This is a genomic window from Methylobacterium terricola (assembly GCF_006151805.1).
GTDB lineage: Bacteria > Pseudomonadota > Alphaproteobacteria > Rhizobiales > Beijerinckiaceae > Methylobacterium > Methylobacterium terricola.
Genome location: NZ_VDDA01000004.1, coordinates 1 through 56165 on the forward strand (window position 1 = coordinate 1; position 56165 = coordinate 56165).

Here is a 56165-nt window from a genome sequence, read left to right on the forward strand (position 1 = left end):
CGGGACCGCGCATGGCAGGCAGTTTGACTGGGGCGGTCGCCTCCCAAAGCGTAACGGAGGCGTGCAACGGTAGGCTCAGACCGGTCGGAAATCGGTCGTCGAGTGCAATGGCATAAGCCTGCCTGACTGCGAGAGGTACATCTCGAGCAGAGACGAAAGTCGGTCATAGTGATCCGGTGGTCCCGCGTGGGTGGGCCATCGCTCAACGGATAAAAGGTACGCCGGGGATAACAGGCTGATGACCCCCAAGAGTCCATATCGACGGGGTCGTTTGGCACCTCGATGTCGGCTCATCACATCCTGGGGCTGGAGCAGGTCCCAAGGGTTCGGCTGTTCGCCGATTAAAGTGGTACGTGAGCTGGGTTCAGAACGTCGTGAGACAGTTCGGTCCCTATCTGCCGTGGGTGTAGGAGTTCTGAGAGGATCTGTCCCTAGTACGAGAGGACCGGGATGGACGGACCTCTGGTGGACCTGTTGTGGCGCCAGCCGCAGTGCAGGGTAGCTATGTCCGGTCGGGATAACCGCTGAAGGCATCTAAGCGGGAAACCCCCCTTGAAACGAGAACTCCCTTGAGAGCCGTGGAAGACGACCACGTGGATAGGCTGGATGTGCAAGCGCGGTAACGCGCTGAGCTGACCAGTACTAATCGCTCGATCGGCTTGATCGCTCTCATGATCCGTGTCCGGATCGACCAACACCACAGCACGATGAAGACACACACACATGCTTGCCGGACGAACGTGCTTGGCCGGTCTGGTGGTCTGAGCGGGGTGATCGCAAACCCGATCCCATCTCGAACTCGGCCGTTAACCGCCCCAGCGCCTATGGTACTGTGTCTCAAGACACGGGAGAGTCGGTCACCGCCAGACCTGCCAAGCACGTCACGTTCCCTCGTCACGATCACGCCTTGGCGCGGGGTGGAGCAGCCCGGTAGCTCGTCAGGCTCATAACCTGAAGGTCACAGGTTCAAATCCTGTCCCCGCAACCAAACACATGAGAAGCCCGTCGGCGAAAGCCGGCGGGCTTCTCGCGTTCGGAGCACAGACACTCCCTCGCATCGGTCCCTGCAACTGGACCAGCGTGATCGCCGGAAACTGGTCGTAGGAACTGGGCCGGTCCGACGCTATTGGCCGCGCTTGCCGATACAGCCGGCGCCGGTGCGATGAGCGGCCGGCGCCTTCCCGTCCGAGACGCTCCCATGCCCGATCTCACCTCCCTCGCGCTCTTTCTCGCGGCGGCGTCCCTGCTCGCCATCACGCCGGGGCCTGGCCTGTTCTACGTCGCGGCGCGCACCCTCGCCGGCGGCCGCGCCGAGGGCGTCGCGTCGAGCCTCGGCACCGGTCTCGGCGGCCTGGTCCACGTCCTGGCCGGCGGCCTCGGCGTCTCCGCCCTCGTGGTGACCAGCGCGGACATGTTCACGGTGCTCAAGCTCGTCGGGGCCGCCTACCTGGTGTGGATCGGCTATCGCACCCTGCGCGCCGCTCACGACGGATCGGACATGGTCCTGGCCGCCGCGAAGCCGGCCGGTCCGGGGCGGGCCTTCCGCGAGGGCGTGCTGGTCGAGGCCTTGAACCCCAAGACGGCCGCGTTCTTCCTGGCCTTCGTGCCGCCATTCGTCGACCCCAGCGCCGGCTCCGTCGCGCTGTCATTCGTGATGCTGGGCGCGGTCTCGGTGGTCCTCAACACCCTCGCCGACCTCGCCATCGTCGTCGCGGCGAGCCGCCTGCGCCGCAGCGCCGCCAGCCGCCCCGGATTGATCCGCCGCCTGCGCGAGGCCTCGGCGGCCGCGATGATGGTGCTCGGTTTCGGCCTCGCCCTCGCGCGGCGGCCGGCCGCCTGACCCGACAGAAGGACCGATCCCATGCGCTTCTCCGGCCTCTCGGCCTTTCCGATCACGCCGATGGACGCGGAGGGCCGCGTCGACCGTCCGGCCCTGCGCCGGCTCGTCGCCCGCCTGCGCGAGGCCGGCGTCGATTCGGTGGGCCTTCTCGGCAGCACCGGATCCTACCCCTATCTCACCAGGGAGGAGCGCCGCCGGGCGCTCGACGCCGCGCTCGACGAAGCGGGGGGCCGGGTGCCGATCCTCGTCGGAATCGGCGCGCTGCGGACCGACGAGGCGGTGCGGCTGGCGCAGGACGCACGATCGGCAGGCGCTGCCGCCGGCCTGCTCGCGGCGATGTCCTACACCCCGCTCACCGACGACGAGGTGTTCGCGCATTGCGCCGCCGTGGCGCGGGAAAGCGGCCTGCCGCTCTGCCTCTACGACAATCCCTCGACCACGCATTTCCGGTTCGGTCCGGCGCTGGTCGGCCGCCTGAGCCGGGTGCCCGGGATCGTGGCGGTGAAGAGCCCCGGTCAGCCGCCCCAGGCGGTGGCCGGGCACCTCGCCGAGCTGCGGGCCGCCGTGCCGCCGGGCTTCTCCCTCGGCACGAGCGGCGACTGGCTCGCCACCGAGGGGCTGATCGCCGGCGTGGAGGCTTGGTACAGCGTCGTCGCCGGGCTGTTTCCGCAGCCCGCCCTCGCGATCCTGCGCGCCGTGCAGGCCGGCGATACGGCGGAGGCGCGGCGGCTCGATGCCCGGCTCGAGCCGCTCTGGGCCTTGTTCCGCGAGCATTCGAGCCTGAGGGTCATCTATGCCTGCGCCAACCTCCTCGACCTGACCGAGGCCGTGCCGCCGCGGCCGATCCTGCCGCTCGGCGCGGACGTGCGGGCCCGCGTGGCGGAGGTGATCCGGGCGCTCGGTCTCGGTTAAGGTCAGGCCTCCTCGAAGGCGGCACGGGCCTCCGGCAGGTCCCAGATCCGCTCGATCGCGGCGGCGCCCTCCCGGGTGATCGCCGCCTCGTCGCCCGCGAGATAACGGCCCTCGTCGATGAGGGCCCGGCCGTCGACGATCACCTGTGCGACATTGGCGCGGTTGGCGAGCGCGATCAGGCCGCGCAGGGGATCGTGCAGCGGTTGCAGGTGCGGGTGGGTCATGTCCACCACCGTCAGGTCGGCGGTCGCGCCGGGGACCAGCACGCCGAGGTCGGGCCGCTCGATCGCCGCGGCGGCCTGCCCGGTCACCGCATCGATGAGGGCGGTCGAATCCGCCACCTCGGCTCGGCCGGCGGCGATCTTCGAGATCAGCGAGGCGGCGTTGAGTTCGCCCAGCAGGTCCATGTTGTAGCCGTCGGTGCCGACCAGCGTGCGGATGCCGTGGTCGGCGAAGCGACCGAAGGCGGCGCTGCGGCCGGCCCGGGCGAAGACCCGCGGGCAGTTGAGCACCGTGGCGCCCCGCGCCGCCATCAGGCGCAGGTCGCCGTCGCTGCTGGCGATGCAATGGGCGGCGAGCAGGTCCGGGGCCAGCAGGCCGAGCCAATCGAGGTACTCGGCCGGGCTGCGCCCGCCGTAGCGGGCCCGGATGGTCGCGATCTCGTCGTCGCTCTGGGCGAGGTGAGTGGTGATCGGCACGCCCAGCTCCCGCGCCCGGGCGGCGCAGGCGCGCAGCAGGTCCGGGCCGCAGGTATCGGTGGCGTGCGGGCTCATCGCGAGGCGGATGCGCCCCTCCGCCCTGCCCTCCCAGCGGGCATGGAGCGCGTTCCAGGCGGCGAGATCGGCCGCGCCGTCGTCGCCCGCATACGACACGCGTCCGTCCGGGCCGGCCTTCGCGTCGGCGGTCGAGAACAGGTAGGGCGCGCCGTAGAAGCGCAGGCCCATCGCCTCGGCCGCCTCGAACATCTCCGGCAGCCCGTTGCGGAACGGCTCCATGACGGTGGTGGCGCCGCCCTTCAGGAGCTGCAGGATGCCGAGCCGGGCGACCGCCAGCCGCTCCTGCGCCGTGAGGAGCGTCAGCGCCGTCTTCGAGAGCGGCAGCAGCACCGTGTAGACGATGCTCCTGCCCCCCTTCCGGCCCCGCCCGTCCTCGGTGTGCGAACGGGCGATCGCCTCGCTGAAGCAGTGGTTGTGCAGGTTCATCAGGCCGGGCAGCACGAGGCGGCCCGGCCGGTCGTAGATGACGTCGGCCGCTGGCCGGTCGGGCGTGATCGCGGCGATGCGGGTGCCCTCGATCAGCACCCAGCGGTCGCGCTCGACGCGGGAAGAACCGTCGCGGCGGGTGAGGATCCAGGACCCGAAGAGCGCGGTCGTGGTCACGCCGCTCTCTCGTGCGCGAGGAAATTCTCGGTGATCGCGGCGCCGGTCGTGATCCAGAGATCGGGGCAGCCTTGCGCGTAGGTCAGGAACTCGCGCAGCAGGCGCAGGCGCATCGGCCGGCCGCTGCACTGGGGATGCAGCACCGTCGTCACCATGGCGCCCCAGTCGCGGACCTCGTCGAGCTCGTCCTTCCACAAGGACAGGACGTGCTCCTTGGGGAAGATCGAGCGCGGGCTGAACCGGGTCGAAAGGCCGTGCATCCAGTCGTCGTAGCTCGCCGTCACCGGCAGCTCGATCGGGCCGGGCGTGCCATCGGCCAGCACGTGGCGGTAGGGCCGCACGTCGTCGCGGAACGACGAGGTATAGACGATGCCGTGCTCGACCAGGATCCGCCGAAGGCCCTCGGTGAACTCGCCGTAGGGGGCGCGGTAGCCGGTCGGCACCACGCCGAGGCGCCGCTTCAGGGTCTCGAAGCCGCGCTCGACCTCCTCCTCGATGAAGGGCGCGCCGGGATCCGGCATCAGGTGGTGGTAGCCGTGATGACCGATCTCGTGGCCGGCCTTCAGGATCGCCTCCGCCATCGCCGGATAGGCGTCGACCGCCCAGCCGGTGATGAAGAACGTGCCCTTGAGGCCGAGCTGGTCGAGGAGTTCGAGGAGCTTCGGCGTGCCGACCCGGGCCTCGTAGGCGCCGTAGCTCATGGTGACGAGGCGCTCGGCGTGGCCGGCATCCTTGCTGGTCCAGGCGCTCTCGGCATCGACGTCGAAGGAGAGGAACATCGCCGAGCGGTAGGGAGCGGGCCAGGGGTAGTCCGGGGCCGGCGGGGCGAGGTTGGCGGGGGTGAGCGGAATGCTGTCGAGGGCGGCGCGGTTCATGGGTGGGGTCTTTCGGGGTTGGCCGGTTTGGGCTGCGGATCTCCGGAGCACCGACATCGACAGGCTCGCGCTCTCCTCTCTCCCGTGTGGGAGAGGGGCCGGGGGTGAGGGTGGCACGCTTCAATGTGAAGGGCTGAGCGTCTTGCTGGCAGCGGGACAGTTCAAGCCTGACTCAGGATCGTAGCACCCTCACCCCTACCCCTCTCCCACACGGGAGAGGGGATCCCGCGCTCCATGCTTGATGAAGATAGCGATTGATGCGCGTGGTTACTTCCCGCCGTTGATGAGCGCCTTGTCGACGCCGTTCTCGGTGAGCTTCCACTTGTCCAGCAGCGCCTTGTAGGTTCCGTCGGCGATCAGCGCGTCGAGGGCGCCGGCCACGGCCTGCTGCAGGCCGGTCTCCTTCACGGGGATCGCGATCCCGGTGTATTGCAGGGCAATCGGCGCGCCGAGGGGCTTATAGGTGTCGGGCTCGAGCCCCATCACGTAGGGCAGCGTCTCGTTGCCCTGGACGGCGGCGTCGATGCGGCCCTGCTTGAGCTGGGTGCGGGCATCGGCCGAGCCCTCGGTGCCGACGAACACCACCGGGTTGTCCTTGCAGTGCTGCTCGCTCCAGGCCGTTATCTCGCGCGGGAACGAGGTGCGCCGGCTCGCCCCGGCCTTCTTGCCGCAGAGCGACGCCATCCCCGTGAACTCGGCCTCGCGGGCCTTGCGGACGAAGAATTGCGGGCCGCTGCGCAGGTAATCGACGAAGGTCGCGGTCTCGTGACGGCTCGCGAGGTCGGTCATGCCCGAGAGGATCGCGTCGACCCGGCCGGTGGCGAGCGCCGGCATCATCTGGTCGAAGCTGGTCTCCTGCCAGGCGATCTTGATCCCGAGCTTCTTCGCCAGGGCGTCGCCGAAATCGACGTCGAAGCCGGTGAGCTGGCCGGTCTCGGGATTCTTGAACTCCATCGGGGGATAGTTCGGCACGATCGCGACCTTGAGCGTGCCGCTCTTGACCACCTCCGGCGGCAGGGCGGGCTTGGCCGCGTCCTGCGCCGCCGCCGCGGTGGACAGAGCGATGAGACCGATCGCGATCAGGCGCTTCACCAAAACCTCCTGTGACAAAAAAAAGTCTCAGCCGATCACCGCCGAGAGGAAGCTGCGGGTGCGGGCCTCGCGGGGCACGCCCAGGACTTCGGCGGGCGTGCCCACCTCGACGATCGCACCCTGGTCCATGTAGACGACCGTGTCGGCGACCTCACGGGCGAAGCCCAGCTCATGGGTGACGACCATCATGGTCATGCCGGAGCGGGCGAGCTCGCGCATCACCGCCAGCACCTCGCCGACGAGCTCCGGGTCGAGGGCCGAGGTCGGCTCGTCGAACAGCATCAGCTGCGGCTTCATGGCGAGCGCCCGGGCGATGGCGACGCGCTGCTGCTGGCCGCCCGAGAGCTGCGAGGGGTAGCTGCTCGCCTTGGCGGCGAGGCCGACGCGCGCCAGCAGCGCCACCGCCTCGTCCCGCACCTCCGCCGGACGGCGGCCCTGGACCTGGACCGGGCCCTCGGTGACGTTCTCCAGCGCCGTCTTGTGCGGGAACAGGTTGAAGCGCTGGAACACCATGCCGGTCTTGAGGCGCTGACGCGCGACCTCGCGCTCGCTCAAGGCGTGGAGCCGGCCCCCGGCCTCGCGCATGCCCAGCAACTCGCCGTCGAGCCAGATGCCGCCGGAATCGATCCGGGTGAGCTGGTTGACGCAGCGCAGCAGCGTGGTCTTGCCGGAGCCCGAGGCGCCGATCAGGCACATCACCTCGCCGGATCGCACGTCGAGGGAGACGTCGGCGAGGGCCTTGAAGGTGCCGAAGCTCTTCGAGACGCGGCGGACGGCGACGAGTGGAGACGCGCTCATCGGCCGAGCCTCGCGGTGCCGCGGGCGAAGCGCCGCTCCAGCAACATCTGCAGCGGCGTCAGGGCCGACACGACCAGCAGGTACCAGAGGCCGGCGACGATCAAGAGTTCGATGACCCGGGAATTGGCATAGTAGATGTTCTCGGCGGCGTGCAGCACCTCCGGGTACTGGATCACGCTGGCAAGCGACGTCGCCTTGACGAGGCCGATGAACTCGTTGCCGAGCGGCGGCAGCACCACCCGCATCGCCTGGGGCAGGATGATGCGATAGAGCGCCTTGAGCCGGCCCATGCCGATCGCCTGCGCGGCCTCCGCCTGCCCGGCATCGACCGAGAGCAGGCCGGCGCGCATCACCTCCGAGGTATAGGCGCCCTGGTTGATGCCGAGGCCCAGCAGCGCGGCGAGGAACGGCGTCATCACCTCGACCGACTTCACCGACCACAGGCCCGGGATGCCGATCACGGGAAAGACCAGCGCCAGGTTGAACCACAGCAGCAGCTGAAGGATCAGCGGCGTGCCGCGAAACAGCCAGGTGTAGCCGGCGGCCACCCCCTTCAGCACCGGGTTGGGCGACAGCCGCATCACCGCGACGACGAGGCCGAGCGCGATGCCGAGGCTCATCGCCAGCACGGCCATCACCAGGGTGTTGACGATGCCGCGCAGGATCACCGGCACGGTGAGGAAGCGGCCGACGTACGTCCACTCGATCTGGCCTTGCGCGAAGGCGCGCCCGATCAGCGCCAGGACGACGAGGATCAGGGCTGCGGCGATCCAGCGGCCCCAATGCGTCCGCCGGGCGACCGGCAGGCCGGTGAGATCGGGAAAGCCCTCCGCGAGGGCGCGTCCGCTGGTCATCGATCCCTCGTCGTCGGTCCCCGGCATCCGTACCGTGCCAGGATCATGCCGCTGCGTGCGCGGGCGGCTCGATCACGCCGGCGCGCGCGGTGATCGGCCCGTACTGGGCCGGCTGCCGGTGCTGGCCGAAATTGAACATCTTGTCCTTGCCCTGGCGGCAGCGGTCGAGGTCGCATTCGGCCAAGACCACCTCGTCGCCCAGGGTCTCGGTCCGGGCCACGATCCGGCCGTCGGGATCGACGATGCAGGAGCCGCCGATCAGGCCGGACCCGTCCTCGTTGCCGGCCTTGGCCACCGCCACCGCCCAGGTGGCGTTCATGTAGGCGTTGGCCTGGGCGACCAGCGTCGAGTGGAAGGTGCGCAAGCCGGCATCCTCGGTCGTGCCGCCGTTCGGATCATAGGCCGCCGAGTTGTAGCCGACGCAGACCAGTTCGACACCCTGCAAGCCCAGCACCCGCCAGGATTCCGGCCAGCGCCGGTCGTTGCAGATCATCATGCCGAGAATCGCGCCGGACCAGGCCGCGCCGGCCCGGAAGGCCGGAAAGCCGGTATCGCCGTAGGAAAAGTAGCGCTTCTCGAGCTGCTGGAAGCGCGCTCCGTGCCGCGGCTCGACCGAGCCCGGCAGGTGGACCTTGCGGTAGCGCCCGAGGACCGACCCGTCCGGCTGGACCAGGATGGCGCTGTTGAAGCGCTCGCCCGTCGGCGTCAGCTCGGCATAACCGATCGTGAACCCGACGCCGAGCTCCCGCGCCCGGTCGAACAGCGGCTGCACCGCCGGATTGGGCATCGCGCGCTCGAAATACTGGTCGAGGTCGTCGCCGTCGAGCAGCCAGCGCGGGAAGAACGTCGTGAAGGCGAGCTCGGGAAACACCACCAGGGTCGCGCCGCGGCCCGCCGCCTCCTCGAGCAAGCGGATCAGCCGGTCGAGGGTGTGAGCACGGGAATCAGCGCGCTGGGTCGGCCCCATCTGTGCGGCCGCAACGGTGACGACACGAGACATAATGACCTCGAAACAGGCACAATGCTACATTTGCAAGCATTGTGTGGGGTCTGGCTCCGCTTATACCCCGATCATGCACATCTGATACGCCTCCACAATCCAGAGGCCTATGATAAATTTCGCTCGATTATAACGTGAAGTGATGATGAACCTGCGCCAGCTGGAGATTCTGCGGGCGGTGGTGCGGCACCGCACCACCCTGGCGGCGGCCGAGGAACTGGCGGTGTCGCAGCCGGCGGTGAGCAACGCCCTCAAGGCGATGGAGGCGCAGGTCGGCTTCCCGCTCTTCGACCGCATCAACAACCGGCTGTTTCCGACCTCCGAGGCGATGACGCTCTACAAGGAGAGCGATGCGATCTTCGCGCTCCACGCCAAGCTCGAAGGCCGCGTCCGCGACCTGCGCGAGAACCGCCACGGCCACCTCGCCCTGATGGCGACGCCGCCGCTCGCCTACGGCCTCCTCCCACGGGCGCTCGCCGCCTTCGTCCGCGCGCGGCCGCAGACCCGGCTGTTCTTCGACGTACGCCGCTACGAGGGGGTGATCGAAGGCGTGACCGGCCGGGTCGCCGAGCTCGGCTTCGCCCTCGGCCTGTCGAACCATGTCGGCCTCGCCCACGAGGTCGTGCACCGGGGCGAGATGGTGTGCGTCATGGCGCCGGACCATCCGTTGAGCGGGTGCGGGACGGTCACGCCGGCCGACCTCGCGCGCCATCCCTTCATCGGGCTGGAGCGCGGCACCCGCCTCGGCGAGGCGCTGCGCGACGCCTTCGCGCAGGCCGGCGTGCCGTTCCGTGCCACCGTGGAGGTGCGCTACTGCAACACGGCCTGCGTGCTCGCGGGCGCGGGCGTCGGCGTCGCGGTGGTCGATCCGTTCTCGCCGGCGCAGGGCGGGGCGCACCCGGTGGTGGTGCGTCGCTTCGTGCCGACGACGACGGTCGAGGCGTTCATGCTGTGGTCGGAGGCCGAGCCGCTGTCGCGGCTGGCGCGGGCGTTCCTCGACGAGGTGCGGGCGGCGGCGGGCGACGGAGGGGTGGGCGCTATGCCTGTACCCCCGCCCGGGCCACCTCCCCCGCATCCTTGAGCCGGCCGATCTCCCAGGCGAGAGCCATCACCCGGCGGATCTGCGCCTCCGGCAGGATGCCCTCGGCGAGATCGACGAACTTGCGCGCGAGATCGGCATCCGACATCGGATTCTCGACGCTGCCGATCGCGTGCTCGATATGGCGCGTCAGGGTACGCCCGTCGGTCAGCGTGATCGTCAGGTCGACCTGCTCCGGCCGCACCCCCGGCGTGACCACCGGCACGACCTTGCCGCGCAGATCGGTGACGACGGGATCGCGCACCGCCCGGTCGCTGAACTGCTTCTCGCCGCCCGCCCCTTCGACCAGGGCGACCGCGACGGCGTGGTAGATGCTGAACTTGCCCTCCAGCCCGGTGCGCGGCGCGGTCTTGCCGGTGAGTTCCAGCACCAGCGGGTGGACCTTCAGCGCGACGCGGCGAATCTGGTCGGGGGTCAGGCGGTTCTCGTTGCGCAGCTGGACCGCGGCGTCGATCGCCGGATGCATGACGATGCCGCAGGCGAAGGGCTTGTAGGTGTTGAGCGCCGCCTCGAAGCGGCTCCCCAGCCCCTCGGTGATCTCGCGATACTCCTGCTTGGTCGAGACGGTGTTGGCCCAGCCGCGCTTCGCCTCGATCATCCCGTCCGAGCTGGTGAAGTTCTTCTCGGCGAGGATCGCCGCGAACAGCCCGTTGGCGGCGGCGCGGCCGGGGTTGAAGCTCTTGTTCATCGAGCCGAACGACTCGCGCAGGCCCACCGGCTGCGAGGCGGCGAGCCCCAAGGCCCACACCATCTGCTGCTCGGACAGGCCCATCAGCTTGCCGGCGGCGGCGGCCGCGCCGAACACCCCGGCCGTACCGGTGATGTGCCAGCCGACATCGTAGTGGTTGGGATAGACCGCGTTGCCGATCCGGCACTCGGTCTCGACGCCGAGGACCAGGGCATTGAGGAAGTCCGGCCCTGAGACCGGCCGCATCTCGGCGAGCGCCAGGATCGCCGAGGCGACCGGGCCGGCCGGGTGGATCACGGTCTTCAGGTGGGTGTCGTCGTAGTCGAAGATGTGGCTCGACACGCCGTTGAGGAAGGCGGCGTTCATGATGTCGAAGCGCTCGGCGCGCCCGAACAGCCCGGCCTGGGGCGGGCCCGAGAACGGCTTCAGCGCCGACACCGCGACGTCGAGGGTTTCATGGTGCGAGCCGCCGATGGCGACGCCGACCCAGTTGAGGAAGGTGCGGGTGCCCTCGCGCCGCACCGCCTCGGGCAGGTCCTCGAACCGGGCCCCGACCACGTAGCGCGCGAGAATCCGGGTGACGTCGCGGGGGGGCGCCGAGGCAGCGGGCCGGGGCTGGGCCGGAGCGGCCGGCTCGGCGGCGCCCGCCCCCTTCGCCGCGATGGCAAGGCCGGCGGCCCCGATCAGGCTGCGTCGATCGACCGTCATGGCGTTCCCTCCTCTCTGGTTCAACGCGGCCGGGACGGCGCAGGTCCGCCCCGCCTCAAGACCCCCGCCCCGCCTCAAGCCCCGCGCGCCGCTCCGGCCCCGGCGCGCCGCCCGAACACCACGCCGGAGGTCAGGCCCGAGCCGCCCGGATAGCCGTTGAAGAACACCCCGCCGACCATCTCGCCGCAGGCATAGAGGCCGGGAATCGGGGCGCCAGTCTCGTGCAGCACCGCCCCGTCCGCGTCGACCTCGACGCCGCCATACGTGAAGGTGATGCCGCCGGTGACCGGATAGGCCTTGAACGGGCCGGTCTCGATCCGCCGCGCCCAGTTCGATTTCGGCAGCGCGAGGCCCTGGGTGCCGCGCCCGTCCTTCACCGTCGGGTCGAAGGGCACGCTCTCGTCCACCGCGTCGTTGAACGCGGCGATCGTCGCCCGCGCCTGCGCCTTGTCGGTGAGGCCGTCGAGCCGGTTGATCAGCGCGTCCAGCGTGTCGGCCTCGACGAAGTGCGCGTCGTGGAACCGGTACTCGCTGTAGAGCAGCGGATCGACCGCTGCGTCGAAGATCTGCCAGGCGACGTGGCCGGGCTGCTCCATGATGGCGCGGCCGAACTGGGCGTAGGTGTAGTTGCGGAAATCGCGGCCCTCGTCGACGAAGCGCTCGCCGTCGGCGTTGAGCATCACGCCGAGGAAGTAGCAGATCTTGCGATAGTGCTTGCGCTCGAGATGCGGCAGGTCGAGATTGCCGTAGGGCGGGGTGAACAGGTCCATCGGCGTGGCATGGCAGCCGCCGTAGAAGCCGTGGCGCCGTGCCCCGAGCCGGAACGCCATGGCGAGCCCATCGCCCTGGTTGTGCGGCGTGCCGCGCACCTTGGCCTGCTCCCAGCCCGGCCCGATGAAGTCCGCGCGCATCGCCGCATTGGCCTCGAAGCCGCCGCAGCCGAGCACCACCGCCCGCGCCCGGATCTCGCCCGCAGCGGTGCGCACGCCGCAAACCCGGCCGCCCTCGACGATCAGGTCCTCGGCGGCGCATGCGTAGCGGATCTCGCCGCCCAAGCCTTCGAAGGCCGCGCGCTCGGCCTCGGCGAGGCCGTGGCCCTCGCCGCGTGTGGCGAGCGTCAGGCCGCCCCAGAAGACGTGGCGCCCGTCCTTCTCGAACGACTGGCGGGAATAGATCGGCTCGAACTTCACCCCGCGCGAGGCGAGCCAGCGCACCGCGTCGTAGCTCTCGGCGATCAAGGCCTGCTGCTCGCGGCTCAGCGGCCGGCCGTCGTTGAAGCCGAGGAGGTCGGCGGCGAAGCGCTCCGCCGGGTAGGCGCCGAAATCGGTGTTGGCTAACCGCGGATCGGTCGGGTCTTCGAGCAGCGGCACAAGGTCGTCGGCGCCGTCATAGACGAAGCGCATCGCGCCGGCCGTGTAGGCGGTGTTGCCGCCGGCGAGGTCCGGCCCGGCCTTCTCGATCACCAGGACCCGGCTTCCCTGCTCGCGCCCGGCGATGGCCGCGCTCATCGCGGCATTGCCGGAGCCGACGACGACGATGTCCCACTCGGTCTGCATGGCGTTCCTCCGGCCTCCGATATGTCATTGTATGCGATTGCATGCAAGATTGCCGGCTTGTCGGGCGCCGTGCCCGCGCGCACATCCCGGGCGGGCGGGAGGATGGCTGCGGGATGACGGGGCGGGGTTCGGGGGAGCAGCGGGGCGGCCAGGGCGCCTATGACCGGCTGCTCGGCGCCATCGAGGAGGGCGAGCTGCCGCCCGGCAGCCGCCTGCGCGAGGCGGAGCTGGCGGAGCGTTTCGCGATCAGCCGCACGCCGGTGCGCGAGGCCCTGGCGCGGCTCGAGGCGCAGGGGCTGGTGCGGCACGAGCCGCATCGCGGCGCCAGCGTGGCGCGGCTCGACTACGCCCAGGTCACCGAGCTCTACGACCTGCGCGAGGTGCTGGAGGGCACCGCGGCCCGCCTCGCGGCGGTCCATGCCAGCGCGATCGAGGTCGAGATCCTGGAGGAGATGGTCGAGCGCGACCGCGGCCTCGTCGGCGATGCGGCGGCGCTGGCGCGCACCAACCGGTTGTTCCACCGCCAGATCCACGCCTGCGCCCATAACCGCTTCCTCCAGGGCACGCTGGAGACGATGCGGCTCTCCCTGGTGCTCCTGTCGGGCACCACCCTGGCGCAAGCGGACCGGGCCGGGGCCTCGATCGACGAGCACGCGGCGATCGTCGCGAAAATCCGCGCCCATGACGGCGACGGCGCCGAGGCGGCGGCGCGGACCCATATCCGGGCGGCGTTCAAGGCGCGGATCCGCCTGCACCAGGAGATGTGAGGCTTCCTCTGGCCCCGCCGTTGCATTCCCGGCGGGTTCGTGGCTGGTACCGGCGGCATCGGCTTCGACAGGGTGAAGGAACTTCGCGTGCGCCAGGGCATGGACGGCTTCGTCACGCGCGATCGGCGGATCTGAGCCGTGAACACCTGGCCGCAGCCCGCGCTCGACCCGCGCATCGCCGCGCTCCTCGCCGAGATCGCCGCGCAGGACAGCGTGCCCTTGCGGCGCGACGGCCGGCCTCTCGACCTGCGCGGGGCGAACCTGAGCCGCGATCACCTCGCGCCCCTCGCCGGCGACGCGGGCTGGTGGGACGCGGAGCGCCGGGGCCTCGACCTCGCCGGGGCCGAGATCTCGGGCAGCGACCTGGAGCAAGCCGACCTGACCGGCGCCACCCTGAAGCGGGCCCGGCTCTCCGGAGCGCTCGCCCGCTCCGCCGACTTCACCGGGGCGCTGATCGAGGAGGCGGATTTCGGCAAGGCCGACCTCAGCGGCGCCCGCTTCGCCGGCGTCGCCGGCGGCCAGGCCGACTTCTCGGAAGCGATGCTGGAGGATGCGAGCTTTCGCGACGCCTCCTTGCGCTTCGCCCGCCTGCCCCGCAGCCTGCTCGACGGCGCCGATTTCTCCGGCGCCGACCTGTGGGGCGCCGACTTCACCGGGGCCGACGCCGACTACACCAAGTTCCGCGGCGCGCGCCTCGACGAGGTGAACCTGTCGGACACCAACCTGACCCACGCCGATTTCGAGGGCGCGAGCCTGACCAAGGCGCGGCTCACCGGCTCGCGCCTGCGCAGCGCCGTGCTGACCGGCGCCAAGCTCGACGGGGCGGATCTCTCCGGCGCCGACCTTTCCGCCGCGACGCTGGTGCGGCTCGACCTCTCCTCCTGCTCCTTGCGCCACGCCCGTTTCGCCGGCGCCTGGCTCAACGGCACGCGCTTTCGCGCCGCGCAGATCGGCGAGGCGGTGGGCGAGGAGGTCGCCGGCGAGTACGAGGCCGCGAAGGCGAGCTACCTGGCGCTGGAGCAGAATTTCGAGAGCATCGGCAGCCGCGACGAGGCCGGCTGGGCCTATCGCCGCCGCCGGCGCATGGGCCGGCTCCACGCCGGCGCCCTGTTCCGGACCGCCTGGCGCGCCCGCGACCGCAAGGGAATTCTCCGACACGGCTATCGCTGGACCGCCGACCGCTTCGTCGAGTGGCTGTGCGATTACGGCGAGAGCCTGTCCCGGCTGTTTCGCGCCTTCGCGATCCTGATCGTGGTGTTCGGCGGGCTCTACGGCCTCACCGGCGGGCTGATCCCGGAGGGCGGCACGGCGGCGACCTACAACCTCCTCGATCTGATGAGCTACAGCGCCCTCAACATGATGACGGCGAACCCGCCCGAGATCGGCATCAAGCCGGTCGGCCGGATCACCAACCTGCTCGTCGGGGTGCAGGGCGGGACCGGGATCGTGCTGATGGGGCTGTTCGGGTTCGTGCTGGGTAACCGGCTGCGGCGGTAGCGATCCAAGGTGTTACATCGAACGCCCTGCCACCCTCCCCTTTCCCGGATCTCCTTTCGCTGACGCTTCAGTCGTCCGGGAAAGGGCGGAGGTGTCTCGGCAGAAGGCGAGACATTCTCCAGCGTCGGCTATTCTACCGTGCTGCCTGCCCCGCTCCCGCCAGCTCCTCCCGGATCACCTGCGTCATCGCCTTCAGCGCCGGCGCCGCCCGGTCGCGCGGCTGGCCCGCCGCGATCCGGTGCGCCGCAACGATCCGGCCCGGGCTGCCGGCCAGCACGACGATCCGGTCGGCGAGGTAGACCGCCTCCTCGATGTCGTGGGTGACGAACAGGACCGTCTGACCGGAGGCGCGGCAGAGACGGGCGAGCTCGTCCTGGAGGGTCTCGCGGGTCAGCGCATCGAGGGCGGAGAACGGCTCGTCCATCAGCAGAACGTGCGGCTCGACCGCGAGCGCCCGGGCGAGGGACACCCGCTGCCTCTGGCCGCCGGAGAGCTGGAACGGCCAGCGCCCGGCCAGCTCCGCGAGACCCACCCGCCCCAGGGCGGCGAGCGCCCGCCGGCGCCGCTCGGCCCGGGGGAGGCGCAGCTTCTCCAGCCCGAAGGCGACGTTGTCGAGGACGCGGCGCCAGGGCAGCAGGCGCGAATCCTGAAACACCAGGGCAACCGCCCGGCGGCCGGCCTCGGGCTCGCTGACCGAGACGGTCCCGGCACTCGGTGCCACCAGGTCGGCGATGACGCGGAGCAGCGTCGACTTGCCGACGCCCGAGGCGCCGACGATGGCCAGGAACTCGCCGGGCTCGATGTCGAGGTCGAGGCCCGAGAGCACCGTGGTGCGGCTGCCGTCGCGGGTGAAGGTGAGGGCGAGGCCCTGGATCGCGATCAGGCCCGCCATCTGAGGATCCAGCGTTGGAGGGCGGTGAAGCCGGCATCGAAGACGCCGTAGAGCAGCGCCATGGTGAGCATGTAGACGACCACGATGTCGGTCGCGAGCAGCGTCGAGGCCTGCATCATCCGCTGGCCGAGACCGGCGACCCCGAAGATCTCGGCGGCCACCACCGCCATCCAGGCCTGCCCGATGGCGGTGCGCACGCCGACCAGGATGCCCGGCATCGCGGCCGGCCACACCACCGTGACCAGGCGCTCCGGCGCGGAGCGGAAGCCGAAGGCGGCTGCGAGCTCGATCAGGTCGCGGTCGACGCCGCGGATCGCCCCGTGGGCAGCGAAATAGACGATCCAGAACACCCCGATCGCGACGATGAACAGCGCCGCCTCCGGGCTGACCCCGAACCAGATGATCGCGAACGGCACCCAGGCGAGGCCCGGCACCGGGCGCAGCACCCGCACCACCCAGGCGGTCAGCCCCTCGGCCGTGCGCGATAGGCCGGTGAGCGTGCCGACGGCGATGCCGAGGCCGACGCCGAGCGCCAGACCCGCGAGGTAATGCCCGAGGCTGCCGGTCACCGCCGCGAGCCACTGGCCCGAGCGCAGCTCGCGCAGGAACGCATCCGGGATCACCGAGGGCGGCGGCAGGAAGGCGGGGTTGACGAGGCCGAGCCGCGGCACGGCCTCCCACAGGGCGAAGAAGGCGGCGAGCCCCACCAGCGGGAGCAACGCCGCCGCGGGGCGGAATCGCATGGCCGTGCTTTACTGGGCCGCGACCGCGCGCGCGTAGAAGCGCGGCTCGAACAGCCCGTCGAGGGGCACCTCGCGCTCGAGCGCCCCGATCTTGACCTGGAATTTCTGCATCGCCGCGGTCGGCTCGACGATCGGGCGGGGATCGGCGGTGAAGCGCGTCGCCGGCGAGGCCAGCGCCCGGCGGATCGTTGCGGTGTCGACGAGGCCCTTGCCGAGCGCGCCCTCGATGATCGGCGCGACGCGGTCGGGCTCGCGGCCGATCAGGTCGACCGCCCGCACGATGCCGGTCACGATCGCCTGGACGGCGTCGGGTTCCTTGTCGAGCAGGGCGCGGGTCACCGCGACGACGGTGCCGGGCTGGTTGGGGAACATCTCGCCGCCGAGCGCCATCAGGCGGATCGCCGGGTTGCGGCCGGTGACGATCGAGACCGCGGGCTCGCGCAGGGTGCCGCCCTCGACCGCGCCGGCGAGCACCGCCTGCTGGGTCGCGTCGATTCCCATCGAGACGATCGTCACGTCCTTCGGATCGACCTTCGCCACCTCCCACAGCCAGTATTGCAGGGTGGTGTTGGGCACCGAGCCGAGGGGCTGGGTCGCGACCCGCGCCGGGGTGCCGTTCGCCTCGCGGTAGCGCTTGAACACCTCGGCCGGGACGACGCCCTTCTCGGCGAAGCGGGCGAGCTTGGGGCCGGCGACGAAGACGTTCTCCTCGACCGAGGTGGCGGCGACCACCTTCACGTCGATGCCCTTCGAGCGGGCGACGCCGAGCGGCGCCACCCCGGCGACGTAGACGTCGAGGGTGCCCGAGGCGAGGGCCTGGATCATGTTCGGGCCGGACTCGAAGGTGGTGATGCCGAGGGACAGCCCGGCCTGCTTCAGCCAGCCCTCCTTCTCGGCGACGTAGATCGGCGCGGCGGCGAGGATCGGGATCACGCCGACCCGCAGCGGCGCGGCACGCCCCTGAGCCGACGACCCTTGCGCCAGGGAGCGGCCACTGCCCAGCACGGTGCTGGCCGCCAGGGCCGGGGCTGCCCCGAGGATGCTGCGTCGCGTGATGGTCATGGCCGGCCGCCTGTGGGGAGGAATGGCGTCCGCTTAGGGCATCCTCCTGCGGCCGTGCAAGAACGACGCGGATATAAGACGATCGATCTCTGGGTAAGCTGTGTGGGAGCAGAATCTTCTCTCTGTGGCGCAAGGAAGAGAAGAATGTCCGGCCGGCTCCGCGCGACTGCCGGCGTCCCGCCCTGGCACGGCCAGTCCAATTTTTTGGTCAGCACAGGCAAGCACCGGCGGTCCCGCCTCTCCTAACCTCAGGTCGTCGGCATCGCCCATCGTGCTGCAAGGAGCCCGGACCCGGATGGCCTTCTCTCGTCGCGACCTTCTCCGCACGGCCGCCGCCGTCCCGCTCTCGACCCTGGCGATGCCGGCCCTGCTGCGCTCGGCCCGGGCCGAGACGCCGATCCTGGTCGGCTCGCTGCACGACCAGTCCGGGCCGATCGCCGCCTCCGGCACGCCGATGGTCGAGAGCCTGAAGCTCGGCATCGAGGAGGTGAACGCCGCCGGCGGCCTCCTCGGCCGGCCGCTGCAACTGGTGCATTACGACACCCAGTCGAACATCCAGATGTACTCGCAATACGCCCAGCAGCTCGCCGTGCGCGACAAGGTGGCGGTGGTCCATGGCGGCATCACCTCGGCCTCGCGCGAGGCGATCCGCCCGACCTTCAACCGCTTCAAGGTGCTGTACTTCTACAACGTGCTGTACGAGGGCGGGGTCTGCGACCGCAACACCTTCTGCACCGGCACCACCCCGGCCCAGACGGTCGAGAAGCTTGTGCCCTACGCGATGACGAAGGGGCCGAAGCCCGCCAAGAAGGTCTACGTGATCGCCGCCGATTACAATTACGGCCAGATCACCGCCAAGTGGATGCAGAAATACGTCAAGGACAACGGCGGGGAGACGGTCGCGGTCGATTTCTTCCCGCTCGACGTGACGAATTTCGGGCCGACGATCTCGAAGATCCAGTCGATGAAGCCCGACCTGCTGCTCTCGGCGCTGGTCGGCGGCAACCACACGGCGTTCTACCGGCAATGGACCTCGGCCGGGATGAAGGACCAGATCCCGATCGCCTCGACCACCTTCGGCCTCGTCAACGAGCCCAGCACCCTCAACGCCGCCGAGAGCGACGGCATCCTCGGCGCCTACGGCTATTTCGAGGAGCTGACGACCCCGGCGAGCACCGCCTACGTCGCCAAGCTGAAGAAGCAATCGCCCGGCATCCCCTATATCAGCGAATTGGCGGCCGCGACCTACGAGGGCTTCTACCTCTGGGTCGAGGGAGTGAAGAAGGCGAAGTCCATCGACCGCATGGCGGTGACCGAGGCTTTGGAGACCGGCCTCTCCTTCGACGGGCCGACCGGCAAGGTCACGGTCGACCACGCCACCCACCACGTCACCCGCAACGCCTACCTGGCGGTGGTCAAGGACCGGAAGTGGGACGTGCGCGAGACCTATCCGGACGCCAAGCCCCAGGACACCGCGGCGGTGTGCAACCTGATCAAGAACCCGCGCGAGAACAAGCAGTACGAGATCTCGATCTGAGGACCGGATCGGTGAACTGATGCGATCATCCCCTCCATCGTCATTCCGGGCTCCGCTTCGCGGCCCAGGGGTGACGATGGCGGGCGGCAGGATCGTGGCTCTCTCCGATTCTCGCGAGCAAAACCCCCTCCCCCGCCCGGATGACGCCATGGACCTGTCGCTCATCATCGCGCTCGACGTCGTGAACGGGGCCGCCTCCCTGTTCCTGCTCTGCCTCGGCCTCGCGATCATCTTCGGGATGATGAAGATCATCAACCTGGCGCATGGCGAGTTCGTGATGCTGGGGGCCTACGCGACGGTGATCTCGGCCAATGCCGGGCTCAACATCTGGATCGCCATGCTGGTCGTGGCGCCGCTCTTCGTCGGCCTCGTCGGGCTCGTCATCGAGCGCTGCCTGATCCGGTTCCTGTATGGGCGCCTCGTCGATTCGATGCTGGCGACCTGGGGACTGAGCCTGTGCCTGATCGGCCTCGTGACGACCATCTTCGGCAACACCATCAACGGCGTGCCGACGCCGCTCGGCGGCTTCCAGGTCGGGGCCTACCGGTCGAGCTGGTACACGATCTTCCTCCTCGCCATGGCGTTGCTGGTGATGGCGCTGGTCTACGGCGTGCTCCGGTTCACCCGCTTCGGCCTCGTCGCCCGGGCGGTGATGCTGAATCCGGGCATGGCCGCGACCCTCGGGGTCAACCCGGCGAAGATCTACATGGCGACCTTCGGCATCGGCGCGGCGGTCACGGGGCTTGCCGGCGGGCTCCTGGCGCCGGTCTCCGGCATCACGCCGGTCATGGGCACGGCCTTCGTCGCCAAGTGCTTCATCACAGTGGTGGGCGGCGGCGCGGCGATCATCTCGGGCACGCTCTCGGCCGCCGGCCTGTTCGGCTTCGTCAACCAGCTCGGCGCCTTCCTCACCACCCCGGTCTACGGCGAGGTGATCCTGTTCCTCACCGCGATCCTGCTGATCCGCCTGCTGCCGCAGGGCATCTCCGGCCGCTTCTTCAAGGGGACGCTCTGACATGCCCGCCTCCCTCACGCTCGGGCTCCAGGCCCTCGCGATCCTGGCCGCCGTCGCCCTGGTCGCGGTGCTGCCGACCTACCTCGAACTCTTCACCCTGATGCAGCTGACGCTGTTCGCCGCCATGGCCGTGCTGGCGCTCAGCCTCGGCTTCATCTGGGGCTTCGGCGGCATCCTGTCCTTCGGCCAGACCGCGTTCTTCGGTCTCGGCGGCTACACCTACGCCATCGCGGCGATCAATTTCGGCGATTCCACCAACGCGATCCTGCTGGCGATCCTGTTCCCGGCCCTGTTCGCGGCGGCCCTCGGCTACTTCGTGTTCTACGGCCGGATCAGCGAGGTCTATCTCGGGGTCATCACCCTGACCGTCACGCTGATCCTGTTTAACGTCGTCAACTCGACGGCGGGCGACGCCTACACGATCGGCCAGGCGCGGCTCGGCGGCTTCAACGGCATCCCCTCGGTGCCGACCTTCAACCTCCCCTACACGCCGGACGCGGTGCTGAGCCCGGAAGCCGGGTGGTGGGTCACCGGCTTCGCGCTGATCGCCGTCTACCTGCTGATGCGGCTGCTGCTCGCGAGCCCCTTCGGCCGCATCGCCGTGGCGGTGCGCGAGAACGAGACCCGGGCGGCCTTGCTCGGCTACGATCCGCGCCTGATCAAGCTCGGCGTGTTCATGGTCGGCGGCGCCGTCGCGGGGCTGGCCGGCGCCCTTTACGTCAATTGGGGCGCCTTCGTCGGCCCGACGATCTTCTCGCTGTCGCTCTCGGCCGAGATCATCATCTGGATCACCGTCGGGGGCTTAGGCACCCTGATCGGGCCGGTCGTGGGCTGTGTCCTGATCCAGTACCTCAACGCCAAGATCGGCTCGCAGCAGGCCTTCAATTCCAACTTGGTGCTCGGCGTCATCCTGGTCGGCTTCGTGCTGCTGCTGCCGAAGGGGATCGTGCCGACGCTCCGGAACGGGCTCGCCGGGCTCGGCCGCAAGGCCCGGCGCCGGCCGGTGACCGAATCCGCCGCCCGGACCCAGATCGTCGGAGCCGAATGAGATGGACCCCCTCGTCCCCCTCCTGAAGACCGAGAACCTGACGATGCGCTTCGGCGGCGTCGTCGCCAACGACGACGTCAGCTTCACCCTCGGCGAGATGGAGCTGCGCTGCCTGATCGGCCCGAACGGCGCCGGCAAGAGCACCTTCTTCAAGATGCTCACCGGGCAGCTCACCCCCACCTCCGGCACCATCGCGTTCCGCGGCCAGCCGGTGACGGGCCTGCAGAGCCACCAGATCGCCCGGCTCGGCATCGGCATCAAGACGCAGGTGCCGAACGTGTTCAACGGGGTGTCGGTGCGCGAGAACATCTGGCTCTCGGCCCGCCGCAAGACGACGCCGAAATTCACCAAGCCGCTGGTGGACGAGATCCTGGAGAAGATCCGGCTGACGCATCTCGCCGGGGCCACCGTCGGGCAGCTCTCGCACGGCCAGCGGCAATGGGTCGAGATCGGCACGGTGCTGGCCGGCGACCCCGAGTTGATCCTCCTCGACGAGCCCGCCGCCGGCATGACCGACGAGGAGACCCACCGCACCGCCGAGATCATCCGCGAGATCAACAAGACCCGGGCGATCGTCGTGGTCGAGCACGACATGGCGTTCATCAAGATGATCGCCCGCAAAGTCACGGTGTTCCACCAGGGCCGGATCATGATGGAGGACGGGATCGACGCCGTGCTGGCCGACCGGCGGGTGCGCGACGTCTATCTCGGCAAGAAGGTGGCGGCATGAATGCACTTCTCGACGTGGAAGGCCTGCGGGCGAGCTACGGCCGCGTGCCGATCCTGATGGGCGTCGACTTCACCCTGGCGCCCGGGGAATATCTCGGCATCCTCGGCCATAACGGCATGGGCAAGACCACGCTGATGCGGACCCTGATGGGCCACCTGCCCGCCGATGCCGGCGCGGTGCGCTTCTCCGGCACCGACGTGACGCGGCTCCCCATCCACCAGCGTGCCCGCCTCGGCCTCGGCCTGGTGCCGCAGGGCCGCGAGATCTTCTCCACCCTCAGCGTGCGCGAGAACCTGCGCATGGGGCTCGCCAGCGCGCCGAAGGAAGATCCCCGCATCATCGACGACGTGCTCGCCGACTTCCCCCGCCTCGTGCGCCTGCTCGACCGGCGCGGCGGCGCCCTCTCGGGCGGCGAGCAGCAATTGCTGGCGCTCGCCCGCTGCCTCTGCACCCGGCCGAAGCTCGTCCTCCTCGACGAGCCGACCGAGGGCATCCAGCCCTCGATCATCGAGGAGATCATCGAGACGCTGCTGGCGTTGAAGAAGCGCTGGGATTTGTCGATGATCATCGTCGAGCAGAATCTCGACTTCATCACCTCGCTGTCCGACCGGGTGCTCGGCATCCAGAAGGGCCGCATCACCGGCGAGGTCTCGCGCGAGGACCTGCTGGCGGGGCGGATCGGGATGGCGGCGGCGTAGCCGGTCAACACGCGCCCTCTGTCACACCCAGCCCTGTCCCGGACGATCGCAGCGAAGCGGAAGGAGATCCGGGAACCAGCACGAGACGTCGCGAAGCGTCCATATCTCTGCGACGTTGCAGATCATGAGCCGCTTCGCGGCACTGTTCCCCCGGATCCCGGATCTCTAGCCGCTGACGCTCCAGTCGTCCGGGAAAGGGGAGCTTGAACGAACGAAACCTCTTCACGCCGAAACGACAGGAGACGCCCCATGGCCATCACCCGCCCGAGTGCCGCCCAGGTCCGCGAGCTCGCCGCTAGCCTGTACATGTCGATGTCGCCGGAGGAGGCCGCCTCCTATCGCGCGCTGATGGACGGCATGTTCGACGCCTACGACGTCGTCGACGCGCTGCCGGACTACATCCCGGTGGTGAAGTATCCCCGCATTCCGGGCCACCGCCCGGCGCCGGAGGAGAATCCGCTGGGCGCCTGGTACTGGAAGAGCGAGGTGAAGGGCGCTCCTGACGGCAAGCTCGCCGGCAAGACCGTGGCGCTCAAGGACAACGTGGCGCTCGCCGGCGTGCCGATGATGAACGGCGCCTCGACACTGGAAGGCTTCGTGCCGGCCTCGGACGCCACGATCGTGACCCGCATGCTGGATGCCGGCGCGACGATCCTCGGCAAGGCGGTGTGCGAGCATTTCTGCCTGTCCGGCGGCAGCCACACCTCGGATCCGGGGCCGGTCCACAACCCGCACCGGATGGGCTACTCGGCCGGCGGCTCGTCCTCGGGCAGCGGCGCGCTCGTCGCCTCAGGCGAGGTCGATCTGGCGATCGGCGGCGACCAGGGCGGGTCGATCCGCATCCCGGCCTCGTATTGCGGGATCGTTGGCATGAAGCCGACCCACGGTCTCGTGCCCTATACCGGCGTGATGCCGATCGAGACCACGATCGACCATACCGGCCCGATGACCGCGAGCGTCGCCGACAATGCCCTGCTGCTCGAAGTCCTGGCCGGTGCCGACGGGCTCGATCCGCGCCAATATGCGCCGCAGGTCGCCCCCTACACCGAGGCGCTGGGGAAGGGCGCGAAGGGATTGAAGATCGGCCTCCTGATGGAGGGCTTCTCCGCCCCCGGCATGCAGGAGGCGGTGGCCGACAAGGTCCGGGCTGCGGCTGCGCGGTTCGAGGCTCTCGGCGCCACCGTCGAGGAGGTGTCGCTGCCGGCCTACCGGATCGCGGCCTCGGTCTGGACGCCGATCGGTCTCGAAGGGCTGACCCAGCAGATGATGCTCGGAAACGGCATGGGCTTCAACTGGAAGGGCGCCTACGATGTCGGCCTGTTCGACGCCCACTCGGCCTGGCGCGACAAGGCCGACGACCTGTCCGAGACGCTGAAGATCTCGATGCTCGTCGGCCAGTGGGGGCTGACCCATTATCGCGGCCGCTACTACGCCAAGGCGCAGAACATCGCCCGCAAGCTGAGGGAAGAGTTCGCCAAGACATTCCAGAGCTACGACCTGCTGCTCTGCCCGACCCTGCCCTGCACCGCCACCAAGCTGCCGGAGAAGGGGGCTCCGCTCGAAGAGGTCATCGTCCGCGCCTTCGAGATGGTCGCCTCGACCTCGCCGATGGACGTGACCGGCAACCCGTCGATGTCGATCCCCTGCGGCCTCGTCGACGGCCTGCCGGTCGGCCTGATGCTGACGGCGAAGGACTGGAACGAGAGCGCGATCTACCAGGCCGCCGCCGCCTTCGAGGCGGCCGGCGACTGGAAGACGTTCTGAAGGGCCCGGCGTTGAAGACGATCAGCGCCATCCTCCGCGCCAGGCCGGGCGCGGAGGAGACCTTGCGCAAAGCCCTCCTCGACGTGGCGGCTCATGTGGCTGCGAGCGAGCCCGACACGGTCGGGTTCTTCGTCTCGCAGGAGGCGGGCGATCCGACCCGCTTCACCACCTACGAGCGGTTCACCGATGCGGCGGCGATGGACCGGCACAACGGTTCGGAGGCGGTGGCGCGGTTCTTCCGCATCGCGCAACCGATCCTCGACGGCGAGGTGATCCTGGTGACCGCCGACGAGATCTCCTGCAAGTGAGAACCTACGACACGCTGATCGTCGGCGCCGGCAGCGCCGGCTGCGTCCTGGCGGGCCGGCTCAGCGCCGATCCGGCCCGCCGGGTGCTGCTGCTCGAAGCGGGTGGCGAACCGCCGCTCGGCGCCGTCATCCCGTCCGACTGGACGAGCCTGTTCGATACCGCGGTCGATTGGGGCTTCCACACCGAGCCGCAGGCGGGCTGCCGCCACCGGCGGATCTTCTGGCCCCGCGGCCGGATGCTCGGCGGCTCGGGCTCGCTCAACGCGATGATCTACCTGCGCGGCCTGCCCTCCGACTACGACGGCTGGGAGGCGATGGGCTGCCCCGGCTGGGGCTGGCGCGACGTGCTGCCGGATTTCCTGGGCACCGAGGACAATCGCCGCTTCGGCAACCACCCGCTCCACGGTACCGGCGGCCCGCTTCCGGTCGAGGATTGCCCGTTTCGCGACGAGGGCGAGACCCTCTGGCACGAGGCCGCCTTGGCGGCCGGCCACCCGGCGAACCCGGATTTCAACGGCGGCCATCAGGACGGCGTCGGCTTCTTCCAGCTGACGACGCAGGGCGGCGAGCGCTTCGGCACCAAGCGGGCCTATCTCGATCCGGCGCGGGAGCGGCCGAACCTGACGATCGAGACCGGGGTGCTCGTCACCCGCATCGTGGTCGAGGGCGGCCGCGCGGTCGGCGTCGAGTACCTGCGCAACGGCCGGCCCGAGCGGGCCTTGGCGGGCCAGGTCGTGCTCGCGGCCGGCGCCATCGCATCGCCGCATCTCCTGATGCTCTCCGGCATCGGCCCCGCAGACGCCCTTGCGGCCGCGGGCGTCGCGCCGGTGCACGATCTTCCGGGGGTCGGCCAGGATTTGCAGGACCACCCGGCCATCACCCTCGCCTTCGCGGCCAAGCGCCCGATCGGCCTCGGCGCCCTCGACGCGGCCGAGAGCTTCGGCCAGTGGCAGGCCCACCGCACCGGCCCGCGCACCTCGAACTGGGCGTCGGCCGGCGGGCACGTCGCCACGAGACCCGGACTCGCGCCCGACCTCCAGCTCTACGGCATCGCCGCGGCCCACCGCGATTACGGGCGCTTCCTCTATCCGGGATCGGGCTTCACCCTGTTCGCGGTGTTGCAACGGCCGGAGAGCCGCGGGACGATCCGCCTGCGCTCCGCCGACCCGATCATGGCGCCGGCGATCGACCCGCGCTACCTCTCGGACGAGGGCGGCCGCGACCTCGCCACCCTGGTCGAGGGCGTGCGGATCAACCGGGCCATCGCGGCGGCCGGGCCGCTCGCCGACGTGATCGCCCGCGAGCTCAGCCCGTCGGCGGAATGCCAGGACGATGCGGCGATCGCCCAGCACGTGCGCGGCCATCTCGCCTCCCTCTACCACCCGTCGAGCACCTGCCGGATGGGCACCGATCCCGGGGCGGTCGTCGATCCGCACGGCTTCGCGGTCCACGGCCTCGACGGCCTGTTCGTCGCCGACGCCTCGGTGTTTCCCCGGATGATCTCCGCCAACCTCAACGCGACGGTGATCCTGGTGGCCGAGCGGGCGGCGCGGGCGCTGGCGGGGTGAGGATCGACCGGCATCCTCCCCCTGTCCCGGATCTCCTTCCGCGATCGCTGTCCTCGTCCGGGAAAGGGCGTGGTGCCTGATGATTCAGGCCAGACCCGCCGGCCGCCGCGCGTGCCAATCCGTCACCTGCTGGATCGCGTGCCCGGCCTGGCACAACAGCGCCTCCGACACATGCGGCCCGACGAGCTGGACGCTCAGGGGAAGCCCGGCCGCATCGATCCCCGCCGGCAGGGTGATGGTCGGGTTGCCGGAGAAATTGAACGGCGCGGTGAAGCGCAGGATGCGCAGCAGCACCTCCGGATCCTGGCCGAACTCCGCCATCCGGGTCAGGCTCGGGACCGGCACCGGCATGGTCGGCACGAGCAGCAGGTCGACCTCCTCGAAGAGAGCCGCCAGGGCGCCCGAGAAGGCGAGGCGCTCGTGATAGACCGCGCCGAGCGCCTCGCCGGTGACGGTACGTCCCTCGTCGATCAGCCCCGCGAGATCCGGGCCGTATTCCGCGGCCTGCGCCGGATAGGTGTCCCGGTGGGCGAGCGCGGTCTCGACCGCGCAGAACGGGATCCAGCCGCGCACGAGGTCGTCGGTCGGCGGCATCGCGACCTCACGGATCCGCGCCCCGCACGCGCGCAACGCCGCCTCGATTCCGGCGAGGGCGGCGATCACCTCCGGATCGATCCCCTCGGTGACGAAACGCCGGTCGATCCCGACCGTGAGCCCGCGGACCGATCTGCCGGTCGCCGCCAGATAGTCGTCCACGGGCGCCTGCAAAGCCGTCGGGTCGTGCGGGTCGGCGCCGGCGATGACCCCGAGGATCGCCGCCGCGTCGGCGGCGCTGCGGGCCATCGGGCCGACATGGTCGAGGGAGGCGGCCAGCGGAAACACCCCGTGGCGGCTGACCCGGCCCCAGGTCGGCTTGATGCCGGTGAGCCCGCAGGTCGCGGAAGGGAAGCGGATCGAGCCGCCGGTATCCGAGCCGAGCGCGCCGTAGCAGAGACGCGCCGCGGTGGCGGCGCCCGAGCCGGTCGAGGACGAGCCGACCCAGTGGCCGCGGCCCCAGGGGTTGACCGGGCCCGGATTGTCCGGATGGTGGCTGGTATAGGCGCCCTCGGTCATCGCGAGCTTGCCGAGGATCACCGCCCCGCCCCGCTCCAGCCGCGCGACCACCGTCGCGTCGGTCTCCGGCACCCGGTCGCGATGGATGGCCGTGCCGGCGCCGGTCGGAGCGAAGCGGGTGTCGCACAGGTCCTTGATGCCGAGGGGCACGCCGTGCAGCGGGCCGCGGCTGATGCCTGACGCCGTCTCCCGGTCCGCCCGCGCGGCGGCGGAAAGCGCGTGGTCGGCGGTCACGGTGGTGTAGCTGCGGATCTCCCCGTCCAGGGCCTCGATGCGGGCGAGCATCGCCGTCGTCACCTCGACCGCGCTCACCTGCCGCCGGCGGATCGCCTCGGCGAGGGAGACCAGGGATTCGTCGTGCAGGGTTGCGGACATCGTGGGCCTCCCGCCTCCGTCGGTCGCATCCTCCCAACCCGCCGGGCGCCCGTCTTGCTCCGACGGGTCATGGCGCTTGGCCTGTGATCGTCAGCCGTTGCCCGTGTCTGGCATCGGCATTGCTTGCGGACACGCGGATGCGAGTCGCGTCACGGGGGTCGCTCGATGGCGACGGACCCCCCGGACCCGCGCCGCGACAATGCCGGAGGGACCCGTCATGGCCTCGCTCAACGTCTCGCCGCCATCGCCTGCGTCCCCGCCCGCCGCGATCACCACCTTCGACACCAACGTGCTGGCCGAGAAGTACCGCTTCTCCTACTGGCGCGACGCGATCTGCGCCCACTTGAGCCCGTCGGAGACGACGCGGATGGGCCCCGAGCAGCCCTTCGCGGCGCGGATGCGCAAGGTCGCCCTCGGCAAGGTGAATGTCTGCGACATCCGGTTCTCGCCGATGGCGAGCCGGCGCGACGCCGCCTGCCTGCGGCGCATGCCGGACGACGACGTGTTCGTGGCGCTGATGAAGACCGGCACCGGCCGGCTGGTCCAGGACGACCGCTGCGCCCTGGCCTCGGTCGGCGATCTGGTGATCTACGATTCCGCCCGGCCGTTCCTGTGGGAGTTCGAGCAGGACACGCGGATGATCATCGCCCGCATCGCGCGGCGGCAGATGGCCTCGCGGCTGCCAGACCTGGCCCATCTCGCGGCCCGGATCATCCGGCCCGACCAGCCGCTCGCCTCGACCATCGCCCACACCATGACCGACATCGTCGCGCTCGAGGCGCCCTTGAGCGAGAGCTGCTCGCAGCGCCTCGGCAGCTCGTTCCTCGAGCTGCTCGCCGCCTCGCTGGAGGCGAGCCTGACCGCGCCCGGGCGCCGGGTCGCCGACGAGGACCTGGTGCGCCAGGCCAAGACCTTCCTCCTCGCCCATATCGAGGATCCCGACCTCGACCTCGCCACGGTGGCGAACCGCCTCGGCGTGTCGCTGCGCACCCTCTGCCGCGCCTTCGCGGCGGACGGCACCACGGCGATCCGCTGGCTGTGGCAGCAGCGGCTCGAACTGGCCCACCGGCTGCTCGCGGAGGGCCAGGCCCGCAATGTCGGGCAGGTGGTGATGCAGTGCGGCTTCAGCGACTTCTCGCATTTCAGCCGCGCCTTCAAGAAGGCCTACGGGGTGATGCCGAAATCGGTGCTGCGGGCCGCGGGCTGAACGCCCCTCACCCGCGGGGCGCCAGCACGATCAAAGCCGCCCCGGCGAGGCACAGGACGGCGCCGGCGCAATCGAACCGGTCCGGCCGCTGCCCCTCCGCGGCCCACAGCCAGAGCAGCGACGCCGCGATGTAGATCCCGCCATAGGCCGCGAAGGCCCGACCGGCGGCATCCGCCTCGATGAGCGCCAGCAGGAACGCGAAGGCGCCGAGCGCCAGAACCCCCGGCACCAGCCACCAGGACGAGGCGCCGAGCCGCCACCAGGCCCAGACCGAGAAGCACCCGGCGATCTCGGCGAGCGCGGCCGCCGCGTAGAGGAGGAAAGTCGGCATGGCGCGGCTTCTCCCACGCCATGCCGCAACTGGCAAAGGTCAGGCGCGCCGCTTGATCAGCGCCGCTGCCGCGAGGCCGACGCCGGCCATCACCGCGCCGGTGGTGAGCGGGTGGAGCTTCGCCCGCGTGTAGGTGCTGGTGTGGCGCACCATCCCCGGATAGTCGCCGCGGACGTGGCCACCCTGCGTCGGCCGGTGGAGGGCGCCGTTCGGGTCGCGCGGCGGCTCGGCGCGGAGCTGCTGGCCGGCCATCAGGCCGCCGAGCCGGTCGAAGGTGCCGGGCGCCAGCTTCTTGAACCCGGTCATGGCCCGGCCGGCGCCGCCGACGATGATCTCGCGCTGCGGATGGACCGCCGCGTGCAGGATCGCGTGGGCGACCTCGTCCGGATGGTAGACCGGCGGCGGCAGCGACGGCTCGCGGTCGAGGTAGTTGCGGGCGTGCTGCGGGAACGGGGTGTCGATCGCCGCCGGCTTGATCAGCGTCACCGAGACGGGAGCCCGGTCGATCTCCAGCTCGGCCCGGAGCGCGTCGGTAAAGCCGCGGATCGCGTGCTTGCTCGCCGAGTACATGCCTTGCAGCGGAATCGCGAGATCGGAGGCGATGCTGCCGAGATTGATGATCGCGCCGCCGCGCCGGCGCAGGTGCGGAGCGGCCACCAGCGAGCCGTAGACCACGCCCCAGAAATTGGTCTGGAACAGGCGGTCGTGGTCCTCGTCCGAGATCTCCTCCAGGCGGCCATAGATCGAGATGCCGGCATCGTTGACCCAGGTGTCGAACCCGCCGAAGCGCTGCACCGCCTTGTCGGCGATGGCCTGCACGTCCTCGCGCCGCCCGACATCGGCGACGACATGGGTCGCCTCGCCGCCCGCCGCCTCGATCTCCTCCTGGATCGTCGCCAGCGCCTCGGCGTTGCGCGAGGCGAGCACGACCCGGGCGCCGGCCCGCGCCGCCATCCGGGCCGTCGCGAGCCCGATGCCGCTGGAGCCGCCGGTGATGACGATCACCTGCTCGCCGAGGGGCTTGTGCGCGTGGCTCATGGAATCCTCCGTACGGGGTAGGGGTATCCAGGCGCTAACGATGACGGGCGCGCTTCGTTCATTCAGGGGAGGCGGGGCGGAGACGTGGGGTGTTCCACCACCGGTGGTCCCACCCTCCCCCTTTCCCGGACGACTGGAGCGCCAGCGGAAGGAGATCCGGGAACCAGCACGAAAACTCGCGAAGCGTCTGCTTGTCTGCAACGGTGCAAAGATGGAACCGCTTCGCGGCGAGTCTCAGGTCTCGATCCCGGATCTCCTTCCGCTGGCGCGCCAGTCGTCCGGGAAAGGGCGTGGCGTCTTTCTGGATGAGGGCTCGGTTTGACCCTGGATGGACCGCGATTCCCCTCAAGCGACCAGCCTCACGATCACCCCGCCCCCACCCATCCCATATCTCGAACCTCTGACACGACCCCGAACAAGCTATTGGACAGCGGCGCCCCGCACCCGCATGATCCGCCCCGCGGCGAGGCCCCCGACGCCAATCTTCAGAGGGGCCCGCACGCGCGAGAAGTCAGGGAGGAAACCGATGGCAGGGACGGGTCGTGCCGGGATGGTCACGCGGCGCGAGGCGCTGATCGGCGCGGGCGCTGCTGGGGCGAGCCTGATGCTGCCGGGCGGTTCTCCTCTGGCGCAAGGGGCGAAGCCGGCGGAGATCAAGGTCGGCATCGCCACCTACCTGTCGGGCCCGGCCAGCGTGTTCGGCGTGCCCGGCCGCCAGACCGCCGAGATGCTGTTCGACGAGATCAACGCCGCCGGCGGCATCGCCGGAATCAAGGTGCGGCCGATCTTCGTCGACGAGGGCCCGGGCGTCGACCACGTCGTCGGAGAGTACCGCCGGCTGGTGCAGTCGGAAGGGGTGCACCTGATCTTCGCGGCGATCTCGTCGGCCGATTGCATCGCCTGCGCGCCGCTCTCCGACGAGCTGAAGCGCCCGACGCTTCTCTGGGATTGCGGCACCCAGCGCATCTTCGAGGATAACCGCTACTCGTACGCCTTCCGCACCCAGGCCAACGCCACGCCGGAGATCCTGTCGGCGCTCCTCTACCTCCTGAAGGTGAAGCCCGACTTCAAGTCGATCGCGGTGATCAACCAGGACTATGCCTGGGGCCGGGATTCCTGGGACATCTTCCGGACGGCGATGAACACCCTGAAGCCCGGGGTGAAGGTCTCGGCCGAGCTGTTCCCGCGCTTCGGCGCCACCGATTTCTCGACCGAGATCACCCGCGTGCTGGCGCTCCGGCCCGACGTGGTTCTCTCGACCTCCTGGGGCGGCGACCTCGACGCGCTGATCCGCCAGGCCTCGGACCGCAAGCTGTTCGAGCGCTCGACCTTCGTGATGCCCCTCGCCGAATCCTCGCTCCAGCGGGTCGGCAAGGCGCTGCCGGCCGGCCACATCGTCGGCGCGCGCGGCGACCACTGGTTCCTGCACCCCTCGCCGGCCGATCCCGAGCGGCTGAAGCGGTTCAGCGACACCTACAAGGCCAAGTACAATGCCTGGCCGATCTATCCGTGCTTCCACATGGCGCAGGCCGTCTCGGCGATGAAGGCCGGCATCGAGAAGGCGGTGGCGGCGAAGGGCGGCGGCTGGCCGAGCGATGCGGAGCTGGCGGCCGCCTTCAAGGGCCTCGAATTCCCCTCGCCCACTGCCAGCGTGCGGATCCGCGAGGACGGCCAGGGGCTGGAGAACCAGCTCATCGGCACGACGATGCACTCCGAAAAGTACCCGTTCCCGGTGCTCACCGACATGATCGTCTTCCCGGCCGAGACCGTGACGACGCCGGTCGGCCAGAAGAGCGCCGACTGGCTGAAGACGCTGACCCCCGACATGGTGGGCAAGCTCCCGCAGGCGCAGGCCTTCAAGAGCTGATGGCCTGGTTGTCGGAGAACGGGATCCTCGTCGGGCTCGCCTTGCTCGACGGGCTGTCCTACGCCGCCGCCGTCTTCATGGTGGCGGTGGGGCTGAACCTGGTGTTCGGCGTGCTGCGGGTGCTCAACGTGGCGCATGGCAGCCTCTACGCCATCGGCGGCTACGCGGCGGCGTCGATCGGGCTGTTCGCCGCCTCCCTCGGCGCGCCGCCCTGGCTCGGCCTGCCGATCCTGCTCGCGGCTGCCGTGCTCGTCGGCGTCGCGCTCGGGCCGGTGATCGAGCGGCTGTTGCTGCGCCGGATGCAGGACCGCGAGCCGGTGCTGCAGCTTCTCGTCACCTTCGCGCTGTTCATGATCCTGGAGGACCTGCAGAAGCTGGTCTGGGGCGTGCAGCCGGTGGTGTTCGACGCGCCGCTGAAATGGCTCGGCACCGTCGACGTGCCCTTCGGCACGGATGTCATCCCGTTCACCGCCTACCAGCTCTACGTGCTGCCGGGCGTGGCGCTCGCCACCCTCGCCATCCTCGCCTACGTCCTGCGCTACACGCTCACCGGCCGGATGGTCGTCGCGGTCACGGTCGACCGCGAGGCGGCCCGCGCCATGGGGATCGACGCCGCCAAGGTGACGATGCTGACCTTCACGGTCGGCGCCGCGCTGGCGGCCCTCGGCGGCGCGCTCGCCGCGCCCACCGTGTCGCTGGTGCCGGGCGTCGGCGCCTCGACCATCGTGCTCTCCTTCGCGGTCGTCGCGACCGCCGGCCTCGGCCAGATCGAGGGGGCGGCGGTGGCGGCCCTCCTCATCGGCCTCGGCCGCTCCTTCGCGGTCTACGTCGCGCCGGAATTCGAGGTGGTGGTGCCCTACGCCATCATGGTGGCGGTGCTGCTGTTCCGGCCGCAGGGGCTGTTCGGCGTGGCGGAGACCCGGCGGATATGACCTGCGCTCTCATGGAAGGAGGAGCCGCGCGATGACCCGCCGCTCCGAGACCCTGCTCGCCTTCGCGGGCGCCGCCCTGATCCTCGTCCTCGCCTACGCGGTGCCGTGGCTGCGCTTCGTCCTCACCATCGCGCTCGCCAAGGGGCTGGCGGTGCTCGGCATCCTGCTCTTGCTGCGGGCCGGCCAGGTCAGCTTCGGCCACGCGCTCTACCTCGCGCTCGCCGCCTACACGGTGGCGTTCGGGGCGGTGGTGGTGCCGGAAGCCTTGCTGCTGCTCCCCGCCGCAGGCCTGCTCGCCGGTCTCGTCGGCCTGCTGATCGGCCTGTTCGTGGTGCGCTACCGCGAGATCTTCTTCGGCATGCTGAATCTCGCGCTCAGCATGGTGTTCTACTCGGTGCTGGAGAAGTTCTACGCGCTCACCCACGGCGCCGACGGCATCCGGCTCCCGCCCGTCACCTTCCTGGGCCAGCCGCTCGCCGGCGAGGCGGGCGAGTGGATCGTGCTCGGCATGGCCCTCGTCCTGGCGCTCGCCTGCGGCGCCCTGGTGCGGGTGGCGCTCGCTTCGCCGCTCGGCGAGGCGCTCGCCGGCATCAAGACCCGCGAGACCCGGCTCGACTTCATGGGCGTGTCGCCGAAGCGCGTGCTGCTCGCGGCCTACGTCGCCTCCGCCGTGATGGCGGGATTGGCCGGCGCGATCATCGCGCTCACCACCCGGCACGTCACCCCGGCCTTGAGCTACTGGACGACCTCGGGGGAGCTCGTCTTCATCGCGATCCTCGGCGGGGCCGGCAGCGTGATCGGGCCGTTCCTGGGGGCTGCGGCCTACGAGCTGACCCGGGTCTACGCCGCGGCGACCTTCGCCAATGCCTGGCAGATGGTGCTCGGCCTCGTGCTGCTGGGCGTCATCGTGTTCGCGCCGGGCGGGATCTGGGGAATGATCACCAGCCGCAGGAGGGCCGCATGACCGCGCTTCTCCAGGCCAAGGGCCTGCGCCTCGCCTTCGGCGGCCTCAAGGCGGCCGACGGGATCGACCTCGACGTCGAGGCGGGCGAGTTCCTGGCGATCATCGGCCCGAACGGCGCCGGCAAGACCACCTTCATCAACATGACGACCGGCTACCTGAAGCCGCAAGGCGGCTCGATCGCCTTCGAGGGCAAGCCGATCCTCGGCCTGTCGCCGCGGCGCATCGTCGGGCTCGGCGTGGCGCGCAGCTTCCAGCTGCCGCAGCTCTTCACCGAGCACACGGTGTTGCAGAACGTGGCGCTGGCGGTTGCCGCCCGCGAGGGCGTGTGGTCGGTGTGGAACCCCCTGTTGCGCCCGCGCTTCCGCGACGAGGCGGCGGAGCTGATTTCCCGCTTCGGCCTCGCCCGCATCACCGATGTGCGGGCCGACGCCCTCAACGAGGGCGCGCGCAAGCTCGTCGACATCGCCATGGCGGTGGCGCTCCGGCCGCGGCTTCTGCTGATGGACGAGCCGACGAGCGGCGTCGCGGCGGCCGAGAAGATGGGAATCGTCGAGACCCTGGTGCGGGTCCTGCGCGAGGCGGGCGTGACGGCGGTCTTCGTGGAGCACGACATGGAGGTGGTCGGGCGCTTCGCCGACCGGGTCGCGGTGTGGGGGCAGGGCAAGATCGCGGCGCTCGGGCCACCCTCCCGGATCCTGAACGACCCGGAGGTGCAGCGCACGGTGATCGGCATCGCGCCGACGGGGGGCGCCCATGCTGCGGCTTGAGGGGGCGGCGGTCGAGATCGCAGGCGCGCCGGTCCTGCGCGGCGTCTCGCTCCAGGTGCCGCCGGGCGGGCGCGTGGCCCTGATCGGCCGCAACGGCGCCGGCAAGACCACGACGCTCCGCGCCCTGATGGGGCTTCTCCCCCTCCAGGCCGGCCGGCTCGTGCTCGACGGGCAGGAGGCCGGCACCGTGCCGGCGCATCACCGCGCCCGGCTCGGCATCGGCTACGCGCCGGAGGAGCGCAAGCTGTTCGGCAGCTTCACGGTGCAGGACAACCTGCTGCTGCCGGCCCAGGTGCTCGGGCTGCCCAAGGCGGAGATCTCGCGGCGGTTGGAGGCGGTCTACGCGCTCCTGCCGGAGCTCAAGGACTTCGCCCCGCGCAAGGCGGCGGGCCTGTCGGGCGGCCAGGGCAAGATGGTGGCGCTCGGCCGCGCCCTGATGGTCGGCACCCGGGCGGTGCTCCTCGACGAGCCGTTCCAGGGCCTCGCCCCGGCGCTCGCCCTTCGCTACGCCGAGGCCCTGGCGCGCCTGCGGGCCGCGCTCCCCGACGTCGCGATCCTGATCACCGAGAGCAGCCCGGACCTGCTGCGGGCGCTGGTCGACACCACCATCCAGATCGAGCGCGGCGAGATCTCGGCCGCCTGACCAAGGAGTGTTTTCCATGAGGCTGAACGGCAAGGTCGCGATCGTCACCGGCGCCGGCGGCGGCTTCGGCGAGGGCATCGCCAGGCGCTACGCGCAAGAAGGCGCCAAGGTCGCGGTGCTCGACCTGCGCGGCGACGCCGCCGAGCGGGTGGCCACGGAGATCGGCGAATCGGCGATCGCCATCGCGGCCGATGTCGGCAGCGCCGCGGACGTGCAGGCCGCGGTCCGGCGCACCACCGAGGCCTTCGGCACGCCGCACATCCTGGTCAACAATGCCGGCACCACCCACCGCAACCAGCCGCTGATGGAGGTCGACGAGGACGCCTTCGACCGGGTGTTCCGGGTCAACGTGAAGTCGATCTTCCACTTCGTCCGGGCGCTGGCGCCTGCGATGCGCGACAATGGCGGCGGCGTGATCCTGAATGTCGGCTCGACCGCCGGCATCCGGCCCCGTCCCGGCCTGACCTGGTACAACGCCTCGAAGGGGGCGGTGAACCTGATGTCGAAGTCGCTCGCCGTCGAGCTGGCGCCGTGGAAGATCCGCGTCAACGCGCTCTGCCCGGTGATGGGCGAGACCGGCCTGCTCGAGGCCTTCATGGGCGTGCCGGACACGCCGGAGAACCGCGCCCGGTTCATCGCCACGATTCCGCTCGGCCGGATGTCGCGGGCCTCCGACATCGCCAACGTGGCCTTGTTCCTCGCTTCCGACGAGGCCGAGTTCATCACCGGCGTCGAGATGCCGATCGACGGCGGCCGGACGGTGTGATCGTCGGCGAAAGGCACGGGAACGAGCGTCCCCTCTCCCTGCCCGCGGGGAGAGGGGAAACCCGCGCCTTTCCTCGGACCGTGTCCCCTGTGCGGAGGACGCTGGCGCACGAACCGCCCGCTACGCCGCCCGTGCCTCGAAATCGATCCGCGGATCGATCCAGCTATAGGTCAGGTCGGAGATCAGGTTCACCACCAGACCGAGCAGCGAGAAGATGTAGAGGTTGGCGAACACCACCGGATAATCGCGGTTCACGATCGATTCGAACGAGAGCAAGCCCAGGCCGTCGAGGCTGAAGATGGTCTCGATCAGGAGCGATCCGGCGAAGAACGCCGAGATGAAGGCGCCCGGGAAGCCCGCCACCACGATCAGCATCGCGTTGCGGAAGACGTGGCCGTAGAGCACCTGGCGCTCGGACAGGCCCTTCATGCGGGCGGTCAGCACGTATTGCTTGCGGATCTCGTCGAGGAACGAGTTCTTGGTGAGCAGCGTCGAGGTGGCGAAGGCGCCGATCGCCATGGCGATGATCGGCAGGGTGATGTGCCAGAGGTAGTCGGTCACCTTCTGCCACAGCGGGAATTGCGACCAGCCCTCGCTGGTGAGGCCGCGCAACGGGAAGATCTGCCAGAACGAGCCGCCGGCAAACAGCACGATCAGCAGGATCGCGAACAGGAAGCCGGGAATCGCATAGCCGACGATGACGACCCCCGAGGTCCAGACGTCGAAGGGTGTGCCGTCCCGCACCGCCTTGCGGATCCCGAGCGGAATCGAGATCGCGTAGGAGATCAGCGTCATCCAGAGCCCGAGGCTGATCGAGACCGGCAGCTTCTCGCGGATCAGCTGCAGCACCGAGACATCGCGAAAGTAGCTCTTGCCGAAATCGAACCGGGCATAGTCCCACAGCATCTTCAGGAAGCGCTCGGGCGCCGGCTTGTCGAAGCCGAATTGCTGCTCCAGCCGCTTGATGAAGGCGGGGTCGAGACCTTGCGCGCCGCGGTAGCGGGAATTCGATTCCCCTCCCCCGGCCTGGGACGTGCCGCCGCGGCCGGCGAGGTCGCCGCCGCCGCCGGTGACGCGGGACATCGCGGTGTTCTGGCCCTGGAGCTGGGCGAGCACCCGCTCGACCGGACCGCCGGGGGCGAATTGCACGATCACGAAGGAGATCAGCATGATCCCGAGGATCGTCGGGATCATCAGGAGGAGACGACGGATGAGGTAGGCCGCCATGATGTCAGGTCCGTCCGATCTTGCGCGCCTTCTCGGCGTCGTGCCACCACAAAGCCGGGACGCCGAGGCCGTATTTCGGCAGGTCGCGCGGCCGGCCGTACATGTCCCACAGCGCCAGGCGGTGGGTGGCGCCGTACCACATCGGCACCCAGTAGCGCCCGGCTCGCAGCACCCGGTCGAGCGCCCGGCAGGCGATGGTGAGCTCGGCCCGCGAGGCGGCATCCGCGATGCGGTCCAGCATCGCGTCGGCGGCCGGGTTCTCGATGCCCGCGAGGTTCTGCGAGCCCGGCTGCTTGGCGGCCCGGCTGCCATAGACCTCGCGCAAGGCCGCGCCCGGGGTGACCGAGCCGCCGAACCGCGACGAGACCACGTCGAAGTCGAAATCCTTGAGCCGCGCCTGGTACTGCGCCGCATCGACGAGGCGCGAGCTCGCCCGGATGCCGAGCAGGGACAGGTTCTTGATGTAGGATTGCAGCAGCGGCTGGAAGACCGGCGAGGAATCCAGGAACTCGAAGGCGAGCGGCTGGCCGTCCGGCAGCTTCATCACACCGCCGTCCCGGGTGCAGCCGGCCTGGCGCAGCAGCGTGTCGGCCCGGCGCAGCAGCGCCCGGTCCTGGCCCGACCCGTCCGAGCGCGGCGGCGAGACCGGCTCGCCGAACGCCTCGTCGGGGATCCGCCCCCGGAACGGCTCGAGGAGCGCCAGCTCCTCCGGTGAGGGCATCCCCTCCGCCTTCAGGTCCGAATTCTCGAAGAACGAGGCGGTGCGCCTGTAGGCGCCGTACATCAGGTTCTGGTTCGACCACTCGAAGTCGAAGGCGAGCCCGATCGCCTCGCGGATGCGCGGATCGCGGAAGACCGGCCGGCGGGCGTTGAGGAACCAGCCTTGCGTGCCCGAGGGCGTGGCGTCCGGCACGGTCTCGCGCTTGACGCGGCCTTCCTGGGCTGCCGGGAAGTCGTAGCCGGTAGCCCAGACCCGGGCGGTGAATTCCTCGCGCCAGGTGAAGGTCCCGGCCTTGAACGCTTCGAACGCCACGTCGCGATCGCGAAAATACTCGTAGCGGATCTCGCCGAAATTGTTCTGGCCGATGGCGACCGGCAGGTCGGCGCCCCAGTAATCCGCGACCCGCTCGAAGGCGATGAAGCGGCCGACCTCGAACCGCGCCACCCGGTAGGGTCCGGAGGCGAGGGGCGGCTCCAGCGTCGAGGCCTCGAAGTCGCGGCCGCGGTAATAGGCCTCCGAGAAGATCGGCAGTTCGGCGACGATCAGCGGCAGGTCGCGGCTGCGGCCCGGGGCGAAGCGCACCACCACCGCGTCGTCGCCCTCCGGGCTCGCCCCGGCGACGTCGCGCAGCACCGCGGCGATCTGCGGATGGCCCTTCTCCTTGAGCGTCATGATCGAGAAGGCGACGTCGCGGGCGGTCAGCCGCGAGCCGTCGTGGAACCGGGCCTGCGGCCGGAGCGAGAAGCGGTAGGACAGGCCGTCCCCGCTCGCCGTCACACCGCGGGCGACGAGGCCGTAAAGCGCGTCCGGCTCGTCGAGGGCCCGGACCATCAGGCTGTCGAAGGTCAGGTCCATGCCGGCGGCGCCGTCACCCTTCAGCACGTAGATGTTGAGGGTGTTGAATGTCTCGAAGGCCTGGTTGCCGGTGGTGCCCGAGATTTGCGCCGCGAAGGTGCCGCCCTTCGGCGCCAAGGGATCGACGTAGTCGAAGCGCGGGAAGGCGGCCGGATATTTCAGGTCGCCGAAGCTCGACAGGCCGTGGCGCTCCGGGGTGTCGGCGAAGGCCGGAAGGCGGGCGGCGAGGAGAGCCGCCCCGCTCGCCGTGAGGAAGCTGCGCCGGCGCATCACCGCGCCACCCCGGTCTTGGCGGCCAAGTCCTTGTCGTACCACCAGGTCGTCGGGAAGCCCGAGGCGCCGTATCTCGGCAGGACAGCCGGATGGGCGAAGCGGTTCCAGCGCAGGGTCCGCGATACGTCGGAGGACCATTGCGGCACGACGTAGTTGTGGGCGAGGAGCACCCGGTCCAGCGCCCGCGTCGCCGCCACCAGCTCCTCGCGGTCGCCGGCATAGATCAGCTTGTCGATCAGCGCGTCGACGCCCGGATCCTTGATGCCGGCGAGGTTGCGCGAGCCCGGCTTGTCGGCGGCGGCCGAGCCCCAGAAGCCGCGCTGCTCGTTGCCGGGCGAGAGCGATTCGGGCCAGTTGTTGAGCGCCAGGGCATCGAAGTCGAAGCTGCGCATCAGGTTCTGATACTGGGCCGGATCGACGACCCGGAGCGAGACCGTGAGGCCGATACGCTGCAGGGCGGCGCGGTAGGGCAGCACGACCCGCTCGGCCGAGTTGTCGTTGCCGAGGAACTCGACCGTGAACGGCTGGCCGGAGGCCTTCTCGACCATCTGGTTGCCGCGGATCTCGTAGCCCGCCTCCTGGAACAGCCGCACCGCCTCGCGCAGGTTCGTGCGCACCGCCTCCGGGCTGCCGTTGACCGGGTTCTTGTACGGCGTGGTGAAGACCGACGCCGGCACCATGTCCTTGACGCTCTCGAGGATCGCCCGCTCGCGGCCCTCGGGCAGACCGGACGAGGCCAGCTCGGTGCCGAAGAAGTACGAATCGACTCGCTTGTAGAGCCCGTAGAACAGCGTGCGGTTCATCTCCTCGAAGTCGAAGGCGAGGTTGAAGGCCCGCCGCACCCGCTCGTCGGCGAACTTCTTGCGGCGCAGGTTAAGGGTGAAAGCCTGCATCATGCCCATGCCGGCCTGCGGGAACTCTTCCTTGAGGATCCGGCCCTCGCGCAACGCCGGGAAGCCGTCATAGGCGGTGGCCCAGTTGCGGGCGATGTTCTCGGTGCGCCAGTCGAACTGGTCGGCCTTGAACGCCTCGATCATCACCGTCGCATCGCGAAAATACTCGGCGCGCTGGGTGTCGAAGTTGTTGGCCCCCCGGTTCACCGGCAGGTCGCGGCCCCAGTAATCCGGCACCCGCTCGTAGGCGGCGGTGCGGCCGGCCTCGAACCGGGCGAGCCGGTAGGGGCCGGAGCCGAGCGGGATCTCCAGCGTCGTCTCGGCCGGGTTGCGGGGCCGGCCCGATGCATCCTTGCCCTGCCACCAGTGCTTCGGCAGTACCGGGAACTGGCCGACGATCTGCGGCAGCTCGCGGTTGCCCTTCTCCGAGAAGATGAAGCGCACCTCGTGCGGGCCGATCGCCTCGGCCGTCGTGACGTTCTTGTAGTAGGAGGAATAGCTCGGGCTGTTCTCCTTCAGCACCGCGAAGGAGAACACGACGTCGTCGGCCGTCACCGGCTGGCCGTCGTGCCAGCGCGCCTCCGGCCGCAGGCGGTAGACGACGCTGCCGAGGTCCTCGGCCGGCCGCACCCCGTCGGCGAGAAGACCGTAATAGGTCGAGGCCTCGTCCTGCGCCTGGGCCAGCAGGGTGTCGTAGATCAGCGGGATCTGGCTCTCGAGGTCGCCCTTCACCCCGGCGACGATGAGGTTGAAATTGTCGAACGACCCTTGCGAGCCGAACCGCACCAGGCCGCCCTTCGGGGCGTTCGGGTCGGCGTAGTCGAAATGCGTGAAGTCCGCCGGGTATTTCGGCTCGCCGAGGAGCGACAGGCCGTGGCGCCAGCCGTCGCCGGCAACGCTGCCGGGGACGTTGCTGGTCTGGGCACCCCCTGCCGGGGGAGCGCCCTGCGCGCGGACCCCGGCCGGCAGGGCGGCGAGGCTCAGGAGGGCGAGGGCGGCGCGGCGAGTGAGGGGGCGTGCGATCACGCGGGGCGATCCTCCGGTGGGGTCAGGTCTCTGGCCCCCGTTCTAGGTCGCGGGGGGCGGCCCCGCCAACCCGGGCGCGTCGGCGCAGGGGGCCAGACGCGAAAAAGGCCGGGCTCTCGCCCGGCCTCGTCACGTCTCGGGTCTCCGAAGCCCGTTCACGGCTTCGGAAAGTCGACCGGCTTGTCCGACAGGGTCTTCAGGTAGGCCAGGATGTCGGCGCGCTCGGCGCCGGACGGCACGCCGGCGAAGGCCATGATGGTGCCCTGCACGTACTGCTTCGGGGCGTGCAGGAAGTGGTCGAGGTCGTCGTAGGTCCAGTTGCCGCCCTTGGCCTTCATGGCGGCCGAGTAGGCGAAGCCCTCGTGGCTGCCCTTCGGGCGCTCGACGATGCCGTACAGATCGGGGCCGACCTTGTTCGGGCCGCCCTTCTCGAAGCTGTGGCAGGCCATGCACTTCTTGGCGGCGGCCTGGCCCTTCGTGGCGTCGGCGCTGGCGAGGCGCACGGGCAGCGGCTCCTCCTTGGCGGCGGCGGGCGCCGCGGCGCCGGCGTTCTCCTCGGCGGCCGGGAGCGCGTAGCCGCGATCACCCGCCGGCTTCGGCTTGTAGATCAGCTCGGCCAGGAACCCCGTCCCCATCGCGAGGAGCAGGGCGCCGAGCACTGCGCCGGCGATCTTGTTAAGCTCGAAGGAATCCATTCTGGGCAGCTCCGATGCTCCGGTGAGCAGGGGCGATTCGAGGCGCGGCCCGGCGCCACGCCGCTCTGACAATCCGCCGGTGCTTAGCCGTTCTGCGACACCGTTGACAATGGCTCTAAACATCGTCGGTTCGTCGCAGAGCCCCGGCGTGTGGACGGCGCCACGGTGGCGGCCCGACCGACGCAGCCATGACAAGCCCGGCCGGTACTGCTAAGACCCGCCGCTCGCAAAGGCCGATTTCTTCCCCGCCACCCGCCGTCTCCCGTTCGCCATAAATCCCTATGTCCGATCCCCTCGTCCTGATTCCCGCCCGCCTCGCCGCCACCCGCCTGCCCGAGAAGCCGCTGGCCGACATCGCCGGCGCGCCGATGATCGTGCATGTCTGGCGCCGGGCGATCGAGGCCGGCATCGGGCCGGTGGTGGTCTGCACCGACACCCCCGCCATCGTGCAGGCCGTGGAAGCGGTGGGCGGCCTCGCGGTGATGACCCGGCCCGACCATCCCTCGGGCTCCGACCGCCTGGCCGAGGCCCTGGAGGTGATCGACCCGGAGGGGCGCCACGACGTGGTGGTGAACGTGCAGGGCGACCTGCCGACCATCGATCCCGCCGCCATCGCGGCCGCGGTGGTCCCGCTCGCCGACCCGGCGGTCGACATCGCGACGCTCTGCGCCGTCATCACCCGGCCCGAGGAGCGGACCGAGCCGAGCGTCGTCAAGCTGGTCGGCTCCGAGATCGCCCCCGGGCGGCTGCGGGCGCTCTATTTCACCCGCGCCACGGCGCCTTACGGCGACGGCCCCCTCCTCCACCATATCGGGCTCTACGCCTATCGCCGCCGGGCGCTCGACCGCTTCGTGGCGTTGCCGCCGAGCCCGCTCGAGCTGCGCGAGAAGCTGGAGCAGCTGCGCGCGCTGGAGGCCGGGATGCGGATCGACGCGGTCGTGGTCGACGACGTGCCGCTCGGCGTCGACACGCCCCACGACCTCGAGCGCGCCCGCGCCATCCTGGCCGCCCGGCGCCTGAACTGATTGTTTCCGAAAGCCTCGACGATGAAGACAACGATCTCCTACCAGGGCGAGCCCGGCGCCAACTCGCACATCATCATCAACGAGGCCTATCCGGACTGGACGCCCCTGCCCTGCGCCACCTTCGAGGACGCGCTGACGGCGGTGCAGGACGGCTCGGCCTCCCTCGGCATGATCCCGATCGAGAACTCGATCGCCGGCCGCGTCGCCGACATCCACCACATGCTGCCGGCCTCGGGCCTCCACATCATCGGCGAGCAGTTCCTGCCGATCCGCTTCCAGCTGATGGCCCTGCCGGGCGTGGCGCTGGAGGAGATCCGCACCGTGCACAGCCACGTCCACGCGCTCGGCCAGTGCCGCAAGATCATCCGGCGCCTCGGCCTCAAGGCGGTGGTGGCGCCCGACACCGCCGGTGCCGCCCGCCAGGTCGCCGAGGCCGGCGACCGCACCCGCGCCTCGCTCTCGCCGCGGCTCGCCGCCGAGATCTACGGCCTGTCGATCCTGGCCGAGAACGTCGAGGACGAGGAGCACAACACCACCCGCTTCGTCGTGCTGTCCCGCGAGCCGGCGGTGCCGCCGGCGGGCGCCGGCCCGACGGTGACGAGCTTCATGTTCCGCGTGCGCAACATCCCGGCCGCGCTCTACAAGGCGCTCGGGGGCTTCGCCACCAACGGCGTCAACATGACCAAGCTCGAGAGCTACATGGTCGAGGGCCAGTTCACCGCGACCCAGTTCTACGCCGAGGTCGACGGCCACCCGGAGGAGCCGGGCCTGCGGCGGGCGCTCGACGAGCTGGCGTATTTCTCGAGCGCGATCCGGATCATCGGGACCTACCCGGCGCATCCGTTCCGCGAGAGCGCGCGGCCGCCGGCGGAGTGAGACGGGCGGAGAACGTTCGTATCGCTCTCGCTCCCTGACGTGTCCCCTCCGCGTCATCCCGGGGTTTCGCTTCGCGGCCCCGGCTTGACGCGGACGGGGGGACGGGGCGCGCAAACCTCGGATTGCCTCAGAACAACGACCCCTGCGCCTCGACCTTGCGTTCCGGCGGCTTGGGCGCCGCCGGCTCATCCTCGTCCGGCCGCAGCAAGCCCGCCTCGTCGTGGCGCACGTCGTTCACCCGCCGGCTCGCCGGCCTGAGGTCCAGCCACTCCTCCGGCGCCGGCCGGCACAGGGCCGCCGCCTGACCGGCATCGACGTCGCGCAGGTCGAGCCAAGCGTCGACGGCCTCCGGCGACAGGATCGCCGGCATGCGCTCATGGATGGCGGCGAGCAGCCCATTGGCGCCGCAGGTGACGATCGCCGCGGTGTCGATCTCCGAGCCGTCGCGGCTGCTCCAGGTCTCCCACAGGCCCGCGAGCGCCATCGGGCGGCCGTCGGCCCGGCGGATCGCGTAAGGGGCCTGCCCGCGCGGACCGCCGCGGCGCCACTCGTAGAAGCCGTCGGCGAGGAAGATGCAGCGCCGGTAGCGCAGGGCGTTGCGGAAGCTCGGCTTCTCCGCCGCGGTCTCGATCCGGGCGTTGATGACGAGGGGGAAATCGTCCGGATCCTTGACCCAGGCCGGCAGGAAGCCCCAGCGCATCAGCACGAAGCGCCGGCGCCCGTGCTCGGACGTCACCACCGCCACCGGCTGGGTCGGCGCCACGTTGTGGCGGGCCGGGAAGTTCGGCCGGTCGTCGTAGCCGTAAGCCTCCCGGAAGGTCTCGGGCGAGGAGGTGACGAAGAAGCGGCCGCACATTCCTGCTCGTCTCCTACAGCCAGCGCTTCCAGCGGAAGAAGGCGTAGGGCAGGATCGCCGCCACCACCATCATCACCACCGCCATCGGGTAGCCGAAGCCCCAGTCGAGCTCCGGCATCACCTTGAAGTTCATGCCGTACATCGAGGCGATCAAGGTCGGCGGCATGAACACCACCGCCATGACCGAGAACAGCTTGATGATGTTGTTCTGCTCGAGGTTGACGAGGCCGAGGGTCGCGTCGAGCAGGAACTGGATCTTGCCGGACAGGAAGGTCGCGTGCTCCTCCAGCGACTGCAGGTCGCGCAGGGTCGAGCGGACCTCCTCGCGGATCTCGCGCGGCGCCTTGCTGACCCGGTAGCTCGCCGAGAGCGAGAGCAGGATGCGCTCGACCGAGACCAGGCTCTCGCGCTGCTGCGACAGCAGCTCGTTGTGGCGCCCGAGCGCCCGCAGGGTGTCCTGCAATTCGGCGTTGCGGGCGCTCGGGTCGGAATGCTCGGCGAAGATCCGGCGCGACAGCCGGTCGATGCGCTCGCCCTGCGCCTGGAGCACGTCGGCGGCGCGGTCGATCACGGTCTCGATCAGGCCGGCCAGCATCGCCTCGCCGGTGAGCAGCACGCCGGCCGGCCGGGCCGCCCGGTGGACGAACATCCGGAACGCCTGCGGATCGTCGTAGCGCACCGTGGCGAGCTTGTTGTCGCGCAGGATGAAGGTGACGCCGGTGAGCCGCGCATCGTCGGTATCGACCCGGCACAGGAGACGCCCGGTCATGTAGCGGGCGCCGTTCTCGACGTAGAGGAGTTCCGAGGGCTCGATGTCCTCCATCTCCTCCCGGGTCGGGATCGAGATGCCGAGGAACGCCTCGACCTTGTGGTCCTCCTGGCGCGTCGGCTCGATCAGGTCGATCCAGAGCGCGTCCGGCGGGATCGGCTCGGACATCTCGAGCAGGCGCCGCTCGAGGAGCGGCTGTCCGGTGCTGGCGCAGGCATTCGGCTGATGGACGAAGATCAAGGGCGGTCTCGGACGAAAGGGGCGCGGCGGAGGAAGCCTTGTGGCCCGGCCGCCTTGAAGGCTCCGTGACAGCGTGGGCGCGAAGGCCCCGATTGTCGATGACGCGGCGTCCACAGCCTGGCGCTGTTTTGGAGGCGCTCAGGCCTCGGGCGGCTGGCAGACGTCGATCCACTCCGCCCCGGTCAGCGCCGCCATGCGCTCCGGCGACACCCGCACGGCGCTGTTCGGCGATCCCGCCGCCGGCACCACCTCGTCGAAGGCCTTGAGGCTGACGTCGCAATAGACCGGGAGCGGCGTGGCGAGGCCGAACGGGCAGACCCCGCCGACCGGATGGCCGGTGATCGCCTCCACCTCCTCGGCGCCGAGCATCCGGGGCTTGACCCCGAACGCGGCCTTGGCCTTGCGGTTGTCGAGGCGGGCGTCGCCGCGGGCGACCAGCAGCACGACGCGCTCGCCGAGCCGCAGCGACAGGGTCTTGGCGATGCGGGCGGGCTCGACCCCGTGAGCGGCGGCTGCCAGCGCCACGGTGGCGGAACTCGCCTCGGTCTCCAGCACGGTGAGGTCGGGCGCGCGCGCGGCGAGGTCGGCCTTGACGGACGCGAGGCTCATCGGCGGTCGGCCCCGCGCAGCGACGGAGAGAACGACGGGGAGAAGGACATCTCGGGCTCCAGGGGTGCCGGTCCGGCTCCCCTGGCCCGCCGCGGCCGCCGGCGCAAGCCCTTCCCGACGCGAAGTCACCGCCCGGAGTGGTCCGGGCGGTGACGGGGTCGGCGATCGCTCGCCCGGGTCGGGCGCTCGCGGAACAGGGTCTTAGTAGCGCGGGCCGCCCGTGGTGTTGCCGAGCTGCTGCTGGTAGCCCGGGCGCGACGGGTTGCGGGCGTTCGGGTCGCCGGCGCGCATGTGGTTGCGGCGCATGTGACGGCGCATGTGGCGGTCGTGCCGCTTCATGCGATGATAGTGGTAGTGGCGGCGCATGGCGACGTGCTCGACCGTCGACTCCGCGCCGGCGACGGCCGGGGCGGGTCCGGTCACGGCGGCCGAGGCCGGGGTCATGGCGAGACCGCCCAGCAGCACGCTCGCCGCCAGCGCCAGGGTCAGGGTCTTCATCGCGATCATCTCCGAGTGGCGGCCCCGTCGGCCGACCTGTGCGTCAATCTTTCGCCCTGCCCGCGGTTCCGTTGCGGTACCGGAAATGGTTGAGAAAAACTGATTGGGGGGCGCCGACGGCCGGTCCGGGGCAGGCCGCGCGCGGTGCGGCCCCGGATGTCCCGCTGTCCGGGCTTGCGCGGCCGGACCGCCTCCGCCATCCCGGCGCCCATGCGCTCCGCTCCGTCCCTGCCGATCGACGCCGTTCTCCCCGACCTCGCGGCCGCCCTCACCGGCCCCTCGGCGGGAGGGCGGTCCCACGGCTCCTTCAACGCGGTGCTGGTGGCGCCGCCGGGCGCCGGCAAGACCACCCGGGTGCCCCTCGCGCTGCTGGAGGCGCCCTGGCGCGGCGACCGGCGGATCATCCTTCTCGAGCCGCGCCGCCTCGCCGCCCGGGCCGCGGCCGAGCGCATGGCCGCGACGCTCGGCGAGGCTCTGGGCGAGACGGTGGGTCTCCGGGTGCGCCTCGGCTCGAAGGTCTCGGCCCGCACCCGCATCGAGGTCGTCACCGAGGGCGTCTTCGCCCGGATAATCCTGGACGATCCGGAACTCGACGGCATCGCCGCGGTGCTGTTCGACGAGTTCCACGAGCGCTCGCTCGACGCCGATCTCGGCCTCGCCCTGGCGCTCGACGCGCAGGGCGCCCTGCGGGAGGACCTGCGCCTCGTGGCGATGTCGGCGACGATCGACGGCGCCCGGGTCGCGGCCCTGATGGGAGACGCGCCGGTGATCGTCTCGGAGGGCCGCGCCTTCCCGGTCGAGACCCGCCACCTCGACCGCGACGCCCAGATACGGATCGAGGACGCGGTGACCGACGCGGTGATGCGGGCGCTCAGGGCCGAGCCGGGCTCGGTGCTGGCCTTCCTGCCCGGCCAGGCCGAGATCCGCCGCACCGAGGAACGCCTGCGCGCCCGCCTGTCCGATGTCGCCGATGTCGACCTGGCCCCGCTCTACGGCGCCCTCGACCGGGCCGAGCAGGACCGGGCGGTGCGACCGAGCCCGGCGGGACGCCGCAAGGTGGTGCTCGCCACCGCGATCGCCGAGACCTCGCTCACGATCGAGGGCGTGCGGGTGGTGGTCGATTCCGGTCTCGCGCGGGTGCCGGTCTACGAGCCGGATCTCGGACTGACCCGCCTCGTCACCCAGCGCGCCTCCCGCGCCTCGGTCGACCAGCGCCGCGGCCGCGCCGGGCGCACCCAGCCCGGTGTCTGCTACCGGCTGTGGTCGGAGGCGGCGACCGGCGCGCTCGAACCCTTCACCCGGCCCGAGATCCTCGCCGCCGACCTCGCCGGGCTGGTGCTCGACTGCGCCGCCTGGGGCGTCGCCGACCCGACCACCCTGCCCTTCCTCGACCCCCCGCCGGCCCCGGCGCTGAGCGAGGCCCGCGCCTTGCTCGCCGGCCTCGACGCCCTCGACGCGGATGGCCGACTGACCGCGGCGGGCCGGGCCTTGCGCGCCTTGCCCCTGCCGCCGCGCCTCGCCCGCATGGTGGTGAGCGCCGCCGCCCACGGCCGCGAGGCGGCGCGGGCCGCCGCGGACGTCGCCGCCGTGCTGGTCGAGCGGGGCCTCGGCGGCGACGCGGTCGATCTCACCGAGCGGGTCGAGCGCGCCCGCCGCGACCGCTCGGCCCGGGCCGAGGACATGCGCCGCCTCGCCACGGGCTGGGCGAAGACCGCCACCGGGATGGTCGCCCCGGCGGGCGCCGCCGAGACCCCCGATCTCGGCCCGCAGGCCGGCACGCGCATCGGCACGTTCTTGGCCCTCGCCTATCCCGACCGGATCGCCCGTGCGCGGGGCAAGCCCGGGGAGTACGTCCTGGCCAATGGCCGCGGCGCCGCCCTCGACCCGGCCGCGGGCCTTGCCCGCGAGCCGTTCCTGGCGGTGGCCGAGATCGTCGGCAAGGCCTCGTCCGCGCGCATCCTGGCGGCCGCCCCGATCGCGCTCCCCGCCATCGAGTCGCTGTTTGCCGACCGGATCGAGGCCCGCACCCGGGTCGAGTTCGACCCCGAGGCCCGGGCGTTGCGCGCCCGGGCCCAGCGCCGCCTCGGCGCGGTGTCGCTCGCCGAGCGCATCCTGCCGGTGCCGCCCGATGCCGACAGCGCCGCGATCCTGGCCCGCGGCCTCGCCGCGCTCGGGGTCGCCGCCCTGCCCTGGTCGAAGGCGGCGCAGCAATGGCGCGAGCGGGTGATGTTCCTCCGCAGCGCCGAGGGCGAGCCCTGGCCCGACCTCTCGGATGGCCCCCTCGCCGAGGCCCTGCCCGACTGGCTCGGCCCCCACCTGGCCGGGATCACCCGCCTCGACGAGATCGGCGCCGACCGGCTCTCGGAGGCCCTGCACGACCTCGTGCCGTGGAACCTGCGCGCCCGCCTCGACGCCGAGGCGCCGACCCATATCGAGGTGCCGACCGGCTCGCGCATCCCGGTCGACTACGCCGCCGAGGGCGGTCCGGCGCTGGCCGTGCGGGTGCAGGAGCTGTTCGGCCTCGCCCGCCACCCGACGATCGGCGGCGGCCGGGTGCCGCTCGTGCTGCACCTCCTCTCCCCGGCCCAGCGCCCGATCCAGATCACCCGCGACCTGCCGGGCTTCTGGCGCGGCTCCTGGGCCGCGGTGCGCGCCGACATGCGCGGCCAGTATCCCCGCCACCCCTGGCCCGAGGACCCCACCACCGCCCCGCCGACCCGCCGGGCGAAGCCGCGGGGGACGTGACCGTCACGGAGGACATCGTCCGCGGTTCTCATGCCGCCGACGATGACGCCGCCGCCTCTTCGACGCATGAAAGGAAATCGCAGCGAATGGGTGGGAGTATCCATCCTCTCGCAAAAGACCGCTCGATGCTGCCCGACGATCTCGACACCATCGCCGCCGACTGGTCCTGGCGGACCGACGCGGACTTACGTCTGACGGCCGTGCGGGGGCGCTTCGAGGCGCTGACGGGCGAGGGAGCGCCGCTCGGACGGCCCTGGCCGGGCCTCACGGGCGATGGCGAGAGCGATGAGATCCCTCGGCCGCTGCGGGAGCGGACGCCGTTCCGGGATCTCGTCCTGCCGCATCGCCACCGCGACGGGCGGACGCGCTGGTTCCGCTTCGGCGGGGCGCCGTCCTGGCAGCCCGACGGGAGCTTCGCGGGCTGGCGCGGCATCTGCGCCGAGGTGGCTGCGCCGCCGGAGACATCCGGCCGCCTCGTGGCGGCGATCGCCGCGCTGCCGATCGGCGTCAGCCTGTTCGATCCGGAGTTGCGGCTCGTCGCCGCCAACGACCGCCTGTGCGACCTCTACGGCCTGCCGCCCGGGCTGATGCGGCCGGGCACGCCGCTCGCGGACATCATCCGTGCCAATGCCCGCCTCGGCCATTATCCCGGCATGGATCCCGACGAGGCCTGGGCCTTCGTCGCGGCGCGCGTCGCCCGGCGGGTGCCGCTGGAGCGCGAACGGCCGCTGCCGAACGGCCTCCTGCTCAAGACCATCGTCACGCCGCTGCCCGACGGCGGCACCCTGGTGGTGCACGAGGATGCCACCGACCGGGCGCGGGCCGATGCACGGCTGGCGGAGCAGAACCGCCGTCTCGACCACGCCCTCGCCCACATGTCGCATGGCCTCGTCCTGTTCGACGCCGCGCACCGGGTCACGGTCGTCAACCGGCAGTTCCTCGACCTCTACGGCCTGTCGCCCGAGACGGTGCATCCGGGCATCACCGCCGAGGCGCTGATCCACTGCCGCACCGAGGCCGGCAACTTCCCGGGCCTTTCCCCGGAGGAGGCCTGGCGCCAGGTCAGCGAGCGGCTCGCCTCCCGCACGCGCTACCGCCTCGACCAGACTCTCGCCGACGGCCGGGTCATCGCCGTGACCTACGCGCCGACCCCGGAGGGCGGCTTCGTGACCGTCCACGAGGACGTCACCGCGGCCAAGCGCGCCGAGGCCCAGATCGTCCACATGGCCCGCCACGACGCGCTGACCGGCCTGCCCAACCGCGCCCTGCTGCAGGAGGGCCTGGCCGAGGCCCTGGCGCAGGGCGGCGGCGCCACGGCGGTCCTGTGCCTCGACCTCGACCGCTTCAAGACCGTCAACGACACACTCGGCCACGCCGTCGGCGACAAGCTCCTGTGCCAGGTCACGGCCCGTCTGACCGCCGCGATGCGCGACGAGGCCGCGGCCGGAACCGCGATCCTGGTGCGGCTCGGCGGCGACGAGTTCGCCCTGGTGCTGCGGCCGACCACGCGCTTCCGGGCCGGGCGCCTGGCCCGCCGGCTGATCGAGGCGGTCGGGCGCGACTACGACATCGACGGCACGCGCGTCGCGGTCGGCCTGAGCGTCGGCCTAGCGCTGACCCCGACGGACGGGACCGATCCGGAGGGCCTGCTGCGGGCCGCCGACATGGCGCTCTACCGTGCCAAGGCCGAGGGCCGCGGCGTCCACCGCTTCTTCGAGCCGGCCATGGACGTGGCGATCCAGGCCCGCCGCAGCGTCGAGCTCGACCTGCGGACGGCGCTTGCCGAGCAGCACTTCGCCCTGGCGTTCCAGCCGTTCCTCGGCCTGTCGTCCAACCGGATCGCCGGGTTCGAGGCGCTGGTGCGCTGGCACCACCCGGTTCGCGGCGTGGTGAGCCCGGCTGCCTTCGTGCCGATCGCCGAGGAGACCGGCATGATCGTGCCGCTCGGCGCATGGGTCCTGCGCCAGGCCTGCCGCGAGGCGGCGCGCTGGCCCGAACCCGTCCGGGTCTCGGTCAACCTCTCGCCGGTGCAGTTCCGCGGCGGCGACATCGACGCCACGGTGATCGCCGCCTTGCGCGAGGCGGGCCTCGATCCGCACCGGCTCGAACTCGAGATCACCGAGGGCGTGCTCCTGCAGGACAGCGCCTCGACGCTCGCCATCCTGCACCGGCTGAAGCAGCTCGGGGTGCGGATCGCCATGGACGATTTCGGTACCGGCTACTCGTCGCTCGGCTACCTGCGGGCCTTCCCGTTCGACAAGATCAAGATCGACCGCGCCTTCGTGGCCGACCTCTCGGTGCGCCCCGACGCGCTGGCCATCGTGCGCGCCGTGACGACGCTTGCCGACAGCCTCGGCATGACCACCACGGCCGAGGGCGTCGAGACCGAGGAGCAGCTCGCCCACCTGCGCGCGGCGGGCTGCACCGAGGTGCAGGGCTACCTGATCAGCCGGCCGGTGGCGGCCGAGGCGGTGGCGCCGATGCTCGGGGGCGGGTGACGCGGCCACCAGGGCGGGCCGACGCGTCCCGATCCCTCGGCGTCATCGCGGGCTCCGCTTCGCGGCCCCGGGACGACGCCGGGGGCTTCATGATCGGCGAGTGGTCAGGACCGTCGAGAGGGTCGAGGCCGTCGCCCCTCAATGCCGCAAGCCCGGCGCCTCCCGCCCGGTCTTCTCGACGTATTCCGAATACCCGCCGCCATACTGGTGGATGCCGTCCGGCGTCAGCTCCAGCACCCGGTTCGACAGGGCGGCGAGGAAGTGCCGGTCGTGCGAGACGAACAGCATCGTGCCCTCGTACTGGGCGAGCGCGGCGATCAGCATGTCCTTGGTGCCGACGTCGAGGTGGTTGGTCGGCTCGTCGAGGACGAGGAAGTTCGGCGGGTCGTAGAGCATCCGGGCCATGGCGAGGCGGGCCTTCTCGCCGCCCGACAGCACCCGGCAGCGCTTCTCGACGTCGTCGCCCGAGAAACCGAAGCAGCCGGCGAGCGTGCGCAGCGAGCCCTGCCCGGCCTGCGGGAACGACTCCTCGAGGAACTCGAACACCGTGTGCTCGCCGACCAGGGTGTCCATCGCGTGCTGGGCGAAGTAGCCGAGCTTGACGCTGGCGCCGATCGTCACGCTGCCGGCATCCGGCGTGGTGGTGCCGGTGGCCAGCTTGAGCAGGGTCGACTTGCCGGCGCCGTTGACGCCCATCACGCACCAGCGCTCCTTGCGGCGGATGCCGAAATCGAGCCCGTCATAGATCGTGCGGCTGCCGTAGGCCTTGCGCACCGATTTCAGGCTGATCACGTCGTCGCCCGAGCGCGGCGCGGCCGGGAAGTCGAAGGCGACGCTCTGGCGGCGGCGGGGCGGCTCGACGCGCTCGATCTTGTCGAGCTTCTTCACCCGGCTCTGGACCTGGGCGGCGTGCGAGGCCCGCGCCTTGAAGCGCTCGATGAACTTGATCTCCTTGGCCAGCATCGCCTGCTGGCGCTCGAACTGCGCCTGCTGCTGCGCCTCGTTCTGGGCCCGCTGCTGCTCGTAGAAGGCGTAGTCGCCCGAATAGGTGGTGAGCGCGCCGGCATCGATCTCGATGATCTTGCCGACGATCCGGTTCATGAAGGCCCGGTCGTGCGAGGTCATCAGGAGCGCGCCGTCGAAGCCCCGGAGGAAATCCTCGAGCCAGATCAGGCTCTCGAGGTCGAGGTGGTTGCTCGGCTCGTCGAGCAGCATCACGTCGGGGTTCATCAGGAGGATGCGGGCGAGCGCGACGCGCATCTTCCAGCCGCCCGACAGGGCGCCGACATCGCCCTCGACCATCTCGGGCGCGAAGCTCAGGCCCGCCAGCACCTCGTGCGCGCGGCCCTCGAGCGCGTAGCCGCCCAGCTCCTCGAACCGCCCCTGCACCTCGCCGTAGCGCTCGACCAGGGCCTCCATCTCGTCGGCCCGGTCGGGATCGGCGAGCCCGGTCTCGATCTCGCGCAGCTCCGCGGCGATCGCGCTCACCGGCCCGGCGCCGTCCATCACCTCGGACAACACGGAGCGGCCGGCCATCTCGCCGACATCCTGGCTGAAATACCCGATGGTGATGCCGCGATCGCTGGAGACCTGGCCCTCGTCGGGCTGCTCCTCGCCGGTGATCATCCGGAACAGGGTCGTCTTGCCGGCGCCGTTGGGGCCGACGAGCCCGACCTTCTCGCCGCGCTGCAGCGCCGCCGAGGCCTCGATGAAGAGGAGCTGGTTGCCGTTCTGCTTGGCGATCTTGTCGAGGCGGATCATGGGAGGCGAGGGTCCGAGAGGAAGGGCGCGCCGGATCGCGCGCGGTGTCGTTGGGGGCGCCATGCCACGGCTTCGTGGCGGCGTGGTGTCGGGCGGGACGCCTGACCGGCTCGCGCCTGTCGTGACGCTCCATCCCATCCATGCTCCCAGGATCGAGGTCGCGGATGGAACAGCCGTCGATGCGGCGCTCAGCCCGCCGGCCCGCCCCGTCCGTCGACCACGTCGGTCGCGGCCCGGAAGGCGGCGTCGGCGTCGAGCGCCGTGGTGTCGATCACCACCGCGTCCTCCGCCACCCGCAAGGGGGCCGCGTCGCGGTCGGCGTCGCGGGCGTCGCGGCGCAGGATGTCGGCGAGCACCTCGTCGTAGGGAACCGCCTCGCCCCGCCCCTCGAGCTCGCGGTGGCGGCGGCGGGCGCGCTCCTCGGCGGAAGCGGTCACGAACAGCTTCACGGCGGCGTCCGGGCAGACCACGGTGCCGATGTCGCGCCCGTCGAGCACCGCACCCGACGGCGCACCGGCGAAGCGGCGCTGCCAGTCGAGGAGCGCGGCGCGAACCGCGCCTTGCGCCGAGACGATCGAGGCCGCCTCGCCCATGGCGCTGCCGCGCAGGCGGGAATCGGCGAGGAAGCCCGGCGCGAGCGCCCGCGCGGCGGCGGCCGCCGCCGCCTCGTCGGCGAGGTCCCGGCCGGCATCGAGCAGCGTCAGCGCCACGGCGCGGTAGAGCAGGCCGGTATCGAGGTGCGGCAGGCGGTAATGCGCCGCCAGGCGCTTGGCCAGCGTGCCCTTGCCGGAGGCCGCCGGCCCGTCGATCGCGATCACCACTCCGGCCTTCATGTGCGCGGCCCTCATGCGGCGAGCGCGGCGCCGAGCGTCCGCATGTCGGCCAGGAAGGCGGGGTAGCTCGTCGCGATCATCGCGCCGTCATCGACCGTGACCGGCGCCCGGGCCACGAGGCCGAGCACCAGGAAGGCCATGGCGATGCGGTGGTCGAGATGGGTCTCGACCGTGCCGCCGCCCTGGGGCGCCGAACCGTCGCCGTGGACGATCAGGTCGTCGCCCTCGACCGTATGGGGCACGCCGTTGGCCTTCAGCCCCGCCGCCACCGCGGAGAGGCGGTCGGATTCCTTGACCCGCAGCTCGTGCAGGCCCTGCATCCGGGTGGTGCCCTCGGCGCAGGCCGCCGCGACGGCGAGGACCGGGTATTCGTCGATCATCGCCGGGGCGCGCTCGGGCGGCACCGCGACGCCCTTGAGGCGGCTGTGGCGCACCCGCAGGTCGGCCACGGTCTCGCCGCCCTCCTCGCGCTCGTTCAGGCGCTCGATGTCGCCGCCCATCTCGAGGAGCGTGGTCAGGAGGCCGGTGCGGAGCGGGTTCATCATCACCCCCTCGATCACCACCTCGGAGCCCGGCACGACCAGCGCCGCCACCAGGGCGAAGGCGGCCGAGGACGGATCGGCCGGCACCACCACGTCGGTGGCCGTGAGCGTCGGCTGGCCGGTCAGCGCGATGCGCCGGCCGTGGCCTCCGGGACCGATCGCCTCGACCTCGACCGTGGCGCCGAACAGGCGCAGCATCCGCTCGGTATGGTCGCGGGTCGCCGCGGCCTCGATCACCGTGGTGACGCCAGGCGCGTTGAGGCCGGCGAGCAGCACCGCCGACTTGACCTGCGCCGAGGCGACCGGGCTCTCGTAGGTGACCGGCACCGCCTCGCGGGGACCGCGCAGGGTGAGCGGCACCCGGCCGCCCTCGGCCTGCGCCACCACCGTGACGCCCATCTGCACCAGCGGATCGAGGATCCGGCGCATCGGCCGCTTGCGCAAGGAGGCGTCGCCGTCGAACGTCGCGGTGACCGGGTGACCTCCGACCACGCCCATCATCAGCCGCGAGCCGGTGCCGGCATTGCCGAAATCGAGCACGCCGGCCGGGTCGGACAGGCCGCCGACGCCGACGCCGCGCACCCGCCAGCGCCCCTCCCCGTCGCGGTCGATCCCGGCGCCGAGCGCCTTCGCGGCGGCGGCGGTGCGCAGCACGTCGTCGCCTTCGAGCAGGCCCTCGATGCGGGTCTCGCCGAGGCTGAGCAGCCCGAGGATGATCGCCCGGTGCGAGATCGACTTATCGCCGGGCGGCCGCAGCCGGCCCCGCAGGGCCGTTCCGGCCTGGGCGGTG

49 protein-coding genes, 1 tRNA gene and 2 rRNA genes (1 of these 52 running past the window's edge) are annotated in these 56165 nt (G+C 71.0%); 27 read left to right on the forward strand and 25 right to left on the reverse strand.

Annotated features, from left to right (window positions below; translation table 11 throughout):
- The 5 genes from FF100_RS10320 to FF100_RS10340 all read left to right on the forward strand — a co-directional run.
- A 23S ribosomal RNA gene (locus FF100_RS10320) occupies positions 1-667 on the forward strand; the annotation flags it as partial.
- An 85-nt stretch (positions 668-752) separates the two neighbouring features.
- Positions 753-869: ribosomal RNA gene (gene rrf, locus FF100_RS10325) — 5S ribosomal RNA — on the forward strand.
- Between the two features lie 42 nt (positions 870-911).
- Positions 912-988: transfer RNA gene (locus FF100_RS10330), tRNA-Met, on the forward strand.
- 210 nt (positions 989-1198) lie between these two features.
- Positions 1199-1840, forward strand: coding sequence for a LysE family translocator (locus tag FF100_RS10335; protein ID WP_139035661.1), 642 nt, complete (start codon positions 1199-1201; stop codon positions 1838-1840).
- A 21-nt stretch (positions 1841-1861) separates the two neighbouring features.
- A complete protein-coding gene (locus FF100_RS10340; protein ID WP_139035662.1) occupies positions 1862-2752 on the forward strand; it encodes a dihydrodipicolinate synthase family protein in 891 nt (296 codons plus the stop codon).
- A 2-nt stretch (positions 2753-2754) separates the two neighbouring features.
- Here the strand turns inward: FF100_RS10340 and FF100_RS10345 are convergent, their stop codons facing one another.
- The 6 genes from FF100_RS10345 to FF100_RS10370 all read right to left on the reverse strand — a co-directional run bounded on the left by FF100_RS10345 (position 2755) and on the right by FF100_RS10370 (position 8750).
- A complete protein-coding gene (locus tag FF100_RS10345) occupies positions 2755-4131 on the reverse strand; it encodes an amidohydrolase family protein (RefSeq protein ID WP_139035663.1) in 1377 nt (458 codons plus the stop codon).
- A complete protein-coding gene (locus FF100_RS10350) occupies positions 4128-5006 on the reverse strand; it encodes a polysaccharide deacetylase family protein (RefSeq protein ID WP_139035664.1) in 879 nt (292 codons plus the stop codon). The genes FF100_RS10345 and FF100_RS10350 overlap by 4 nt, the downstream gene beginning before the upstream one ends.
- 267 nt (positions 5007-5273) lie before the next feature.
- Positions 5274-6101, reverse strand: a complete 828-nt coding sequence (locus tag FF100_RS10355) for an ABC transporter substrate-binding protein (protein ID WP_139036155.1) — start codon at positions 6099-6101, stop codon at positions 5274-5276.
- Between the two features lie 24 nt (positions 6102-6125).
- Entirely contained in the window at positions 6126-6896 is a 771-nt protein-coding gene (locus FF100_RS10360; RefSeq protein WP_139035665.1) for an amino acid ABC transporter ATP-binding protein, read from the reverse strand.
- Positions 6893-7750, reverse strand: coding sequence for an amino acid ABC transporter permease (locus FF100_RS10365; RefSeq protein ID WP_171070120.1), 858 nt, complete (start codon positions 7748-7750; stop codon positions 6893-6895). Before FF100_RS10365 ends, FF100_RS10360 begins: the two co-directional genes overlap by 4 nt.
- A gap of 43 nt (positions 7751-7793) precedes the next feature.
- On the reverse strand, positions 7794-8750 hold the full coding sequence (locus FF100_RS10370; RefSeq protein ID WP_139035667.1) for an N-carbamoyl-D-amino-acid hydrolase: 957 nt from the start codon (positions 8748-8750) through the stop codon (positions 7794-7796).
- A gap of 145 nt (positions 8751-8895) precedes the next feature.
- Between FF100_RS10370 and FF100_RS10375 the strand changes: the two genes are divergently transcribed.
- A complete protein-coding gene (locus tag FF100_RS10375) occupies positions 8896-9831 on the forward strand; it encodes a LysR family transcriptional regulator (protein ID WP_139035668.1) in 936 nt (311 codons plus the stop codon).
- Here FF100_RS10375 and FF100_RS10380 read toward each other — a convergent pair.
- Both FF100_RS10380 and tcuA read right to left on the reverse strand, forming a co-directional pair.
- Positions 9788-11245, reverse strand: a complete 1458-nt coding sequence (locus FF100_RS10380; protein ID WP_139035669.1) for an MmgE/PrpD family protein — start codon at positions 11243-11245, stop codon at positions 9788-9790. The two genes, FF100_RS10375 and FF100_RS10380, sit on opposite strands and share 44 nt — an antisense overlap.
- 74 nt (positions 11246-11319) lie before the next feature.
- On the reverse strand, positions 11320-12801 hold the full coding sequence (tcuA, locus tag FF100_RS10385) for an FAD-dependent tricarballylate dehydrogenase TcuA (RefSeq protein ID WP_139035670.1): 1482 nt from the start codon (positions 12799-12801) through the stop codon (positions 11320-11322).
- A gap of 113 nt (positions 12802-12914) precedes the next feature.
- Between tcuA and FF100_RS10390 the strand changes: the two genes are divergently transcribed.
- Both FF100_RS10390 and FF100_RS10395 read left to right on the forward strand, forming a co-directional pair.
- A complete protein-coding gene (locus tag FF100_RS10390; protein WP_139035671.1) occupies positions 12915-13568 on the forward strand; it encodes a GntR family transcriptional regulator in 654 nt (217 codons plus the stop codon).
- Between the two features lie 138 nt (positions 13569-13706).
- Complete coding sequence (locus tag FF100_RS10395; protein ID WP_139035672.1) at positions 13707-15065, forward strand: pentapeptide repeat-containing protein; 1359 nt, start codon at positions 13707-13709, stop codon at positions 15063-15065.
- Between the two features lie 133 nt (positions 15066-15198).
- On the opposite strand, the gene FF100_RS10400 is transcribed toward FF100_RS10395, so the two are convergent.
- Genes FF100_RS10400 through FF100_RS10410 form a run of 3 tightly spaced genes read right to left on the reverse strand, consistent with a single transcriptional unit; the run spans position 15199 to position 17762 of the window.
- A complete protein-coding gene (locus FF100_RS10400; protein ID WP_139035673.1) occupies positions 15199-15957 on the reverse strand; it encodes an ABC transporter ATP-binding protein in 759 nt (252 codons plus the stop codon).
- The gene (locus tag FF100_RS10405; protein ID WP_139035674.1) at positions 15945-16700 is read right to left on the reverse strand and encodes an ABC transporter permease; all 756 of its coding nucleotides are present in this window, start codon (positions 16698-16700) and stop codon (positions 15945-15947) included. The genes FF100_RS10400 and FF100_RS10405 overlap by 13 nt, the downstream gene beginning before the upstream one ends.
- A 9-nt stretch (positions 16701-16709) precedes the next feature.
- A complete protein-coding gene (locus FF100_RS10410) occupies positions 16710-17762 on the reverse strand; it encodes an ABC transporter substrate-binding protein (protein WP_139035675.1) in 1053 nt (350 codons plus the stop codon).
- 295 nt (positions 17763-18057) lie between these two features.
- Here FF100_RS10410 and FF100_RS10415 point away from each other — a divergent pair, with 295 nt between their 5' ends.
- The 8 genes from FF100_RS10415 to FF100_RS10450 all read left to right on the forward strand — a co-directional run bounded on the left by FF100_RS10415 (position 18058) and on the right by FF100_RS10450 (position 26430).
- On the forward strand, positions 18058-19299 hold the full coding sequence (locus FF100_RS10415; protein ID WP_139035676.1) for an urea ABC transporter substrate-binding protein: 1242 nt from the start codon (positions 18058-18060) through the stop codon (positions 19297-19299).
- A 148-nt stretch (positions 19300-19447) separates the two neighbouring features.
- Positions 19448-20314 (forward strand): branched-chain amino acid ABC transporter permease, encoded by an 867-nt coding sequence (locus tag FF100_RS10420; protein WP_139035677.1) that lies wholly within the window; start codon positions 19448-19450, stop codon positions 20312-20314.
- Position 20315: 1 nt separating this feature from the next.
- Positions 20316-21362: an ABC transporter permease subunit gene (locus FF100_RS10425; RefSeq protein WP_139035678.1), complete on the forward strand. Its 1047-nt coding sequence runs from the start codon at positions 20316-20318 to the stop codon at positions 21360-21362.
- A 1-nt stretch (position 21363) separates the two neighbouring features.
- The gene (locus FF100_RS10430; RefSeq protein WP_139035679.1) at positions 21364-22092 is read left to right on the forward strand and encodes an ATP-binding cassette domain-containing protein; all 729 of its coding nucleotides are present in this window, start codon (positions 21364-21366) and stop codon (positions 22090-22092) included.
- Positions 22089-22790 (forward strand): ABC transporter ATP-binding protein, encoded by a 702-nt coding sequence (locus FF100_RS10435; protein ID WP_139035680.1) that lies wholly within the window; start codon positions 22089-22091, stop codon positions 22788-22790. Before FF100_RS10430 ends, FF100_RS10435 begins: the two co-directional genes overlap by 4 nt.
- Positions 22791-23039: 249 nt before the next feature.
- Entirely contained in the window at positions 23040-24554 is a 1515-nt protein-coding gene (locus tag FF100_RS10440) for an amidase (protein ID WP_139035681.1), read from the forward strand.
- Between the two features lie 11 nt (positions 24555-24565).
- Positions 24566-24862, forward strand: a complete 297-nt coding sequence (locus FF100_RS10445) for a putative quinol monooxygenase (RefSeq protein WP_139035682.1) — start codon at positions 24566-24568, stop codon at positions 24860-24862.
- A complete protein-coding gene (locus FF100_RS10450; RefSeq protein ID WP_139035683.1) occupies positions 24859-26430 on the forward strand; it encodes a GMC family oxidoreductase in 1572 nt (523 codons plus the stop codon). The genes FF100_RS10445 and FF100_RS10450 overlap by 4 nt, the downstream gene beginning before the upstream one ends.
- An 84-nt stretch (positions 26431-26514) precedes the next feature.
- Here FF100_RS10450 and FF100_RS10455 read toward each other — a convergent pair whose 3' ends face one another.
- Positions 26515-27918 carry an amidase gene (locus FF100_RS10455; RefSeq protein ID WP_139035684.1) on the reverse strand — a complete coding sequence of 468 codons (1404 nt, stop codon included), beginning with the start codon at positions 27916-27918 and terminating at the stop codon, positions 26515-26517.
- A gap of 217 nt (positions 27919-28135) precedes the next feature.
- On the opposite strand from FF100_RS10455, the gene FF100_RS10460 reads away from it, so the two are divergent.
- On the forward strand, positions 28136-29125 hold the full coding sequence (locus FF100_RS10460) for a helix-turn-helix domain-containing protein (protein ID WP_171070121.1): 990 nt from the start codon (positions 28136-28138) through the stop codon (positions 29123-29125).
- A 7-nt stretch (positions 29126-29132) separates the two neighbouring features.
- Here FF100_RS10460 and FF100_RS10465 read toward each other — a convergent pair whose 3' ends face one another.
- Both FF100_RS10465 and FF100_RS10470 read right to left on the reverse strand, forming a co-directional pair.
- On the reverse strand, positions 29133-29456 hold the full coding sequence (locus FF100_RS10465; protein WP_139035686.1) for a YnfA family protein: 324 nt from the start codon (positions 29454-29456) through the stop codon (positions 29133-29135).
- 39 nt (positions 29457-29495) lie between these two features.
- Positions 29496-30494 carry an SDR family oxidoreductase gene (locus tag FF100_RS10470; protein WP_139035687.1) on the reverse strand — a complete coding sequence of 333 codons (999 nt, stop codon included), beginning with the start codon at positions 30492-30494 and terminating at the stop codon, positions 29496-29498.
- A 526-nt stretch (positions 30495-31020) separates the two neighbouring features.
- On the opposite strand from FF100_RS10470, the gene FF100_RS10475 reads away from it, so the two are divergent.
- Genes FF100_RS10475 through FF100_RS10500 form a run of 6 tightly spaced genes read left to right on the forward strand, consistent with a single transcriptional unit; the run spans position 31021 to position 36433 of the window.
- On the forward strand, positions 31021-32361 hold the full coding sequence (locus FF100_RS10475) for an ABC transporter substrate-binding protein (protein ID WP_139035688.1): 1341 nt from the start codon (positions 31021-31023) through the stop codon (positions 32359-32361).
- Positions 32361-33293, forward strand: a complete 933-nt coding sequence (locus FF100_RS10480) for a branched-chain amino acid ABC transporter permease (RefSeq protein ID WP_139035689.1) — start codon at positions 32361-32363, stop codon at positions 33291-33293. Before FF100_RS10475 ends, FF100_RS10480 begins: the two co-directional genes overlap by 1 nt.
- A 31-nt stretch (positions 33294-33324) precedes the next feature.
- Positions 33325-34257 carry a branched-chain amino acid ABC transporter permease gene (locus tag FF100_RS10485; protein WP_139035690.1) on the forward strand — a complete coding sequence of 311 codons (933 nt, stop codon included), beginning with the start codon at positions 33325-33327 and terminating at the stop codon, positions 34255-34257.
- On the forward strand, positions 34254-35024 hold the full coding sequence (locus FF100_RS10490; RefSeq protein WP_139035691.1) for an ABC transporter ATP-binding protein: 771 nt from the start codon (positions 34254-34256) through the stop codon (positions 35022-35024). Before FF100_RS10485 ends, FF100_RS10490 begins: the two co-directional genes overlap by 4 nt.
- A complete protein-coding gene (locus tag FF100_RS10495) occupies positions 35011-35667 on the forward strand; it encodes an ABC transporter ATP-binding protein (RefSeq protein WP_139035692.1) in 657 nt (218 codons plus the stop codon). Before FF100_RS10490 ends, FF100_RS10495 begins: the two co-directional genes overlap by 14 nt.
- 16 nt (positions 35668-35683) lie before the next feature.
- Positions 35684-36433: an SDR family oxidoreductase gene (locus FF100_RS10500; RefSeq protein WP_139035693.1), complete on the forward strand. Its 750-nt coding sequence runs from the start codon at positions 35684-35686 to the stop codon at positions 36431-36433.
- Positions 36434-36553: 120 nt separating this feature from the next.
- Here FF100_RS10500 and FF100_RS10505 read toward each other — a convergent pair whose 3' ends face one another.
- From FF100_RS10505 to FF100_RS10520, 4 genes are all read right to left on the reverse strand, one after another.
- Positions 36554-37660, reverse strand: coding sequence for a microcin C ABC transporter permease YejB (locus tag FF100_RS10505; RefSeq protein WP_139035694.1), 1107 nt, complete (start codon positions 37658-37660; stop codon positions 36554-36556).
- A 4-nt stretch (positions 37661-37664) separates the two neighbouring features.
- The gene (locus FF100_RS10510; RefSeq protein WP_139035695.1) at positions 37665-39506 is read right to left on the reverse strand and encodes an extracellular solute-binding protein; all 1842 of its coding nucleotides are present in this window, start codon (positions 39504-39506) and stop codon (positions 37665-37667) included.
- Positions 39506-41428, reverse strand: coding sequence for an extracellular solute-binding protein (locus FF100_RS10515; RefSeq protein ID WP_246102012.1), 1923 nt, complete (start codon positions 41426-41428; stop codon positions 39506-39508). Before FF100_RS10515 ends, FF100_RS10510 begins: the two co-directional genes overlap by 1 nt.
- 155 nt (positions 41429-41583) lie before the next feature.
- Positions 41584-42123 (reverse strand): c-type cytochrome, encoded by a 540-nt coding sequence (locus tag FF100_RS10520; RefSeq protein ID WP_139035696.1) that lies wholly within the window; start codon positions 42121-42123, stop codon positions 41584-41586.
- Positions 42124-42404: 281 nt separating this feature from the next.
- On the opposite strand from FF100_RS10520, the gene FF100_RS10525 reads away from it, so the two are divergent.
- Both FF100_RS10525 and FF100_RS10530 read left to right on the forward strand, forming a co-directional pair.
- A complete protein-coding gene (locus FF100_RS10525; RefSeq protein WP_139035697.1) occupies positions 42405-43148 on the forward strand; it encodes a 3-deoxy-manno-octulosonate cytidylyltransferase in 744 nt (247 codons plus the stop codon).
- A gap of 21 nt (positions 43149-43169) precedes the next feature.
- On the forward strand, positions 43170-44024 hold the full coding sequence (locus FF100_RS10530) for a prephenate dehydratase (protein ID WP_139035698.1): 855 nt from the start codon (positions 43170-43172) through the stop codon (positions 44022-44024).
- A gap of 127 nt (positions 44025-44151) precedes the next feature.
- Here FF100_RS10530 and FF100_RS10535 read toward each other — a convergent pair whose 3' ends face one another.
- The 4 genes from FF100_RS10535 to FF100_RS10550 all read right to left on the reverse strand — a co-directional run bounded on the left by FF100_RS10535 (position 44152) and on the right by FF100_RS10550 (position 46996).
- The gene (locus FF100_RS10535; RefSeq protein WP_139035699.1) at positions 44152-44880 is read right to left on the reverse strand and encodes an SOS response-associated peptidase; all 729 of its coding nucleotides are present in this window, start codon (positions 44878-44880) and stop codon (positions 44152-44154) included.
- A gap of 13 nt (positions 44881-44893) precedes the next feature.
- Complete coding sequence (locus tag FF100_RS10540) at positions 44894-45889, reverse strand: magnesium transporter CorA family protein (RefSeq protein ID WP_139035700.1); 996 nt, start codon at positions 45887-45889, stop codon at positions 44894-44896.
- 138 nt (positions 45890-46027) lie between these two features.
- Positions 46028-46498 (reverse strand): YbaK/EbsC family protein, encoded by a 471-nt coding sequence (locus FF100_RS10545; RefSeq protein ID WP_139035701.1) that lies wholly within the window; start codon positions 46496-46498, stop codon positions 46028-46030.
- A gap of 201 nt (positions 46499-46699) precedes the next feature.
- Entirely contained in the window at positions 46700-46996 is a 297-nt protein-coding gene (locus tag FF100_RS10550) for a hypothetical protein (RefSeq protein WP_139035702.1), read from the reverse strand.
- A 210-nt stretch (positions 46997-47206) separates the two neighbouring features.
- Between FF100_RS10550 and hrpB the strand changes: the two genes are divergently transcribed.
- Entirely contained in the window at positions 47207-49741 is a 2535-nt protein-coding gene (hrpB, locus tag FF100_RS10555) for an ATP-dependent helicase HrpB (RefSeq protein ID WP_139036157.1), read from the forward strand.
- Positions 49742-49866: 125 nt separating this feature from the next.
- Complete coding sequence (locus tag FF100_RS10560) at positions 49867-52239, forward strand: EAL domain-containing protein (RefSeq protein ID WP_171070122.1); 2373 nt, start codon at positions 49867-49869, stop codon at positions 52237-52239.
- A 138-nt stretch (positions 52240-52377) separates the two neighbouring features.
- On the opposite strand, the gene FF100_RS10565 is transcribed toward FF100_RS10560, so the two are convergent.
- From FF100_RS10565 to aroA, 3 genes are all read right to left on the reverse strand, one after another.
- Positions 52378-54000: an ABC-F family ATP-binding cassette domain-containing protein gene (locus FF100_RS10565; RefSeq protein WP_139035704.1), complete on the reverse strand. Its 1623-nt coding sequence runs from the start codon at positions 53998-54000 to the stop codon at positions 52378-52380.
- Positions 54001-54188: 188 nt separating this feature from the next.
- Positions 54189-54821 carry a (d)CMP kinase gene (gene cmk / locus FF100_RS10570; RefSeq protein WP_139036158.1) on the reverse strand — a complete coding sequence of 211 codons (633 nt, stop codon included), beginning with the start codon at positions 54819-54821 and terminating at the stop codon, positions 54189-54191.
- A gap of 23 nt (positions 54822-54844) precedes the next feature.
- A protein-coding gene (aroA, locus tag FF100_RS10575) for a 3-phosphoshikimate 1-carboxyvinyltransferase (RefSeq protein ID WP_139035705.1) crosses the window boundary here: on the reverse strand, positions 54845-56165 show its 3' portion. Its footprint extends 29 nt past the window's final position; 1321 of the gene's 1350 nt are visible here — the last part of the coding sequence; the start codon falls outside the window, past its right edge; its stop codon occupies positions 54845-54847.

Coding starts and splice junctions, on each gene's coding strand:
- FF100_RS10335 (WP_139035661.1), top strand. CDS start 1,199: ATGCCCGATCTCACCTCCCTCGCGCTCTTTCTCGCGGCGGCGTCCCTG.
- FF100_RS10340 (WP_139035662.1), top strand. CDS start 1,862: ATGCGCTTCTCCGGCCTCTCGGCCTTTCCGATCACGCCGATGGACGCG.
- FF100_RS10350 (WP_139035664.1), bottom strand. CDS start 5,006: ATGAACCGCGCCGCCCTCGACAGCATTCCGCTCACCCCCGCCAACCTC.
- FF100_RS10360 (WP_139035665.1), bottom strand. CDS start 6,896: ATGAGCGCGTCTCCACTCGTCGCCGTCCGCCGCGTCTCGAAGAGCTTC.
- FF100_RS10365 (WP_171070120.1), bottom strand. CDS start 7,750: ATGACCAGCGGACGCGCCCTCGCGGAGGGCTTTCCCGATCTCACCGGC.
- FF100_RS10370 (WP_139035667.1), bottom strand. CDS start 8,750: ATGTCTCGTGTCGTCACCGTTGCGGCCGCACAGATGGGGCCGACCCAG.
- FF100_RS10375 (WP_139035668.1), top strand. CDS start 8,896: ATGAACCTGCGCCAGCTGGAGATTCTGCGGGCGGTGGTGCGGCACCGC.
- FF100_RS10380 (WP_139035669.1), bottom strand. CDS start 11,245: ATGACGGTCGATCGACGCAGCCTGATCGGGGCCGCCGGCCTTGCCATC.
- tcuA (WP_139035670.1), bottom strand. CDS start 12,801: ATGCAGACCGAGTGGGACATCGTCGTCGTCGGCTCCGGCAATGCCGCG.
- FF100_RS10390 (WP_139035671.1), top strand. CDS start 12,915: ATGACGGGGCGGGGTTCGGGGGAGCAGCGGGGCGGCCAGGGCGCCTAT.
- FF100_RS10400 (WP_139035673.1), bottom strand. CDS start 15,957: ATGGCGGGCCTGATCGCGATCCAGGGCCTCGCCCTCACCTTCACCCGC.
- FF100_RS10405 (WP_139035674.1), bottom strand. CDS start 16,700: ATGCGATTCCGCCCCGCGGCGGCGTTGCTCCCGCTGGTGGGGCTCGCC.
- FF100_RS10410 (WP_139035675.1), bottom strand. CDS start 17,762: ATGACCATCACGCGACGCAGCATCCTCGGGGCAGCCCCGGCCCTGGCG.
- FF100_RS10415 (WP_139035676.1), top strand. CDS start 18,058: ATGGCCTTCTCTCGTCGCGACCTTCTCCGCACGGCCGCCGCCGTCCCG.
- FF100_RS10420 (WP_139035677.1), top strand. CDS start 19,448: ATGGACCTGTCGCTCATCATCGCGCTCGACGTCGTGAACGGGGCCGCC.
- FF100_RS10425 (WP_139035678.1), top strand. CDS start 20,316: ATGCCCGCCTCCCTCACGCTCGGGCTCCAGGCCCTCGCGATCCTGGCC.
- FF100_RS10430 (WP_139035679.1), top strand. CDS start 21,364: ATGGACCCCCTCGTCCCCCTCCTGAAGACCGAGAACCTGACGATGCGC.
- FF100_RS10435 (WP_139035680.1), top strand. CDS start 22,089: ATGAATGCACTTCTCGACGTGGAAGGCCTGCGGGCGAGCTACGGCCGC.
- FF100_RS10440 (WP_139035681.1), top strand. CDS start 23,040: ATGGCCATCACCCGCCCGAGTGCCGCCCAGGTCCGCGAGCTCGCCGCT.
- FF100_RS10455 (WP_139035684.1), bottom strand. CDS start 27,918: ATGTCCGCAACCCTGCACGACGAATCCCTGGTCTCCCTCGCCGAGGCG.
- FF100_RS10460 (WP_171070121.1), top strand. CDS start 28,136: ATGGCCTCGCTCAACGTCTCGCCGCCATCGCCTGCGTCCCCGCCCGCC.
- FF100_RS10465 (WP_139035686.1), bottom strand. CDS start 29,456: ATGCCGACTTTCCTCCTCTACGCGGCGGCCGCGCTCGCCGAGATCGCC.
- FF100_RS10470 (WP_139035687.1), bottom strand. CDS start 30,494: ATGAGCCACGCGCACAAGCCCCTCGGCGAGCAGGTGATCGTCATCACC.
- FF100_RS10475 (WP_139035688.1), top strand. CDS start 31,021: ATGGCAGGGACGGGTCGTGCCGGGATGGTCACGCGGCGCGAGGCGCTG.
- FF100_RS10480 (WP_139035689.1), top strand. CDS start 32,361: ATGGCCTGGTTGTCGGAGAACGGGATCCTCGTCGGGCTCGCCTTGCTC.
- FF100_RS10485 (WP_139035690.1), top strand. CDS start 33,325: ATGACCCGCCGCTCCGAGACCCTGCTCGCCTTCGCGGGCGCCGCCCTG.
- FF100_RS10490 (WP_139035691.1), top strand. CDS start 34,254: ATGACCGCGCTTCTCCAGGCCAAGGGCCTGCGCCTCGCCTTCGGCGGC.
- FF100_RS10495 (WP_139035692.1), top strand. CDS start 35,011: ATGCTGCGGCTTGAGGGGGCGGCGGTCGAGATCGCAGGCGCGCCGGTC.
- FF100_RS10500 (WP_139035693.1), top strand. CDS start 35,684: ATGAGGCTGAACGGCAAGGTCGCGATCGTCACCGGCGCCGGCGGCGGC.
- FF100_RS10505 (WP_139035694.1), bottom strand. CDS start 37,660: ATGGCGGCCTACCTCATCCGTCGTCTCCTCCTGATGATCCCGACGATC.
- FF100_RS10510 (WP_139035695.1), bottom strand. CDS start 39,506: ATGCGCCGGCGCAGCTTCCTCACGGCGAGCGGGGCGGCTCTCCTCGCC.
- FF100_RS10520 (WP_139035696.1), bottom strand. CDS start 42,123: ATGGATTCCTTCGAGCTTAACAAGATCGCCGGCGCAGTGCTCGGCGCC.
- FF100_RS10525 (WP_139035697.1), top strand. CDS start 42,405: ATGTCCGATCCCCTCGTCCTGATTCCCGCCCGCCTCGCCGCCACCCGC.
- FF100_RS10530 (WP_139035698.1), top strand. CDS start 43,170: ATGAAGACAACGATCTCCTACCAGGGCGAGCCCGGCGCCAACTCGCAC.
- FF100_RS10535 (WP_139035699.1), bottom strand. CDS start 44,880: ATGTGCGGCCGCTTCTTCGTCACCTCCTCGCCCGAGACCTTCCGGGAG.
- FF100_RS10545 (WP_139035701.1), bottom strand. CDS start 46,498: ATGAGCCTCGCGTCCGTCAAGGCCGACCTCGCCGCGCGCGCGCCCGAC.
- FF100_RS10550 (WP_139035702.1), bottom strand. CDS start 46,996: ATGAAGACCCTGACCCTGGCGCTGGCGGCGAGCGTGCTGCTGGGCGGT.
- hrpB (WP_139036157.1), top strand. CDS start 47,207: ATGCGCTCCGCTCCGTCCCTGCCGATCGACGCCGTTCTCCCCGACCTC.
- FF100_RS10560 (WP_171070122.1), top strand. CDS start 49,867: ATGCTGCCCGACGATCTCGACACCATCGCCGCCGACTGGTCCTGGCGG.
- FF100_RS10565 (WP_139035704.1), bottom strand. CDS start 54,000: ATGATCCGCCTCGACAAGATCGCCAAGCAGAACGGCAACCAGCTCCTC.